The sequence below is a fragment of the Mariprofundus sp. NF genome (genome assembly GCF_013387455.1).
GTDB lineage: Bacteria > Pseudomonadota > Zetaproteobacteria > Mariprofundales > Mariprofundaceae > Mariprofundus.
Genome location: NZ_VWNC01000003.1, coordinates 57,672 through 115,342 on the forward strand (window position 1 = coordinate 57,672; position 57,671 = coordinate 115,342).

A 57,671-nucleotide genomic window follows, 5' to 3' on the forward strand; every position below is an offset into this window, starting at 1 on the left:
CGTATCAACAATATCACCTTCAATAAATCCAGCTGATGCACCTTCGCGCTTGAGAAAGGCGATGCGATCGCCGGCCGGGATAAAGCAGATATCCTGACTCTCATGTTTCTCAGCCGTTGGCAGCTTGTAAAAACGAGCAAGTTTGCGTGTATCATCCTTCTCAAGGCCACCGACAGGAAAGAGGATACGTGATGCCTGCTCACGATTGGTTGTGGCCAGAAAATAACTCTGATCCTTTTTGGCATCATTACCCTTGAGCAGATGAATGCCGGATTCATCATCGCTGCGCTGCACATAGTGACCTGTGGCCACATATTTCGCTTCCAGCTGATCAGCAGCTTTTAAGAGTGCCCCGAACTTCACAAAGCGGTTACAGCGTTCACACGGATTGGGGGTGCGCCCAGTCTCATAATCGGCCACAAACGGATCGATCACATCGCGACGGAACTCTTCGCGCATATCCATCGCATAAAACGGGATACCAACAGAATCAGCTACACGGCGCGCATCATAGGAGTCTTCAAGGGAGCAGCAGGAGCCATGCGCATTCACATCCTCACGCGAGTAGTCCCAGACATTAAGAAATACCCCGATCACATCCAGCTCGGCCTCTTTCAGCAGAGCGGCCATCACGGATGAATCCACACCGCCACTCATCGCAGCGATCACCCGCACCCCTTTCAGATGTTTCAGTCCGCCGACAACTTCAGCGATTATCTCTTCAGCAGTTCGTTCCATGGCCCAAACCTAGCACTCGACCTGGATTTGTCCTGCTGTTGCATTGTGCGGGTTAAGATCGGCCTCTATAAAACCGTGACGCTGCAGGAAATCGATAACCACCAGGTTGCAGTTGGGTTTAAAATCTTCTGTATCGCGCACAATTTCGGCCACCTTTTCAATCGGCATCAACGCAAAGCTTTCGACCTCACCGTCGGTACAGCGCGGGCTAAAGCTTTCGGGTAGAAGCAGGTCGTAACAGAAGATTGTGTCATGCCTTACCCCCTTAGCCACCTCACAGCAGTAGCTGATCTGCCCCACATATTCGGCAGCAGCAGCCAGCTCCGGCGGAATATCCGCCTCCTCCCTGCACTCCTTGGCGAGATTCTCAGCCAGCGAAATAGCATATGGAAGACCGCCAGCAACCAGCTGATCAAGCTTGCCGGGAAAGGCTCTGCGATCCGATGCCCTGCGTGCGATCCACATTGCCAATCCGTCAGAAGTCTGCACATACCCGTTAAGATGCTGACCAAAAGCACGAATGCCGAACTGTGAAACAGAAGCCCGGTCAATCTGCAGCAGCGCCGGTTTGCCAAATGCTTCGAGCACCGGAAACATCTCACCCATCAGATGCGTAACAGCACCGGACTCGGCCAAACTCGAAAGTACCGTGGCAACAGCATCTGATCGCTGTTCAAAACCGGTAAGCTGCGAATGAAGCAGCACCTGCTTATCGTTGACCACAAAACAGTCATGAAACCCGGCAAGCTGATCAGCAAAATCATGGCGAATCCGCCCCACTTCTATGCCATCAACCACAAACGGCAGAAAGTTATCGGGATTCCAGCTGTTCAGAGCTTTAATGTGATCAGCATAAGCCATCAGAGACCCCTGTCGTCCTGAACGATCTCAACCAGAATGCCGCTCGGGTCTTTGATGAAAAAGTATTGGATACCTGTTTTGCCCTCAACAACCTCAACATCATCAGCCAAGCCTAGCTGCCTGAGATGCGTCAGAGCCCCATGGATATCGGTTACCCTGATACCGAAATGTTTGATGCCGATACGCGGCAGATCAGTCGCCAGCTCTTTTGATGATTCCGGTGCCTCTGTTGCATCCTCAAAACAGAACAGCTCCAGTAACACCTCTTCCTGCTTAACAAAAGGGCCGGATTGCCGTTTGGACGACTGCAAGTCTCCCGTAGGGCGATGGGCATGGATGCCCTGAGTCAGATGGACGATTGCAACCTTCTTATCTTCGGCCTGCCAGTCGTAAACCGGCTCAAAACCAAAGGTAGCGTAAAATTCAATTGAGCTTTCCAGATTTTGGACACTTAGAGAGACATGATGAAAACTGAACATGCCAGTATCTTAACAGCCGCAAGCGGTTTGTCCTTCAAGTTTGCGCATTATTCGGGGATGGACTACGCTCAAACAAACACAGTAATCCAATACGAGAGGGAAAATGAACCATTCAAGACCTACCCCCTCGGATGCTTTAAGTGTGGCTGGATTTTAGTAACTGCTCAAACTTTTCAATAGGCACTGGCTTGCTAAACAAATATCCTTGAAAGGCATGGCAGCCGTGACGTGCTAAAAAATCTTTCTGAGCATCGATCTCGACCCCCTCAGCAATGACTCTCAAACTTAAACTGTCCGACAAAGAAATGATGGTTTTTGCAATAGCAGCATCATTTGAGTCGGTAAGAATGTTTCTGACAAAACTTTTATCAATTTTAAATTGGTCTAGCGGCAGCCGTTTCAAGTAAGAGAGCGATGAATAACCTGTTCCAAAATCATCTAATGAAAACCTCACACCATGATCTTTAAGTATGGACATTTTGGTAATAATGTTTTCCACATCAGAAACCAACATGCTCTCGGTTAATTCCAATTTCAGCTTGTACGGATTTGCCCCGGCATTACGAAGTGCTGCTAGCACCTGATCAACAAAGTTTTCTTGATGGAATTGATTTGCACTGACGTTTACCGCGATAGAAAGGTGAGCCATGTCCGGCTTTTCAGCCCACTTCGCTAGTTGCATACAGGCGGTTTCCAATACCCAATGCCCCAGCGGTAATACCAAGCCTGTTTCTTCGCATAGGGGAATGAAATCTAGGGGCGACACCAACCCGCGTTGTGGATGTTGCCACCGCACTAAAGCTTCAGCACCGGTGTAGCGACCATCTCCAACGATTTGAGGCTGGTAGTAAACGACAAACTGTCTCTGCGCTAATGCCTCCCGCAGATCTGTCTCAAGTACGGCTCTCTGGGTCACGATTTCCTGCATCTCTGGATCGAAGAATCGTAGCGTATTGCGTCCATCTTCTTTGGATTGATACATGGCAATATCTGCCTGTTTCAACAATTCTTCTGAAGAGAGAAGTTTGCCGCTAAACATGGTAACGCCAATACTGGGGGTACTGTGATGCTGATGCCCTGCAAGCAGGTAGGATTGATTAAGTGTGGCGAGAATCTTTTCACCAGTAACTTCAGTTTGAGCAACGGCTTCAATTTTATTTGCATTCAAACCTTTGAGCATCACAACAAACTCGTCGCCACCCAGTCGTGCCACGGTATCGCTCTCGCGAATGCAAGAAACAAGGCGTTTTGCAACTTGTTGTAAAAGCATATCCCCAACATCATGACCGCGCGTATCGTTCAATGTTTTGAATTTATCGAGATCTATAAACAGCAATGCGCCATAAGAACCGCTACGTTTGGTAGAAGTTAATGCCTGTCCCACACGTTCTAGAAGCAAGCGGCGATTAGGGAGCCGGGTAAGCGAATCGTAGTAGGCTAGGCGGTGAATCTTGGCTTCTGTTTCCTTGCTCCGGCTAATATCAGAAAAGGTGCCTACATAATTTCTTACCCTTCCATCAGGCGCTACAACAGCAGTAATCGTTAGTAGCTCGACATAGATACTGCCATTCTTGCGTTTATTCCACATTTCCCCCTGCCAGAAGCCCTTCTTTAGCAGGATACTCCACATGCGCTGATAAAACGCTTTGTCCTGTCTTCCTGATTTAAGCATTGCCGGTGTCTGACCCAAAGCATCTTCTGAGCTGTAGCCGGTCAAGCGTGTAAAAGCTTTATTCACACGAACAATAACTCCATCAGAATCTGTTATGAGCATCCCTGCTTCAGAGTCAAAGGCGGTAGCGGCGATGCGAAGCTCCTCTTCCGCCTTTACCTTTGCGGTAAAATCAATCCACATGGTAATGGCTAGGGTTCCTATCTGAAGGCTGTGCACTTCAAGCTTCTTCACTTCGCCATTTTTCGCAACGATGTCTAAAAGCATGGGCTGGATTGGCACACCTGATTTTGCAGATTTCTCCAGCATTGTGCCCCAATCCTTTTGAACCTTTTCACGATACGCGTCATCGGGAAAAAAGACCGGCCAATGAGCTTCAACAGTGGGTATATCTGCTTTCGTATATCCGAAAAGCTTTGTAAACGCACTGTTTAAGTAAACAACTTCTCCAGATGGGTTAAAATGCGCTGCAGGCAATGGCAACTGAGATAAGAAGACCTCTGCTTCATATATATTCATAGTGAAAAGACCTCCACCATCTCAGCTTTTGTTCGCCTAAACATGCGATAACAATGACCTTGACTACTCTGCCATGCTTCAACTGATGACAAAATAGATAAGTTGCAAAGAGGACCCTACGGGGTCAGGTCTACTTTTATACCATCAAGATCGAAACTGAAGACTCTTAATTCTTAATCTGAACATCCATCAAGCCGCGTAGGTTGCCATCCGGCATCGGTTTGAAGCCGCTGATGCGCGGGCCGGAGACGGCAATGACCGGATCATACCAGAGTGGGATATAGACCTTATCCTGCTGCATCTTCTGTTGAATCTTCGCATAGATCAGCTTGCGTTCAGGCTGGCTCTCTCCGGCTGCGGCAGCATCTAGCCAGCTATCCACTTGCGGATTGCTGTAGCGGCCACGGTTGGCACCTTTGGGTGGCCACATCTCAGTGTGCAGAATCCAGCGGTAGATATCGGGATCGGTGATGCCCACCCAGGCGAGAGAGAAGACCTGAAAATCACCGCGTTTGATGCGGGCATAGAAACCGCCCCACTCCAGTGATTCAATCGAAACTTTAATACCAACCTGCTGCCACATCGCGGCAATGGCTGTGGCCAGACGCAGGCGGATCGGATCGGTACTGGTTCTATAGTTGAGCACAAAACGGATGCCATCTTTATCCCTAGGGAAACCGGCCTGATCAAGCAGGGATTCGGCTTCAGTGAGATCAAACGGGGTAACTGGCAGCGGATTGGAGGCCCAGTGGCTGGCTGTAAGTACTGTTTCGGCAAGGACAGGCAGATCAGAGAAGAGTGCGGCTTTGAGCTTGTTGCGATCCAGCGCCAGTGCCAGTGCTTTGCGAACGCGAACATCACCTACCACTCTGTCCTGCATATTCAGGCCGATATAGGAGAAGGTGGTGGATGGTGCGGTTTGAATGTTGAGCTGCTTCTGCTCACGAATATAGGGCAGCAGATGCGGCGGCAGATCATTCTGCACAAAGTCGAGTTCACCACGGGTCAGTTTCAGCACCCTTGTGACCGGATCTTTCACACCGTTAAAGCGGATTTTAGCAACGCTGCCGACGTTTTCCCTGCGCTCAAGGGTGATGCCACTCTCACCCCACTCGGTGAGCTTATAGGGGCCACAACCGATGGTTTTGTGTGCATCATGGGGCGCAGAGGCGATCGATGCAGGGAGAATGCCTAGATTCAGACGGGTCAGCAGTGAGGCGTCGGGTTTGGAGAGGTGAATGGTGATTTGATGTTCACTATCAACTTCAACACGTTCAATAGCAGAAAAACTCGCTTTAAGCGGACTGACAAGTTTGGCATCAATGACCGCATTGAGTGTGGCTGCGACATCGTTTGCTGTCACCGGGCTACCATCACTAAAGGTGATGCCCTGCTTAATTCTGAAATGCCACAGCAGTGGCTCAGGGTGGCTCCAGCGCTCGGCCAGATCAGCTTCGGCATTGAATGATGCATCCAGCCTCAACAGGCCACGATGCAGAAAATCCTGCACACGCACCGATGCAGCATCGGTGGCAAAGCGGGGATCAACCGTGATCGGTAGCTGTGCCAGCCCCACGCGCAGCAGGTCACGATCACTCTCAGCCTGCTGGCAACCGGCCAGAAGCAGCACACAAAGAATCGACCTTAAGAGAAAAATTTTCATCAACAGAACAGAGGATGCTTCAATTTTGATTCATGGCAAGGCGTAAGGCGCGCAAAACCGGAGCGTATTGAAATACGTGACTCAGGCATCCACTGCCTTCGCCCTTCGGGCAATCCTTGATTGTCCAAACGGCTCCTGCCTTTTTGTGAGGATTTGAGCACCGAAGCAACGCAGCTATGGGACAAAAGTGGAGTATTCATTTTTATATCCGAGTCCAGAGACTCATCGCCTCTACATGCCCTGCCCCGGGAAAAAGATCCAGTGCACGCAGCGCTTTGAACTGATATCCATGCTTTTTCAGAATAGCACCATCCCTTGCTCCAGCCGCCACATCACAAGAGATCATAATAATCTTTTCCGGCAGCAGACGTGAAATCTGATCACAGATCCGTTTGGCACCTCGCCTTGGCGGATCAAGCAGCAGCAGATCAGCGCCGATATAGGGCTCGATATCAAAATCCTCAAAGAGATTAGCCTCTGTAAAGCTGGCTTTAACATGCAGCGCTTTGGCATTGGCTGCTGCCGCACGCACACTGGCGGCATTAAGTTCTGCACCGAAGACCTCTGCCCCGCTCGCTGCTGCAAGTGGCAGCGAGAGATTGCCGATACCACAGAAGAGATCGGCAATACGTCTTGGTTTTCCGGCCCAATCCTGAATCTGGGCAATCAACTCACGGTTCCCTTCAACCTGCCCCTGCACAAACCCATCCGGGCCAACCGTAACTGCCACATCCAGGTTTCCTGCAGGCAGCTGGTCATGAAGTGGGATAACAGGCTTCTTCAATGGCCGGGTGATACCCTGAGCATCCCGCCACCACCACTGCAGAACCAGTGCATCAAGTTCATCGGTGGCAATCGACTCAGGCGGATGCTCTGTTTCGATAATGAGATGAATACCATCATTAAGCTGCAATGCCTGCACTGATGCCACACCGTTCAGATGCATATTTTTTTCAATCAGGCGGGCGAGTTGATTAAGCTGAGGTGTGACAACCAGACAATCACGATGGCGCACCGGCTGATGGCTGGCAAAGGCTTTAAAGCCAAGAAACAGCCCCGCCCTGTCACTGCCCACTGACCAGCGGACACGCCTGCGAAAACGATCTTCCTGCCATACAATCGGTAACCACGCCGTATCACTCTTTATGAACGGTGCAAACGCACTTTTCACCCACTCCGATTTCAGTTTGGCCTGATCAGAGCCAGAGATTGATTGTAGCGCACAACCTCCACAAAGAGTTGCAACAGGGCAGGCTGGCGTGATGCGCTGATCAGAGGCTTCAAGCACCTCGACAATCTCGCCACGCCATACGCCACGCCGCTTTCCAGAGATATGTACGGCCAACTCATCACCGGGCACGGCATTGGCAACCAGCACAGTGTCACCATCTGCATGCACCAGCGCCTCACCGCCGGGCAGTATCGGGCCAGCACGCCCCTTCAGGGTTTTACCGATCATCGCTGTAGATGATCCAGATGATCAAACTGACTGAGATAATCAGGGCGTGCGCTCTCAACCCCTTTTGCCTGTCCCAATATCTTAAACACCTCACCCATGCCGTATGGCATCAATACCCGTTTGGCGTGCGCCATCAGATGCATGCTGGCGGCATCATTCTGCATCGCCAGCGACTGCACAAAGGCTTGTACTGATGGTGATTGCGCAAGCCAGCCACCCTGCGACATCCAGAGCAGTGGAGTCAGACCAACGGCTCTGCCAGCCTTTACCAGCGCCGTGAAATCGACATGGGCTGTGATATCGCGACTGCCGGGATCTTCCAACACATCCTCACTGGCGGCCTGACCGATATGAGCCATCAGTGAACCCTCACGCCTGCCCTCGCGGTAGTACTCCTGCTGTGAATAGCCGTAATCATTGGTAAAGATAAAACCGCGCTCAACGATAGCGGCCAACTGCTCTTGCCACTCTTTCAGACCCGGATTCCACTCACTGACATAACCATCCTGCCAACCTGCAATCAGTTCATCTGCAATCTCTGGCCCATCATCAATAATCTTTTCACCATTTTTCCAATCAAAACCTGCCTCAGTGGCGACCACACCACGCTCATAAAAAGCACCACCTGAGTGAGCAAAACAGCGCACCGGAAAGGCATCGGGCAGCTCATTACTGAAAACAATAATATTTTCGCGTGGTTCAACCGCATCAAGTGTGGAGACAACGTCAACGTCAAAACCGGATGCGCCAAACAGTTCGATCTGGCGCTGACGCAACTGCGCACTACGCTCAACCGAGATCACAGCTGTGGGTTGCGTCATATTAAACTGGGCGATCATGCCCAGCGTTGAAGCCAGTAGTTTGCCGGAACCGGAACCCTGCTCCAGTAGTGTCCACTGCGCCGGCTCACCCAGCTCTTTCCATGCCCAGAAGAGCAGATCGGCAAAACCGAGTGATAACCAGGGGCCAAGTTCAGGAGCAGTGACAAAATCCCCTTTTTCACCGAAAACGGTTTTCGATTCGTAATAACCGAGTCCCGGTTCGTAAAGCGCAGCCTGCATAAATCGGTCAAAAGGGAGGAAACCATCACCCTCTTGAATCCGGTTTTGAATCATCTTATATAACTGTTGATGCTCGGACATGGTTGACGCTTTTACCCCCCAGGACTAACTTGTCGTGCAATTCCAATCCAAAGAGGAAATTAAATGTCTTCAGATTTAATCATTCATGTCAGTGACGAAAGTTTTGATGCCGATGTACTAAAAGCAGGCGGCCCTGTCGTCGTTGACTTCTGGGCCCCATGGTGCGGCCCGTGCAAACAGATCGCCCCGATTCTGGACGAAGTTGCAGGCGAGAAGCAAGGTCAGGTAACAATCGCCAAAATCAATATCGATGATAACCCGAACACGCCGGGCAAATATGGCGTTCGTGGCATCCCTACATTGATGCTTTTCCGCGACGGCAACGTTCAGGGCACCAAAGTTGGCGCAGTCAACAAAGCCAAGCTCACCGAGTTCATCGACGAGCATCTGGACTGATTCCAGCGCAATCACATTACAAAGGCAGGGCTAACCCCCTGCCTTTTTTGTTTCCATAAAACTGGGACACATCATCTGAACGCCTGATAACACCCAAAGCAGAGATGGCTATTCTGACGATGGATCAACCATAGGATATGAGACCGAACGATTCCTGCCATTCTGTTTCGCGAGATAAAGGGAATTATCGGCACCCTTCAACAGCTCCTCAGATGATTGTTTCTCTATCTGACTTAACGATTTGATACCGATTGAAATCGTATATTGAATGCTTTGATCATCATACCTCACCACCATGTTTTCCACCTTCTGCCGAAGGCGCTCAGCAAAGACCATGGCATTTTCTGGCGATGTTTGAGGGAGAATAATGACAAACTCTTCGCCGCCGTAGCGGGCGCATGTATCCACACTGCGAACCAGTCCTTTCATGAGAGTGGCTAACTCCACGAGACAGGCATCACCGGCCTGATGACCATAGGTATCATTGATCTGTTTGAAATAATCCAGATCCAGCATCAGCAGAGAGAGCGGTGTCTGGAATCGGATAGCACGCTGCACCTCATCTTCCAGTTTCCGGTTCATGTAGATGCGATTATAAATTTCTGTCAGACCATCGATATTGGCCTGCCTCTGCAGCTTGAACTGAAGCTGTTTGCGTTCGGAGATATCGACATGTGTTCCAATTAAGCGTTTATACCCATTATCTCCCTTTGCAGATACACCTCTGCCGCGAGCCAGAATATCCACCCAATGCCCATCCTTATGCTGCATTCTGAATTCGACCTCATACTTGGATATTTTCCCACTCAGGTAATCATCAATAGCTTGTTTTGCTTTATTGATATCATTCGGGTGAACCAGCCGCTCCCATGTGTCAAAGCTGTTTTCCAACTCATCCTCACTGTATCCCAACATGGATTTCCAGCGTTTGGAAAAGACAACATCGTTGGTTTTAAGGTTCCAGTCCCACAAGCCATCGCTGGATCCCTCCATGGCAAGAGAAAACCTCTCTTCACTATCTGCCAGAGCTTGCTCCGCTATTTTTCGCTTGGTTAAATCATGGATAAATGCAAATCCCCTCAGCGCCCCATCAAATGGGGCCACCGTAGCACTGACCTCCACGCAAACAGTTCTGCCATCTTTGCAGCGGTGTCTGGTTTCAAATCTGGCCCTCCCCTTATCTGCGATATCTTTGATGTGATCAGCTACTTCATCAGCTCTTTCTCTAGCCTCCAGATCGGCAACATTCATACGCATCAGCTCTTCTCTGCTGTAGCCAGTTAATTCACAGTAGGCGTCGTTAACTTCCAGCAGATTGCCGTTTTCATCTGTCATCCAATATCCCTCATTCGCGGTGCGAATAGAGATCCTGTAACGCTTTTCTTGCGCCAGCTTCTCTTCTTCCAACAGCTTTCTCTCTGCTTCCTGTTTATAAAATATAAAGCCTATACCAATAACGAGTGATACTAAGAGGAAAACAACGGCACCTAGAATTAACCCAAGGTTTCTGACCTCCTGAGCGATAGCCTGCCTCAGGGTTTCCTCAACCTCCTGTGCCTGTTCCATTGCCTTATTGTAAGAGGCATCAAAAACCTGATCGATGGCGCTGCCAATGGCACTATCCTTACCTGGCTCTAAGCGTTGATGGGCAATTTCTTTCAGGTCGTGCAATAAAATAAGAACCTGATTAATTTCCTCATGTAAAAGTGGATCATCCAGAGGTATGTATTCCCCTTCATGATTTGTTCCTCCATGCAGCATGGCATTGGCATACCACTCTGCATGATCCAAGTGCATCCACACTTCATTGGCATCGACGCTTGGATCACCCTGCACCAGCTCCTCAAACCAGAGGTGGAACTCTGTTGTATGAGTCATGACCTCCTGAGCAGCATCTGCCAGTGGTACATGGTGGTCTGACATATTTAAGCCGATTCTGAACATCATGAACATGGAGACAGTCATAGCTATCGCGACAGCCACAATCATACTGTAAACCAGCTTCGGATTAATAATGGAGTTATAAAATCTCACTTGATACTGAGCCCTCCAGTGAAGCAACCAATTGTGGCCTGAGGGGTATCAACCCTAGCTCTACAATCAATACCCTTATCGCTAGTTTAGCATAAATCAGACCATTAAATGTGCGCGATCTATGCGAATAACACGGCTTTTAGAGAGCCTGCTAAAAGCTTATTGACTATAAGTTGTCTGGAAGAGGCTCAATTGCATGGAAGGAGTTCAATCCTCCTAATTTATAAATGCAGTGATAGCGCTGGCCAATTCATCTTCACCTTGAGTAATCCAGGAAATAGCCTCGTTCAATTCTGTGAATATTTTTACATCTTTTCTCTGTTCTAAAGAACTAGCTCGATAGCCTTCAGCCATTCCCTGTAATAACGGGGTATCGTTAATGAGTAATGCAAGTAACCACTCAGGTTTATCTCCAATATGATTTGCAACATGCCGGACACCGTGCACAGTTAATTCATCAATATTCGAAATCTCCCTGCAATCAATGAACTCCTTCATGTCAGGAATGCTCTGAGTTTTCTCAGCATGAGAAGTGACAAGATCTAAGAGCGTTTTATCATCAACCACACCAAATAGCTTGATGAGTACAAAACCATGCTCTTCCATGTAATGAGTGCTAAATCCCATAGAGACATTATAACAATTCATAATATCATAGAAAAGTTTTTCCTTTGGCGGGAAAACAGGGTCTGTTTTGAGAGCATGAAATAATAACAGCACCCTTGCGTAGTGAATGATTATTTGTGGCCGAAATTCAAACTATTGCGTTGGAGAGCGTTGAGACTAAGCCTTTAGGCCGATGAAATCTCCGTTACATATCATTTGCCATGTTTGGCCGGATCGCTCGCTTGATCCAGATTAACGGCGTATAGTGGTCGGGAAAGGGTTTACTTATGTCGACATTAATAGCCACACCGGGTTTTGAATCACAGCCACTGCATCTTCAAGGTGCAAAGTCAGTGATTCTGGTTGTTTCATTAATTTCTGCGATATTTGGATGGTTAAATATTAGATTTATTACTGCAAAAAGAGATAACAGATCACCTCATTCGACACCAAATAGCGTCGAAAATCATTCGAACAGTAAGGGAAAACCATGAACTTAAACTTCAACTCAGAGGATGCCAGCCAGGTTGCAATTGGAGCTTTTGCTTTAGCAGTTCCAGTTGCGTTCTCTGAAGAGGCATGGAGGCTGGGCGAGACACTTCCTATAACGAATCTGCTAACACTATTTCTTCTCTCTATGTCGTTCCTAACCTTTTACGCATATCAAAGTGTATTTCAAGGCAAGGTTAAACACAGAATGCCTGCTTTTTTATGGCGTATAGCCATTGCTTATGCGATTACAGCATTGGTGGTTGCGTTAGTACTGTTTTCTTTAAATAAATTCCCGTTACTTACAGATACGGTTGTTGCATTTAAACGCTTAATAGTCATCTCTATGCCTGCTTGTATGGGTGCTATTATTGTGGATAGCTTTGATAAAGAATAAATACTGAAGAGCAACACCCGAAACGGTTCGTCACTATTGCACTGGATGGCATTCTGACTAAGCCTTCTGTCACATGAATACACCTCTACATATCGTCCTCGTTGAGCCTGAGATTGACTCAGGGCATCCAAGCCCTTCGCCCTTCGGGCATGCCTGTGGCACGTCCACAATTGTACAGGATAGTACAATTGCACGCGCAAGCGCCCCACAAGGGTGGCGCACATGATGTGCGCCATGAATTTGGCGATCCTGCCAAATTGTCCCCCTGGAGGCCTCTCATGACGCCTCCACTGCACATCGTGTTAGTGGAGCCTGAGATCCCTCCTAATACCGGCAACATTGCACGGCTGTGTGGCTGCACGGGTTGCACACTGCATCTGGTGCATCCGCTCGGGTTTGATGTCGATGAAAAAGCGGTACGGCGAGCAGGGCTGGATTACTGGCAACATCTGGATATTCATCACCACCAGAGCTGGCAGGAGGCGCGTCAGTTTATCGGGATAGAGCGCAACTGGTACGGACTCAGTTCGAAGGTGAAAACCAGCTTCTGGGATGTGCAGTACAAGCCCGGAGACGTGCTGGTTTTCGGCCCTGAAACCAGAGGTTTAAGTAGCTCCATTTTAGAGGAGATAAATGGCGTAACCATCCCGATGCGGGAGGATGCTCCGGTGCGCTCACTGAATCTCTCCAATGCCTGCTCCATCGCCGTGTTTGAGGCGCTAAGACAGCTTAAACAGTGATATAACAGGAATTATCCACCGCAGACATAGTCCCATTAAGGTTTTTTAAGAATTAGCTCCGCCAGCTCAAAATAGCCTCATAAAGCAATATCTAACATGCTATTAATAAAGGTGTTTTTATATCGCCTAAAATTTAGGCAGTAATCATGCTGTATGAACGAAGGTAAGTTAAACATCAAACGGTGAAGTTTTATCCACCAAGTTATCCACAGCTTCTGTGGATAGCATCGGTAAGCCCTTACTTTTCAACAGTTAGCAGCTTTTCAGGCTGTGAATGAGAAATTATTGAGTCGGTTTAAGGTAATTAACAGAAGTGTTGAATCAGAGCTTTTTATGCTGCAAAACAGGCATCGATGCCCGCACCTGCTCCAGCTTCTGCATAGAGAGTTCAGCACTTATAAACCCCTCCCCTTCAGCAAGCTCTTCCACCACTTCTCCCCAGGGATTAATGATCATACTGTGCCCCCAGGTCTGCCTGCCATCGGGGTGTCTTCCCGACTGGGCAGAGGCCAGCATATAACACTGATTCTCAATCGCCCTTGCTCTGAGCAGAGGCTGCCAGTGAGCACGCCCAGTTATAGCTGTAAATGCAGCCACATTGACCAGCAGCTGACAGCCTGCATCGACATAGCGGCGATAGAGTTCGGGGAAACGCAGATCGTAACAGATGCTCAGACCAACCTTGAAACCTTCTATGCTGACGGTAACAGGTTTCTCCCCCGCCTCAATCAGTGCCGACTCATGGTAGGACTCGCCATTGTATTCCATATCAAAGAGATGAATCTTATCGTAGAGCGCGATGAGATCGCCCTTGGCATCATAAACCGGGCACACATTGCGAATCTTCCCGTCACGACCGCTGAGCAACAGCGTGCCGCCAATAATGGCAATGCCGTGCTGAACAGCCTGCTGTGAAAGAAATTTGAGTATTGATGAGTCAGCCTGATCTTCGACCAGCGCCCGCTTCTCCTCTTCACTACCACCCATAAAAGCGAAGTTCTCAGGCAGCACCACCAGTTTGGCCCCAGCCTCTGCCGCTTTTGCCAGCAGAGAGGTTACTACCGCAAGGTTTCGCTCGATCTCTTTTACGGAGCAGATCTGTATGCAGGCGACCTTCAGTGTCGCATCACCACTCATTCGACTGCAAAGCGGCCAATGGATCTGATGGCACCGATATTGGCCGTTTCACTGATCACCGGCAGCAGCTTGCCGTTACAGGCACTCATCAGGGTCATCATGCCCGGTCCGTGACCGGCCAGTGGCGAATCGGAGTGAATCACAACACCAATCGTAACCGCCCCTTTGCGATAGGTGCGTCCGTAGCGATTGTCGTGATCCAGCACTGCAACAAAATCACCGAAACGAAGTCGCTCCATGCCGTTCTCTTTCACCATATCCTCATCATGACAGAGGATGTCGTAGTCGCCGGTAGCCACTGAGAGCGCACCGATACCCGAACCCATAGCATGGCCGGGCACGATCACATGCACCGGCACCTCGATCTTGCCATCCTCACGCTCAACAAGACCCCAGGCGTCGAGCAGATCCGGATCGAGGTTGTAGATAAACACCTCAGGATGATCGATGAGTTTCAACCCCTGTCCGCACCCTTTAACAAGAAATTTGTCATCACAGGTCAGCTTATCCAGTGTACTATCAGGGAAATCGAGCATCAGGTGCTCAACACCGCCATGGTGACCAAGTACGGTGCCTTTAGCCCCTTTGGCAGCACCGGAAATCACCGTGGCCCGGTTACCACAACAGGCGAGAAACTGGTACCCTGACTCACATTTTCGATTCTTGTGCGTCATGGTCGTGGATACGCCCGGCTCAATATGTTCACCGGCCCAGCCAAAGACCGAATCACCGATTTTCACGTTATAGGTGATGCCACCGGTGGAGGGCCAGGAGAAGACTTCACCGGCAGAACCCACTTCAAACGGTGCCCACTGATGCGCCGGAGCAACAGAGCCCTGCACGGCGGTTTGCACTAACTGATCACGATTACTCTTCAGACTCATATTATTATTCCTTTTTTCACCGCAAATTACGCAAAGGGACGCAAAGTAAAATCAATATTTGTCATAATAACCAATAGGCAACCATCGGCTCCCTGCAATACTGATCACTCCTCTTGCCTACCTTTGCGTCTTTTGCGGTTCAATATCTCATCTTCGATTAGAAACGAAAAGCTACCAGATAATCAATCACTGATCCGGTTGAGAAATTCGCGTCGAGAAATCTCACGCGCACCAAGGCTCTGCAGATGGGCGGTGTGAAACTGGCAATCAATCAGCTTCCAGTTTTCAGACAAGGCCCGCTCACACAGTGCCGCCAGCGCCACTTTAGAGGCATCGATTTCACGACTGAACATCGACTCGGCAAAAAAGACACCGTTGTGCAGTACACCGTACAGCCCGCCGATCAACTTATCCTGCTGCCACACCTCTACCGAGTGGGCATAACCCTCTGTAAACATAGCCTGATAGGCCGTGATCATCTCAGGCAGGATCCAGGTACCACTCTCGCCTTGGCGTGGAATCGCTGCACAGGCATGGATCACCTCAGCAAATGATTCATCAAATGAGATGGAATAGAGATTCTGTCGCATACGTCGGGCCAGACGTCTGGAGCAGTGAAAATCTACAGGAAAGAGCACCATGCGCGGATCCGGCGACCACCAGAGAATCGGCTGCCCCTCTGCATACCAGGGGAAAATACCCCGGCTATATGCCGCCAGCAGCGTTTCCGGCTGCAGATTACCCCCGGCAGCCAGCAGTCCATCATCATCAGCCTGTTCTGGATCAGGAAATTCGATCATAGGACAAATCATATCTCAGCATCTGTTTAATGATACGTTAGCCTGTAAATCCGTTATTTGCAGCCGCCTCTTGATGGATTCAGAACTAAATGCCATAGTTCGTATATTATTTTATTAGATTATTAGAATACGTTTAATATTATAACCTGAAAATGTGCAATCCCCGCACGTGAGAGAGGATATTATGAACGATCAAAGCAAGCTCCCCCCCCTTGAACAATTCAAGCAGGATGATTCAGAAATCCGTAAAAAGATAACTAAAGCCCATCGGCTTCAAACCATCACATGGACAGTAAGTGTACTTCTGGCAGCAATACTCTTGGGGGGGCTGGTTTTCGCCCACTCGCAGCATCTGGATACCCTTACAGAGATGGCGGATGATTTATCACTGATCATGATGACTGTAACGATTCTGGTTACATCCGGATATATTGTCTTTATCTTCTTCTATTTTGGAACTGTACGAAGAATTTACCATGCTCACAGCGTCATCCATCAGCGCCTGAAAGATCAAGTAGATCCTGATGAACACCCCAAATTCTCATGGCACAGCTATTTCAGAAAAGAAGATACTGAACCCCGCAATAGTGGCTTTGGTGTCATCCTTGCCATCACCACGAAGATTATCACCCTTTTTGTGCTCATTCTCATTTCTCAATTCGGCTGGATGCACATGAAAGCCGTCAGTGGTCATGAGCTACAAACAGAACATTATGCCTATCTTGGCCTTATTGATCTGACCCTGTTTTCCAGCCTCGTTCTGTTTATTATTGTACTGGTAGCAGTTCGCATCGGCGTTCTTGGCAAGCAGAAGGATCCACATGGAACAACCGGCAAAGGTAATTACTATGAGCCAGATCAGGATTAATCAGGAAAACCTTGCCCGATTATCCCTGACTTGCTGTAACCGGCCTTAAAGTTAGTCTGCTGCGCCATTGAATAGATGCGCAGATCAGACAACATGGGGTTATAAATGAACGAAGCTTCGATTTCCACAGCACTTGAGCAGTTCCAGAAAGAAGAGAGGCAGGTTCGAGACAAGGTTCTGCGCCTCAAACGTTTAAAAAACATCATCTGGCTTGTAATCGCCCTGCCTACCACTGTTCTGGCCGCATTAATTGCTTACAACCACACCACAATGGAACCTCAGGCACTGGCCGAATTCGCGATTCCCCTACTGAAGTGGGGTTCGCTGGCCTGCACCATCATCTATCTCGCCTATATCGTGATGCATATGCCGCTTGTTCGCGCCATCTATCAGGCCAAAAGTGAAATCTATCCACGCTATAATGCTGCAGCTGCAGATACAGAGCAGAAAACATTTCAGTGGCAATCCTACTTCTCTAAAGATGAGAAGAGCTCTTCAAGCGGTAAAACTGCTGCACTGCTACTGGGAGCCAAAGTATTCAGCCTCTTTATGCTGATTATCTTCTATCAGTTCTCATGGATACATGCGCTGGGTCGCATCGGTGTGGAGCTGAACAATGAGCACTACTCGTTCATGGGATTTATTGATTTCGCACTCTTCTCTTCGCTGGTTCTTTTCGCTGTTGTGCTGATCTTCACCCGCGTCTCCTCACTGGCGAAAAAAACAAGCTGAATCCCTTGCTGCAATGCGGTACAGACGTCAGTCTGCGCCGCCATGTCCTCCCTCAGTTTTGAAATCCTCGCCAAAGATGAAACCGGTTATGCCCGTGCCGGTCGTGTGCAGTTGCCACACGGCAGTGTCGAAACACCTGTTTTCATGCCGGTTGGCACACAGGCGACTGTAAAAAGTCTTACCCCTGCCGACCTCACCGATGATATTGAAGCCTCTATTATTCTCGGTAACACCTATCATCTGATGCTGCGCCCGGGTGCTGATCTGGTGGAGAAGATGGGTGGTTTGCATAAATTCATGGCCTGGGATCGCCCTATCCTGACCGATTCCGGTGGTTTTCAGGTCTGGTCTCTCGGTGAACTGCGCAAGATCGAAGCGCACGGTGTCCGTTTCCGCTCCCATATTGATGGCCGTGAAGTATTCCTCGGCCCCAAAGAGAGCATGGATATCCAGCGTAAACTCGGCAGTGATATTGTCATGGCCTTTGACGAGTGCACCCCCTACCCGGCCACCTATGAAGAGGCCAATGATTCGATGCAACTCTCCATGCGCTGGGCTGCAGAGTGTCGTGAATACCTGCCGGTCAACGAGACACAGGCGCTGTTTGGTATTGTACAGGGTGGCATGTATCCGGAACTGCGTATCGAGAGTCTGCAAGCAATCTCTGAGATCGATTTTGAAGGCATTGCTATTGGTGGCCTCTCGGTCGGTGAACCCAAAGAGGAGATGATGGCGATGATGGATGCGCTGGCTCCGCATCTTCCGCAAGACAAACCGCACTACGTGATGGGCGTGGGCACACCCGATGATCTGATTGAAGGTATTGATCGCGGTATCGACATGTTTGACTGTGTGATGCCCAGCAGAAATGCGCGTAATGGCACCCTTTTCACCGATGATGGCAAGATCAACATCAAAAACCTTAAACATTTCGATGATGCGTCGCCAATCATGGAATCGTGTAACTGCTACACCTGCAAGAACTTTTCCCGCGCTTACCTGCGCCATCTGTATATGGCAAAGGAGATTTTAAGTTCGAGGTTGAATACCTTGCACAATCTTCACTACTATTGCCATCTCATGTCTCGGGCCAGAACCGCACTGATTGAGGGGAATTGGCCCGAATTCCGTGACAAGTTTTTACAACGCTACCGCGGTGAAGCATAATCGCCGTCTATTGATATTCAGGAGTTATAACATCATGAAAACAGTTTTCTCTCTCTCTTTCGCATCTATTGCTGCTGCGATGAGCTTTATTACCCCGGCCTTTGCTGAGGGCGCTGCTGCAGATGGCGGTTTCGCCTCTCTGATTCCACTGCTGCTGATCATGGTGATTTTCTACTTCCTGCTTATCCGTCCACAGCAGAAGAAACTGAAAGAGCATCGCGGCATGGTCGACTCGCTGAGTAAAGGTGACAAGGTAATGACCGGTGGTGGCGTCTACGGCAAAATCACTGCCGTCAACGAAGATACCCTGAAGGTTCAAATTGCTGAGGGTGTAGTGATTAAGGTTAAGCGCGACACCGTGGCCGGCCTTGCTGAAACAGCACCGGCCAAACCGGCTGCCAAACCTGCTGCCAAACCGGCTGCCAAACCTGCTGAAAAAGCAGACGCAAAAGCAGACGCAAAAGACTAACAGTTTTTTTAAACAAGGATTTCATTCATGCATAGCTTTCCACGCTGGAAATACGGGCTCATTCTGACCGTACTTGTGGTCTCCCTGATGGGAGCCCTGCCCAACCTCACCACACCACCATCATGGTGGCCATCTGCTCTGAGTACTCCGATGACCCTCGGCCTTGATCTCAAAGGCGGCATCCATCTGGTACTCGATGTTGATGTGGATAAAGCTGTATCACACAGCGTTACCGGTGATATCGACACAGCCCGTCAGGCGCTGCGTAAAGAGCGCATCCGCTACAGCAAGCTGAGCAGTGACAGCACCAGCATGACCATCGTGATCAAAGAAGCTACCGAGATCGATGCTGCCGCAAAGATTCTGGAAGAGAATTTCAACACCTATGCGATTAGCAATCCGGCTGGCAGCACCTTTGTTCTTAACCTGAAACCTGAAACCGCCAAAGAGCTTAAGAAGTTCGCTGTTGATCAGGCGATTGAGGTGATTCGTAACCGTATTGATGCGCTGGGCACCACTGAACCGACCATCATCAAACAGGGTGAGCGTCGTATTCTGGTACAGATCCCCGGTTTTGAAGACAGCGCCCGTGCTAAAGATATGATCGGCCGCACTGCCCAGCTTGAGTTCAAAATCGTGGATGAGAAGGGTGACCTTGATAAAGCACTTTCAGGCAGCATCCCTGCCGGTGATATCATCATGTATGGCCCCGAGCAGACCCGTAATGGCAAGAGCTACCGTCAGCCCTATCTGCTGAAAAAACGTACTGAACTATCAGGCAATGAAATTGCCGATGCGCGTGTTTCAATTGACTCCCGCTACAATGAGTATGCCGTTACCCTGAAGTTCAACACCAAAGGCGCACGTAAATTTGATAAGCTGACAGCAGCCCATGTCGGTGAGCGTTTTGCCATTATCCTTGAAGGTACCGTCAACTCTGCACCGGTGATTCGTGAACGCATCGCCGGCGGCTCTGCCCAGATTACCGGCAGTTTCTCACCGGAAGAGGCGCATGATCTGGCCATTATCCTGCGTGCCGGTGCCCTGCCCGCTCCGGTTAAAGTGGTCGAAGAGCGCTCCATCGGCCCGAGCCTGGGTCAGGACTCTATTGATCAGGGTATCAACTCCATCCTTATCGGCTCGGTACTCGTACTGATCTTTATGGGCCTCTACTACCGTTTGTTCGGCATGGTCGCCAACGTTGCACTGGTCTTCAATATGCTGCTGATTCTGGCGGCCATGAGCATTATCGGTGGCACCCTGACCCTGCCCGGTATCGCCGGTATCGTACTGACTATCGGCATGGCCGTGGATGCCAATGTGCTGATCTTTGAGCGAATACGTGAAGAGCTAAGGCTAGGCAAAACACCGCTGGCAGCCATTGATGGTGGTTATGATAAAGCACTCTCAACCATCGTTGATGCCAACATCACCACGCTGATCGCCGCTATCGTTCTCTTCCAGTTCGGCTCCGGTCCGGTGAAAGGTTTCGCAGTCACCCTCTCGGTTGGTATTCTGGCATCGATGTTCACTGCTATCACTGTCACGCGCGGCATCATCGCCTTCTCAACCGCCAAACGTAACCGTATCGAAAAACTGAGCATCTGAGGCTACTGATATGCAACTGATCCGTTCTGACATTAACGTCGATTTTATCGGCAAGAGAAAATTCGCCCTGATTGTTTCAGGTATCATGCTGCTGGTTTCGCTCGGCGCACTGGCTGCCAAGGGGTTGAACTTCGGCATCGACTTCACCGGCGGTACGCTGGTTGAAGTTAAATTTGAAACAGCACCTGCAATTACTGATGTTCGTGCCGCCCTCTCTCCCAAAGGTTATGGCAATGCAGTGATTCAGGAGTTTGGTGCTCCTGAAGAGATTCTGATTCGCGTTCAGAACGAAGAGGCTGAAAACTCATCGATCATCAGCACAGCTATTCTTGATGGTCTTGCCGAGAAGTTCGGTGCGGATGCCATTGAGATGCGCAGGGTTGAGTTTGTCGGCCCACAGGTGGGTGAAGAGCTGACCCGTGCAGGTATCATGGCTGTATTGATCGCCATGCTGGCTATTCTGATCTATGTCACTTTCCGTTTTGAGTTCCGCTTTGCACTCGGTGCTGATGCAGCCCTGCTGCACGATATCACCATCGTGCTTGGCCTGTTTGCACTTACCGGCAAAGAGTTCTCACTGCCGGTGATTGCCGCACTGCTGACAGTGATCGGCTACTCGCTGAATGATACCATCGTGGTCTTTGACCGCATCCGTGAAAACTTCGCTGCTAACCGCAAACGCAAGAATCCGCATGATGAGAAACTGGTAGTCAACGACTCGATTAATCAGACGCTGTCGCGTACCGTGATGACCTCCGTTACCACATTGCTGGTGGTGCTTGCCCTCTTCTTCCTCGGCGGTGAAGTGATTCACGATTTTGCCTTTGCACTGATTGCCGGTATTTTTGTCGGTACCTACTCCTCGATCTATGTTGCCAGCCCGGTCATGCTGGCACTTGCAGGACGTTTTAAAGGCAACGAAGAGGAGATCAAGGAGATGGAGGCCAGGCCCTGAGCTCCTCCCTGCCTTCAGGCAAGAAGATTTAAGTGAAAGGTGATATCTCATCTCGACTACCGGGTGGAACACTACTGTTCACCGGTTACGATGATGCTCAGATCAGTATCAACCGCAAAGCCTACCCGAGTGGTCTCTGTATCCATGCTAATGCTATAACAGCCCCCTGGGGGCCTGAGAAGCTTAGTGAGCTGACGACAGAGCAGCTGACCATGCTTATGGAGCCGGCACCTGAAATTCTGATTCTTGGTACAGGCCGTCAGACCGCATTCCCCTCTGCGGAGATTCTGGAGTTTGTCAGCAGCAGAAAGATTGGACTTGAGTGTATGGATAGCCGTTCGGCTGCCCGCACCTACAATATCCTCATTGAAGAGGGGCGGACCGTATCAGCAGCGCTGCTGCTGCCCAGTGCCCGGAGATAAAATGGCAATTTTTGAACTATCCATCCAGACCCACTTCTCGGCTGCCCATAGTCTGCGTGACTATCCCGGTGACTGTGCGCGCCTGCATGGCCACAACTGGCATGTACGGCTCTTCATCGAGTGTGAAGAGCTCGATGAGATCGGCCTGGGCATTGACTACAAAATTATGAAAAACGAGCTCAAAGCGGCTCTGGAGCCATGGGATCACTATAACCTGAATGATGTGGCACCGTTTGATAGCATCAACCCATCCAGTGAAAATGTTGCACGCGAATTGTACAGAGAGATGAGTGCACGCCTTGATGATGATCGTATCCGGGTTTCTCGCGTTGAGATCTCAGAAACCTGCACAGCCAAGGTTACCTACCGCCCATAAATAAAACGTGGGCCACAATGGGCCCACGTTTCTCTGATCTTAGATCAGTTTAGAGTCTAGCTGCTAATCAGGCCTGGCACTCACCACGGTAGAGGCATGGTGTAACAGCGCAGTTAGCGATGCGAGCAAAGCAGTCTGTGTTGCCTTCAGCAATCTGAATGGAATGAATGAGCTCAGCTTTACGAAGCTTTGCGCTCCCTTTCAGACCAAGACCTGATGCCTTCTCAAGTAACTCTTTTTTTGTCACGGTATTCTTTGTAGCCATGTTGGTTTACATCCTATAGTTGAAATTGGCGCGAACCATAGCGGCAGAAACCCTATTAGCAAGAGAAATGCATTGATTTTACTGGCATTTACAAGGAATCCTCAATTTTCATGGGAGTGCATAAAATGATCAGATGTCAAGTTGGCCCACATCTACATGTTGACCCCACAGACGGGAGATCAATTTCTCACTGGGGCTGCCTGTACTCCAGAACTGAACAGCCCCGCACTGGCTCTCCTGACTAAGCCTGCCGCGCAGCATAAGTTGCCGTTTCAACTCACGTGCAATGGCATCACCCGTATCAAGAATGGTAACAGCATCACCTGCAATCTCACCAATCAGAGGTATCACATAGGGGTAGTGGGTACAGCCGAGAACAAGGGTATCCACGCCCTGCTCCAACAGCGGTTTGAGATAAGCTGTTAATATGGCCCGGGTCTCCGCCCCGGTCAGATCACCCGCCTCAATACGCTCTACCAGTCCAGGACAGGGCTGAACAAGCAGCCTGGCATCAGCAGCAAAGCGCGATTTCAAGCTATTGAATCGTTCACTGCTTACCGTACCACTGGTGGCCAGCACGCCAACCACACCGGTTCGACTATGTATCACTGCAGGTTTAAGCGGCGGCTCCATGCCGATAACAGGGATATTATAGCGTTCTCTGAGCAGGTTAATCGCCACGGCAGTTGCCGTATTACAGGCGACCACAATGGCCTGAGCCCCCTTCTCAACGAGAAAGTCGGAGATCTTCAGACAGCGATCAGTCACCTCTGCCGCTGTCTTGCAGCCATATGGCATATAGGCAGTATCAGCAACATAGATCAATGATTCTGCACTTAGATGCTGATGAATGTGCGCTAACACGGAGAGCCCGCCAACACCGGAATCAAATACACCTATAGATTTCTGCATGCCTATATTTCCCATCTCCTCAAATTCATTTCAAGTGCAGAAGCTAACCAAAAATAGAGCCATGCGAAGAGAATAAAATATAACATCATCAACCTGTGATATCTGAAGCAATATGGCTATTGATGAAGGTAACTCTTCTGGTCAGAGTCGAGGCATGCAAACAGAGCCGCACCAATGGATTAACGAACACGGCGATTATCTCTATCGTTATGCGATGTCACGACTCCATAATGAGGAAGTGGCGGCAGATCTGCTGCAGGAGACTCTACTTGCAGCCTGGAAAGGTCATAGCAATTTTGCCGGCCAATCTACCATGCGAACGTGGTTAGTCGGCATCCTCAAACATAAAATTATCGATTACATCCGCAAAGAGATCCGCGACCGCAATCTGAGTGAAAATGTAGGCAACGACCCAACCACGGCTTACTTCAATAACGATGGCAGCTGGAGTGAAGCCCCGCGTGCATGGAACGAAAACCCTGAGTCGCTCTGTCAGAATGAGCAGTTCAGCACTGTACTTGAAACATGTGCAGACAAACTGCCTGAAAAACAGCGGCTGGTTTTCCGGCTGCGTGATATCAGTGGCGATGATACAGAAAGCGTGTGTAAGAGTTGTGATATTACAGCGACCAACCTTCATGTTCTTCTGCATAGGGCGCGCCTGTCACTACGAAAATGTCTTGAGATCCACTGGTTTGGCGTGGGAGAGAAGCAGTGAATCACGCATGTAAACATGTTTCTCGCCTGGCATCCGACAGTATTGAGCGAAAGTTATCCCTGTGGGAGAGGTTCAGGTTCCATCTGCACCTGGCCATGTGCAGGAATTGCAGAAATTTTGACCAGGCCCTTGAGCTGATGCATCAGGCGACCGAACTGATGCGTAAAACGCGCTATGGCAAGATCGAACTCACGGATACACAACGTGACCGGCTTCATAAGGCCATGGATGAGCAAATCTAGGGATGCTCTGACTTTTTCAGAGTATCCCTAGGTCGTTACTGATTAATTGGTATGCTGGAAAACCGGCTACTGCCTGAGCAAACTTGCCACCAGTTATCTGAATGACCTACTCAACTCTGGCCGGAAGTGGAATACTCCAGACATGGAACCCAGAGGTGCCACCCGATGCATGCAGTCCTTTTTTCGTTGCCCTGTCCACCTTACGATCAGAGTGGTAATAGACTCTGCCATTTGATCCGATAGCTGGTGCACCATCGTGGGCAGCATCGAATGTCAGACGGGTCAGATGCTGACCATCACGTCGGATCATCCAGACATCCCAGTTCTCTTTTTTGATTTTGATTCCGGCTTCGCCCCGATTGGATGTGAATGCAATCCACTTTCCATTCGGGCTCCAGGTTGGCTGCACATCGATACTGTTGGAATTGGTCAGCTGAATCAGGTTTGATCCATCCACATCCACCATAAACAGATGCCAGCTATGGCCTGTCTGCATGGAGAACACGATACTCTTGCCATCTGGTGAGAGTGACGGATTCACCCCGGCGGTGAGGCTGCTCTCTTCACCGTTTTTACCAATATACAGCAGACGTGTCTCATTACCGGCAATCTTCCAGTTTTTAAAATCCAGCGTATTGATCTTTTTTTCGTTGCCTGACCTCATCAAACCTGAGGTTGGCAGCAGCCGAACACCAATCAGGCCACCACTCTCCAGCACAATCAACTCAATAAACTCACCAGTCAGACGCGAAAGGCGACGTACAGCCCCTTTGCCATTGGCAGCCATCTGCCATACACCCAGATCACCACCCCGATCAGAGAGGAAGGTGGTGTGTTCAGGGCCCTGCCAGTTCATCGAGTGAAAAGCGCGCTTATCATCAGTCAGCACATTCAGGGGATCACCATTTTCCAGCAGACGACGTGTCACTACGCTTTTATTGCGCTTACCTGAAATCACCAGAAGATGTTTGCCATTGGGTGAAATTCTCGGATACATCTCTGTTTCACCGGACTCCAGCGTCAGCAACGAGGCATTTTCAGATGGAGACAGAGAGGATTCCGTAGCAGGTTTCTTTTCCATCACCTCTTGCTGTAACCAGTCGAGAAGATCATCGCTGTAAGCTGTGGAGGATAGCGCCAGCGTCGCCATAACAGTCAAAGCAAAGCGAATCACGGTGCTACCTCCTGTTGAGATCATTACTTGATATCCAGTTTCCAGATATTCCAGCCGGAGTAGGTATCACCCTGAGGATTGCCTAATACCCGGTTCGAGTGGAATACCACACTGTTGTTATCCAGCCAGGCTGGCCCGCCATCGGTTGCATCCTTGGCATTGGTCAGACGCGTTGCACGAATAGTGGAGACATCCAGCATATAGATTGAAGTGTTACGAACATTTCCAGATGAGTCACGATTTGAGACAAAGGCCAGCTTTTTACCGTCAGGGCTCCAGGCTGGTTCAAAATCACCATATTCAGAGCTGGTCACCTGCATCAGGTTGTCACCATCAATATCCTGCATCCAGATATCGTAGTTACCCTCTGTCTGTCGAACAAAGGCAACCCTTTTACCATCGGGAGAGATAGCTCCATCATAGGCATTGGGAATCATGATCATTTCACTGCTCTGGCGCGAAAAAATATAGAGCACAGGGGCATCCAACTTATTCAGATTACCTGCTCTGGTTCCAGCATAACCCTGTTTGTAACGGAAGTTATCGGAATCATAGGTGCGCCAGTGCTGTCCGACCAGTTCGTGGTGCGGAAATTTGATAAATTCACCAAGCATCTGATTGTAACGTGCCTTCTGGAAGGTGGTATCAAAACACCATACTTTACCGTCACTGGATGCATTGAGATGGAAAGGAGCAATCGTGCCACGGTAGGTTGCCATACCACCGATAGAGACTTGACCATCACCTCTGCCCTGCCACATCCATGCGGAGATCGGACCGACGCGATCACTCACATAACCGATAGAGCCATCATCAACAGCAACGCCATAACGCATGGAGTCATTCAGCGCCAGTTTCTTCATATGATAACGACCTGAGTTTGGCGATGTCTTGGAAACCCGGTACATGGAGAGGTCATCACCCTTACGCTGACCGAAAACCAGAAACTGACCGGCTACAGAGGGGTAGACACTCTCAACGCCGCGATCTGCAACATAGGGTGTAACCGGATAGAGTGGAGGCTGAGGCTTAGTGACCATAGTCTGGCTCATGGCCAATGAGGGTTGAACCAACATAGCTGCAACTGCGATGGCTGACAGCAAGTATCTGATTTTCATGTCGTGATCTCCTGAATACAGTTATTTCTGCTTCGTGAAGAGAACTTCAACTACCAGGCCCCCACCTAAAGCAGGCGAATCATACATTCGCACTTTCCCAAATCTTTGTGACTTTCATCACAGATTAAAACCTTTTAACATATGATTAACCGAATCCGTATCCATTCGGCCTGTTACCTCTGTTTGTAGCTAAATCTTGCCTTCGGACTTCAGGCCGTTGAGCAGATCTTCGTAGTTGATGACCGGCTCATAATCCTGCGCCTCAAAGGCCATCAGATTTTTCTGATCCTCTGCCAGCATGTTACAGACCGCTTCATTGACGATATCCGATATGGAGCGATCTGTTCCTGCAGCCCGCAGTCTCAACGCCTTGTGAATGTTTTCATCAAAATAGATGGTGGCCTGTTTGGCTTTGCTTTTATCCATGATTCACCCCGCAAAATGAGAGGATAATAATATTACATTAAGACGTCAAAGTCGCACTTGCCACCCTACTCTTTCCTGTGCTCTTTATAATAGTTTATCAAGCCATTGGTAGATGAATCGTGGCTGGTTGTATCTTCAAAATCATCCAGTTCAGGAAGAATCTTTCGGGCCAGCTGCTTACCAAGCTCAACACCCCACTGATCATAGGCATTCAGATCCCAGATCACGCTCTGCACAAAGATCTTGTGCTCATACATCGCCAGCAGGCTACCGAGTGCTTTTGGCGTCAGCTTCTGGAACAGAATCGAGTTGGTCGGTTTGTTGCCGGGGAACACCTTATGCGGAAGCAGCGCCTCAAGCGCATCTCCACTCAAACCTTCAGCCTCCAACTCCTTGCGTACCTCATCTTCATTTTTACCCACCATCAACGCTTCAGTCTGGGCAAAAAAGTTGGAGAGCAGCATCGGATGATGACGTCCCACCGGGTTCTTGGTCTCTACCGGCGCAAGAAAGTCACACGGAATCAGTTTGGTACCCTGATGAATCAACTGATAGAAGGCGTGCTGTCCATTGGTGCCGGGCTCACCCCAGATAATAGGGCCGGTCGAGTAATCCACAGCTTTGCCACTGCGCGTTACCCGTTTGCCGTTACTCTCCATGTCACCCTGCTGAAAGTAGGCAGAGAATCGGTGCATATACTGATCATACGGGAGCATGGCATGTGAATCGGCATCAAAGAAGTTGTTATACCAGACACCGAGCATTGCCAGTATGACCGGTACGTTCTCCTCAAACGGTGCCGTTCGGAAATGCTCATCCATCTCATGAGCACCTTCTAAAAGCTCCTCGAAATGGTCCATGCCGAGATAGAGAGCGATGGAGATACCAACTGCACTCCAGAGCGAGTAGCGCCCGCCAACCCAATCCCAGAACTCAAACATGTTGGCTGTATCAATGCCGAATGCGGAGACCGCTTTGGCATTGGTTGAGACAGCTACGAAGTGCTGGGCAACAGCCTTCTTGCTGCCACCACGGGTCAGGAACCAGTCACGCGCTGTACGCGCATTGGTAATGGTCTCCTGCGTGGTAAATGTTTTGGACACGATCACAAATAGCGTGGTTTCGCGGGAGAGGTGCCTGAGCGTCTCAACCATGTGTGTGCCATCCACATTGGATACAAAATGCATATGTATCTTGTCACGGCCATAGGGGGTCAATGCAGCACTCACCATCACCGGCCCCAGATCTGAGCCACCGATGCCTATATTAACCACATCGGTAATGGGTTTGCCGGTACTGCCCAACCACTCACCGGAGCGTACCGATTCGGTAAAGTTGCGCATCTGCGCCAGCACCCGGTTCACATCGGGCATCACATCATGACCATCAACCATTACCGGGCGATTGGAGCGATTGCGCAGAGCGGTATGCAGCACAGCCCTCTCCTCAGTATTGTTAATCTTTTCGCCCGAGAACATGCGATCTGTCCAACCCTGCACATCTCGTTCACGCGCCAGTTCAAGTAGCAGAGACTGGGTCTCTTCAGTGAGAATGTTTTTGGAGTAGTCGACAAGCGTATCACCAAAATGAAGGGAGAACTTATCAAAGCGTTGCGGATCATCGGCAAAGAGGTCGCGCATATGCACCTTTTTCATCTCTTCGGCGTGTGCCGCCAGTTTTTTCCATGCTGCTGTTTGCGTCAGTTCAGACACGTATCCCCCCTTACCGCTGATTAACGGATGACCAGAAGTGTATGGCTCAGCTTCTGCACAGGCTAAACCTTGTCTACTCAGGATTCAAACCATCAAATAGAGCGCAACAGTTTATGACAGGCAACAGCCATGCTAGGATGTCGTTCTCAGGGGAGAGGACAAATGGCTAAGCTGAATATTGTATTTATCGCATCGGAAGCGTCACCACTTGCCAAAACGGGAGGGTTAGCTGATGTGGCAGGTTCACTGCCGCATGCACTGCAGCACATCGGCCACAAGGTTACGGTGATTCTGCCCTTCTATCGCAGAGAGCTCGAAAAAAACGGTATCTCTACGAAACCGATGCACACCTCCATCGAGATGTGGGCTGATGGCGTGCAGCGGCAGTGTCCCCTACATCAGGCCGAGATCAATGGCCTGCATTATATTCTCATCGAACAGGATGATCTCTATGATCGCGAAGGCATCTATGGCCCTGCCGGCGGCGCTTATGAAGATAACCTGCTGCGCTTCTTGCTGTTTGATCGCGTAGCTCTGGAAGCGGCAGCTCAGTTGGGCAAGAAGGTTGATATTATTCACTGCCACGACTGGCAGACCGGCATGATTCCGGTGCTGCTGAAGACGCAGTATCAGCACCACCCTGCCATCGCCAATGCCAAGACCGTCTATACCATTCATAACCTCGCCTATCAGGGCAACTTCCCGCCTGAATGGATTCACCGCCTTGGCATTCCAAGCCACCACTTCCATCCGGGTGATTTCGAATTCCATAATCAGATCAACTGCATGAAGGCTGGCATCGCCTCAGCCGATGCAATCACTACGGTCAGCCCCTCCTATGCTGAAGAGATACTCACCCCTGAATATGGCTGTGAACTGGAAGGTTTCCTGCAACTGCATACCGGCAAACTATCAGGCATCGTCAATGGACTGGATATCGCAGATTGGGATCCATCCAACGACAAATCGCTTGTCAGCAACTACGGAGCAGGCAACACAGCTGGCAAAAAACGCTGCAAAGCGGCACTTCAGAAGGAGTTCGGGCTCAACGTTTCAGCTGACACCCCTCTGATGGTTATTATCTCACGTCTGGCGGATCAGAAAGGCATTGATCTGCTACTTGCCAATGCTCAGCGCTGGATTGATCGCGGCTATCAGATCGGTGTCCTCGGTTCCGGTGACCCCCACAGTGAAGAGGCTCTGCACAGGATCGCAGATGCCAACCCTACGCAGATGTTCTTCTATCGCGGCTTCAATGAATCACTGGCCCGTCATATCTATGCCGGAGGTGATATCTTCCTGATGCCTTCGCGTTTTGAACCATGCGGATTGGGGCAACTGATGGCCATGCGTTATGGCACGGTGCCGGTTGTTCGTGCAACCGGAGGCCTGAGGGATACGGTAACCGACCATAAACAGAGCCGGGGTGCAGCAACCGGCATCCACTTCACCGATGCCACGCCAGAAGCCTTTGATGAGGCGGTAGAGTATGCAATCTCACTGTATGGCAATAAAACCATCTGGGCACGCATTCGTAGCAATGCTCTGAAACGCGACTCCTCATGGGAAGCCTCGGCAAGTGATTACGCCGATCTTTACGGGCACCTGCTAAGTTGATGGATCGGGTCTTAGCCGCTGATATCGGCGGTACAAATCTTCGCCTGGCCCTGATCGATGAAAATGGAAACTTTATCGATGAGTCGCGGGTTGAGGCCAGACTCAGTCGCCACGATCAACAGACACGCGAAGCTGCAGAGAACTATGTGCTCGACACCCTCTCAGAAGCCATCACCCCCTTTCTTGATCAACATCCTGTTAGCGATATCGGCATCGGTTTCCCCGGCTTCTTCCGTGGTACAACAGGCATTCTGGCTGGCTCCCCCAATCTACCACTACTGGAAGATTTTGAGCTGGGCAAACGACTATCAGAACGGCTGAAAATTCGTGTCGCCGTACAGAATGATGCCCTATGCGCGGCCATCGGTGAGCAGCGGTTCGGTGCTGGAAGAGGCCATGAGAACTTACTGCACATCACCCTTGGCACAGGCGTTGGTGGCGGTCTTATTCTGAACAATGTGTCCTACACCGGAGAGCGCGGCATGGCCATGGAGTTCGGTCATCTGCGGGTGGTACATAAACAGACACACCGGTGCGGATGCGGCAATTACGGCTGCCTTGAAGCTTATGCCTCCGCCACCGCTGTAGCACGCCGATTTGCCGAGCGCAGTGGTATCGATACCGATGCCCGACAGGTTTATGAGTATGCCTGCGATGGCAACAAAGATGCTGCCCTGATCCTCAAGGAGACCGGCATATACCTTGGACTGGCGATTGCTGAAGCGGTCAAGCTGCTTGATATTGAGACCATCACCATCAGTGGCGGCTTAAGCCATGCCTGGCATCTGATTCATCCACCCCTGATGGCCGAGCTCAATGACAATCTTATTCCACCTCTGCGCGGTAAGATCAACGTCATCCACTCCACGCTGGATGACAAAGCCGGGCTACTGGGAGCGGCACACATCGCCTCCCGCCGCTGAGATCATCTTGCAAACCAGCTACAATATCCCTGCCGCACCGATCTGCGTAGAGCAGGAGATCAAACGCAGCCGTTTCATTGCTGATATCGCCCATGCTGAAGCCAAAGCAGATGCTCTGGCCTTTATTGAACTGATCAAACAACGGGAACCTGAAGCACGTCACCACTGCTGGGCCTATATTGCAGGTCACCCTGTTCAATCGATTAACCGGGCCTGCTCTGATGATGGCGAACCGCAGGGCACGGCAGGAAAACCGATGTTGAATGTACTGCAACATAAAAACATCGGTGAGATCGTGGTGGTGGTCAGTCGTTATTTCGGTGGCATTAAACTCGGTGCTGGCGGACTGGTGCGTGCCTATTCAAGTGCGGTGCAACAGGCTGTTGAAGCGCTACCACTCAAACTGCATACCACCACGCTACCTGCGATCATCCACCTCCCCTTTGCGCTGGAGAGTCAGATTCGCCATCTACTTGATGGCCTGCAGATCGATATTATGCAGACCCTTTATCAGAACAGTGTTGAAATGCATGTCGAGGTAGAGCTTGGTAGAGAGCTTGAGTTTGAAGAGGCCGTGATCAATGCCAGCAGTGGCAGTGCCAGCGTCACATTCCCCCGAATCCAGACATAAAAAAAGACGCGGAGCCAGGGCCCCGCGTCTTTTAATTTTCAGATAAAGCGCCGAATCAGCGAAGTATGGCTTCCGGTTTAACCGGATCCAGATGCCAGATGTCGCGGTTATAATCCTGCATGGTGCGATCAGTTGAAAATTTACCACTGTATGCCGTATTCAGAACACTCATCTTCTGCCAGCGATCCTGATCCTGGAATGCAAGCGAAGCCTGCTGCTGTGCATCGATATAGGAACGGAAGTCGGCAGCCACCAACCATGGATCATTCGGAGAACGGATAGCACCAATCACCGACTGGAACAGCCCCTGCTCAAACTGACTGAAGTGGCCACACTCCAGAAGTTCCATCACACGGCGGAAATCTTCATCCTCTGCAATGATCGCATCAGGGTTATATTTGCCACGAATAGCTTCTACTTCCGCTGCATCAAGACCGAAAAGGAAGAAGTTCTCATCGCCCACCTCTTCACGGATCTCGATATTAGCGCCATCGAGTGTGCCGATGGTCATCGCACCATTCATCATGAATTTCATATTGCCGGTGCCTGAAGCCTCTTTACCGGCGGTAGAAATCTGCTCAGAGAGATCCGCAGCAGGTGCAATCACCTCCATGGCGGATACACGGTAGTTCGGGAAGAAGACCACTTTCAGCTTATCGCCCACTTCAGGATCGTTATTCACCACCTCAGCCACATTGTTGATCAGTTTGATGATCTGTTTGGCCATGTAGTAACCCGGTGCCGCTTTACCACCAATCAGAACACAACGGTTCGTCCAGTTCTCGGCATCACCACGTTTGATACGATCATAGAGGTGAATCACATGCAGCAGGTTCAATAGCTGACGCTTGTACTCATGGATACGTTTCACCTGAATATCAAACATCGCATCCGGGCTGAATGTAACACCGCAATCCTTCTCAACCACGGCTGCCAGACGCTCTTTGTTCTCACGTTTGCAGGCCACCCATTTGGTGCGAAAAGCAGCATCATCAGCATAAGGCGCCAGATTGCGCAACTCATTAAGTTCAGTCACCCAACCTTCACCAATGGTGTCAGTGATCAGCTTGGACATCGGCTTATTACACCATGCCATCCAGCGACGCTGTGTTACACCGTTGGTTTTATTGTTGAACTTCTCTGGCCAGAGGGCGTAGAAATCGGCAAACAGCCCCTCAACCAGAAGGTCGGAGTGCAGCTGAGCTACACCATTCACCGAGTAGCAGCCAACCAGTGCGAGGTAGGCCATGCGTACCTGCTGCACATCACCCTCTTCAATGATCGACATGCGACGCTGGCGCTCAATATCACCCGGCCAGTGCTTGGCAATCTCGGAGAGGAAACGTGCGTTGATCTCATAAATAATATCGAGAACACGCGGCAGCAAGCGACCGAACAGGTAGACAGGCCAACGTTCCAGTGCTTCAGGAAGCAGTGTATGGTTGGTGTATGCCATCGTTTTAGAGGTGATCGACCACGCCTCATCCCAATCCAGTCGATACTCATCAATCAGAATTCGCATCAACTCTGCAACCGAAACGGTCGGGTGCGTATCATTGAGCTGGAAGCAGTTCTTCTCGGCGAACTTACTGAAATCTTCGCCGTTGGCTTTCACCCACTGGCGAATCACATCCTTGATGCTGGCTGAGGCGAGGAAATACTGCTGCCTTAAGCGCAGCTCCTTACCATTTTCGCTGGAATCATTGGGGTAGAGTACCATCGAGATATGTTCAGCTTCGTTCTTCTGAGCCACAGACTCAGGGTAACTACCGGCATTAAACTCACCCAGATCAAACTCATCAGTCGCCGCAGATTTCCACAAGCGCAGGGTATTCACTGTGCCATTTTTATAACCCGGAACCGGGGTATCATAAGGAATTGCGACTACATCGTGTGAACCAACCCAGCGGCAGCGCTGTACACCGGCATCATCATGATAACACTCGGTGTGACCACCGAAATGGATACGCTGAGCATATTCAGGGCGCTCTATCTCCCACACATTGCCATTGATCAGCCAATGATCCGGCTCTTCAACCTGATGACCATTAACGATCTTCTGGCGGAACATGCCATACTCATAACGGATACCATAACCGGTAACAGGCAGCTGCAGCGTGGCGCAGCTATCAACAAAACAGGCCGCCAGTCGGCCCAGACCACCATTACCAAGGCCTGCGTCATTCTCCTGCTCGATCTTCTCTTCCAGATTCAGGCCCAGCGCATGCATCGCCTCTTCAACCTGTGGTTCAAGATCGAGATTCAACATGGCATTGCCAAGTGCACGCCCCATCAGAAACTCAAGCGACAGGTAGTAGGCGCGTTTGCCCTCTGTCGTCTCATAGGCGTCCTTGGTGTTCTTCCAGTTCTCCATCAGATGATCACGCACAGTATGTGCAATTGCACGATAGCGATAATGAAAATCGGTACTGCTGGAGTGCTGGCCGAGTGTGCGCAGAAAGTGGCGCTGGACACCATTCACGATGCCATCAGCTGTTTTATCCAGCGGAGGCACATCGGTAATACGGCGTTGTGGTTTAACGGTTTCAGTCATAATTCTAACCTTGCAAAAAATTGGTGGCGCACCCTACATTTATTGCCGGGCTATTTCACGGAGATAAAAAAAGGGCTACTTAAAGTAGCCCCTGATAAGAATTGTTCAGTAACAGATCACTATTCGCGAAGCAGACGGAAACCTACATATGGCAGACGATAACGCGGATGGAACACCCTACGGTCACCTGAACGCATATCCTTAGGGAAGCGGTACCATGCACCACCGCGAACAGAGCGGTCTTTGTTGGATTTTGTCTCACTGTACTTCAACTCGGAACCATCCCACTCCTGTTTGTAGTAAGAGCCGGTCCACTCCCAGACATTGCCGTGCATGTCGTAGAGCCCCCATGGGTTGGGTTTCTTCTGACCAACGGGATGCGTCTTCTTGTCTGCATTACTGCTGTTCCAGGCGTAATCGGAAAAAGCGGTGCGATCTTCACCCCATGAAAAAGCGGTTGTTGTACCTGCGCGAGCGGCATACTCCCACTCAGCTTCTGTAGGCAGACGATATTTGTAACCGTTTTTGCGGCTCTTTTTGGTTAGCCAGTCAGCGTACATCTGAGCATCCTGCCACTTCACATGGATAGCAGGTTGCTTACCCCGACCCCATGTCTCATCGCGGGCCATGGCGTTACCTGTCTTTTTACAGAAGTGATCGTACTGTTCGAAGGTCACTTCATACTTACCCAGCCAGAAACCCTTCTTGATCTCAACTTCGTGCTGCACTTCATCGGGATAACGGCCAAATTCACCTTCAGGCGTGCCCATCATGAACTTGCCAGGTGCAATGTAGACGAACTCAATACCGAACTCATCGGTCATGATGTCGCCAGCTTTCGGCTCATCTGCCAGGGACTTCACTGGTGCTGCCAGCAGGGTTATGGTGAATATCAAGCCAATAAAACCACTCTTATGAAAATTCATATCGCTCTCCCTACTTCCATCTAATATTGAGACGCTCGAAGATATCGAGAACCCTCTTATGGCCGAGCAGCAGGTGGTAAAGCACCATGGATACGTGGCAGACAATGAAAACATAGATCACAATGCCGAAGAACTCGTGCAGACTGAACATAAACAGCATATCCATAGTCATGCTACCGTCAGAACGCACACCGTTCATCACATAGGCACCGGTCGTGCCCAGTGCGATCAGCGTCAGGAATCCGAGACCATGCATGGCGCCAGCCAGTGCGGTACGATTTTCCGGTGGAGCAAGATTACCAGTGAAAATACCCGGAAGCTCCTCTCTGGCCGATTTGTAAAAGGCTGCGCGGTGTGTTTTCGAGAACCATGGCACCAGACGGCCCCATGCCTCCTTATCGGCAAAACGGGTCATGGCATAGATAAAACTGAGCAGGTAAGCAGTCCAGCCGATAAACATGATATGCCATGAGAACAGAACATTCGCCCAGATCACCATCTTGCCCGGCTCAGGAACGCGCATCACCAGCGCACTACCAAGCTGAAACACCACGGTCACAATAAATAGAAAATGAAGAACGCGCGTTGCCGTATTAATTCTGTCCATGTAATCCTCCATACCAACAATTGGCAGCGAACAATAGAATGATTTCATTATATTATCAACCTCTAATATAATGCGGGTTTTTGAGTTGAAATCTCACCCCTCCCAGGGCGGCCCGCAAGCTGCGCTTTTTCTATCTGAATTCAAGTGACAGGCCCCTCTTCTGCTTACCTCTGAAGAAGAGGTAAATGATCAGAATCAGAATGACTGCAAAGAAACACCAGACTGAGAACAATGCAACCGTGTAGAACATTTAAGTGGACGCCAGAGCAATAATTTATAAAACAGGATTCAACTACTAATCCCACTTCGATTTGCTTCATTGAAATTTGTGGTCTACTTTAGATTTAAAGGGAAAGGAGAAGGAGAAGGGTCATGAATAAATCAACTGGAAGGCTGTTTGCCTGGGCAAACCCAGTCACCAGACTTAATCTTGTCGATCATACTTGGGTGACTGACTATGACGTTCCGCCCATCCATAAGAGCCCTCCCCCTCCCCCTGACTCGAATCTTTATTGGTGGTGCTGGGGCAAATATCACCCGGATGGAACTGGCGGCATCGGCCATCCACAACATGGGGCTATCGGAAATGCATCAGTCGATCTGAGCACCGCATCCAACATAGTCGAACCCAACATCAGCCCCAAATCGCCTGTAAAACCCAACAAAGGCCTGGGAACCATTGCCTATTACGGCATTGATGGCGTCTGTCATCAGGTCGCCAATCAGACTTTGTATGCAACTGGTTCAAAAACAGCTTAACCGCTTCGCGTTCATGGTGCACGCGGCTACTCGCTTAGCACCTTCTTTTTCCATAACTACGGCCTGCAAACTGAGGCATGGGCTGAGGTGGTTGCCACATACGCTCCAGAGATCAAGGTTCCCGATGATGATTTCATGGCAATCATGGAAAAAGTCATTCAGATACCAGAAAAGAGTGTCTTTGAACTTCTGTCTGTCCGCACTGCCGCTCAGCAATCTTTGCAGGAGCTGCGCAAAGATGCTGCCAGCAAGTCACATATTGAACTGCGCATTGAAATCATTGAGGTTCTCGGTAAAGCACTCGAAAAGCTGCATAAGACTCTGGGTAAAACCGACTTTGAAAAACTGTTCCCGCCATTTGAGAAGATTATTGATGGTGAGTGGATTGATGCCTCCATGGTAGAGCAGAGCGTTCAGAACCTTCAGGGGTAACTTTACGCAGCTGCAGCCCCGAATGATCAACTAAAGTAGCGAAAGCTTTGTTTATGCCTGAATTTGTTCGGGAGGTGAAAGGCCCAGCAGCAGAGCCAGATTGGAGAGCCCCTCCTGTACGCGACTATAGGTGGTGTCGACGGTATCCTTCACACCACCATTGAGCGCCTGCAGCCCTTCAAGAATATCACGCGCCTGCTCAAAACCGCGTTCGATACCAACCTGTACGTTATTAAATAGCTGCTCTCTGGAGCGCTGTTCATCGGCTGGCAGATCAATCTGTGCGTTTTCAGCCCTGCCGATCAACTGGGTCGCGAAACTGATAATACGTTCAGCTGTAGCTTCAGGACTCATATCCACTCCTGAATCAACGGCGCGCTGTACCGCCCCATCACCAAGATAGGGTTTAAACATCTCATTAATCTTTTCCTGTGCCGCCTGCAGAATCAACTCGGTAGGATTGTTGGCCGCATTCAGACTCATACGACTATCAAGTTTGGCCTGAACAGATTCAGGAAGCGCTGCAGCTCTGCCCTGAGGGGCAGCCTTCTGCGGCAGAAGAATCGCATTGGCAGAATTATAACCGGGAATTGTAATCGCCATCACAGCCTCCTGAGATTGCGCTGATTAAAGTGCAGCCGCAATCTCATTATATATTATCGCATAAATTCGAATGAACTAAAGCGGAGAGGGGAAAAGCGAAATTGCATGGTGTGGAGTAATGCTACAGTTTTAAGCAGAAAAAGCTTAAGCTCAGGGTTATTTCACCGATAAACGTATAAGTTTGCCCTATCGAGGAGACAGGACGATTCCAGATTCACATTTAAGCACCGGTATGTACACCATTCCCGCAGGCCTGTCGCATGACCAGGACCTGGTTCAGCGTATTGAGAAACTCAATGCCATCGGTATTGCGCTCTCAGCCGAGAGTGATATGCCACGGCTTATGGAGATGATTCTCGTGGGTGCCAAAGTGATCACCCGCGCAGACGGTGGCACGCTGTATACGGTTGCAGATGATAAAAGCCTGCATTTTGAAATTGTGCGCACCAGCTCACTCGGCATCAACATGGGCGGCACCACGAAACGGGCGGTACAGTTTAAAGCTATCGCCCTCTACCACCGCGATGGCCGCCCCAACAATGAGCGCGTGGTTGCCTACTCGGCCCTGAACAATGAAACAGTTAATCTGGCCGATGTTTATGAAGACAACGGTGCTGGCTTCGACTTCACCGGACCACGTATGTTTGATGAGCGCATGAACTACCGTACCCGCTCCATGCTCTCCGTCCCCATGGTTAATCATGAAGGCAAAACCGTCGGTGTCATTCAGTTGATCAATAAACAGGGCGGCCAAAATGGTGATGTCATCGCCTTTGAGGATGACGATATCCATCTGGTGAAATCACTGGCCTCACAGGGCGCTGTGGCGCTAACCAACAAACGGTTGATTGATGATCTGAAAGCGCTGTTTGACTCCTTTGTGAAAACCATCGCAACCGGCATCGATGAAAAGTCACCGTATACCGGCGGCCACTGTAAACGTGTTCCAGTGCTGACGCTGGCTCTGGCAGATGCCGCCAGCCAGGCAGATGGGGCACTGGAAAGCTTCACCCTGACTGAGAAGGAACGCTACAGCCTTGAAGTGGCCTCATGGCTGCACGATTGCGGCAAACTCGTCACACCTGTGCATGTGGTTGATAAAGCGACCAAGCTTGAGACGATCTATGATCGCATCACCCTGATCGATACCCGCTTTGAGTTACTCAAACGCGATGCCGAAATCGTCATGTTAAAGCAGTTGCTTGAGACAGGGTTAGAGGGAGCTGATGCTGAGGGCGCTGTACGAAACTATCACCGCGAGCTTGAAGATCTTAATGCCGAACGCGATTTCATTCGCCACTGCAACAAAGGTGTTGAGTCGATGGCCCCTGAGCTCAAAGAGCGGGTAAAAGCCATCGCCAAGCGCACCTGGTGCAATAGTGATGGCGAAACTGTGCCATTCTTCTCTGAAGATGAACTGAATAATCTACTGATTCAATACGGCACACTTAACGCCGATGAGCGGCAGATCATTAACGACCATATTGTCATTACCAACAAAATGCTCAAATCGATGAAGTTCCCGCGTGATATGGAGAACGTGCCTGAATATGCAGGAAGCCATCATGAGCGCATGGATGGCAAGGGTTACCCGCTGGGCCTGACCCGCGAAGAGATGAGCATACCTGCCAGAGTGATGGCCATTGCCGATGTGTTTGAAGCACTGACCGCCAGAGATCGCCCCTATAAAGATGCCAAAAAACTCTCTGAATCGCTATCAATCCTCGGCAAGATGAAACAGCAAAACCACATCGATCCCGACCTCTTCGATCTCTTTATTGAGGAGAAGGTCTACCTCCCCTACGCCCGGGAGTTCATGGACCCTGAGCTCATCGATATCGATGAGCCCTTCGAAATCCCCGGTTACCCGTTCGACATGGAATAAAAAAAAGGACTGCCAATTGGCAGCCCTTTTTAATTTGAAACCTGAAAATTAAATCAGTAAAGCTTACCCATCTTCGGCATTTCACCAACCAGCGGGCTGATATAATCAATCCAGGCTTGGGTTACATCGTTACCGGCCTCGTTGATATACTCACCTTTCAGCTCAGTTGCTTCACGCGCCACAGTAGAGAGCGGCGTGATAAAACACTCACTGCTATAAGGTACACTGGAGAGCCTGCGAATTGCTACAGAACCCGGTTCAGCAGTTGCTACGGCGTGATTAACACCGAAATCACCTACCATGCGCGCTTCACGAGCATCGACTTCAGAGACAATCGTCGGAAAACTGCGCTGCAGGTAACCAAAGGTATCAGCACGCACACGTACCGTTTCTCCTGCATAGGCCTCTTTCACCTTGCCTGAAAGAAAATCACCCAATGCACCGGTACCAGAGAGCTGCAGATTACCATGAGAGTCACGTTCACCTGAGGTCATCACAGGTTCACCGGCAGCGTTGGTAATACCTTCTGAGACAGCCACCACACAGCGACCATACTTGGCCATCGCCGCTTTTACATCAGCCTGGAACTGAGTCACATCAAAGGTACGCTCAGGCACATAGATCAGATGCGGGCCATCACCCTCATCCTGACGTGCCATTGCCGATGCAGCAGTCAGGAAACCGGCATCACGGCCCATTACCACGTTGATTTTGACACCGGCAAGGGCTGCGTTATCACGATCATCACCCATGAATGCCAGTGCTACAAATTTCGCAGCTGAGGCAAAACCCGGGCAGTGATCGGTAACACGCAGATCGTTATCAATCGTTTTAGGGATATGGATGGTGCAGAAATCGTAGTTCGCCTCTTTGGCCATCTCGGCGATAATATGGGCGGTTTCAGCAGAGTCGTTGCCACCTATATAGAAGAAGTAACGTACATCATGCTTTTTAAACACTTCAAAAACGCGCTCGCATTCTGCTCTGCCGGGTTTCAGGCGTACCGAACCCAGACCAGCAGCAGGTGTGGCCGCAACAATCTCAAGCTCTTCATCACTCTGCGTGGTCAGGTCGATGAAATCCTCTTTCATAATACCCGCGATACCGTGGTGTGCACCGAGAATGCCTGTAATGTCGGACTGCTTCCTGGCGGCCAGCACAGCGCCCACCAGCGACTGATTAATAACTGCCGTCGGACCTCCGGATTGTCCGATCACCATCTTACCTTTCAAAGCCATGATTAGCCCTCCTATGATTGGCACGGCATAATAGCGACTTATGGGTCGTATGACACCCCTCTTTTTTGTAAAACTAAAGATCAATCCAAGGAATGATATAGATGACCTTTGAACAGCAACTGGAACAGCTATCCGCAATCCTGATCAGAGCTGGCCGGGAGATTATCATGCCCGCTTATGCCCTCGCTGTGCAGACAACACGCAAAGCCGACGGTTCGGTGGTGACAGAGACAGATTTGGCCTGTCAGCACTTTATCGAGCAGGAGCTGCTCAAAATCGACCCGAAGATCGGCTTTCTCGGTGAAGAGATGAGCCAAGCCCAGCAGTTAAACTGTCTACAGCAGAGAGGCGGCACATTCTGGTGCCTTGACCCACTCGATGGCACCACCAACTTTGCAACCTCCTTTCCCGGTTTCTCCATCTCTCTGGCTCTGATCAGAAATGGCAGCGTTGAACTTGCCTGCATTCATGACCCGGTCCGCTCAGAAACATTCTCTGCATTTCTCGGTGGTGGTGCTTTTCTTAATGGCCAGAGCATCCACTGCTCAGAAGAGGTTGAACTGAGCAACAGTGTTGGTTTTATCGACTTTAAACGCCTGCAGAAAGAGACCGCCAGCCGCTTTGCCACTGAGAAGATCTATCGCAGCCAGCGTAATGTCGGCAGCTGCGCACTGGAGTGGGCATGGCTGGCAGCCGGACGTGGCCAGTTTATTATCCATGGTGGTGAAAAACTTTGGGATTTTGCAGCCGGTAGCCTGCTGGCCTCTGAGGCGGGGTGCTATGTGGGTGATTTTTTCGCAACAGAACTGTTTCCGACCTCCTCCCTCTCATCCCCCATTCTGGCCACCTGCAGCCGCTCCCTTCAGGCAGAGCTGAAACAGCAACTGAGATGTGAACCTCCTATATAAATAAAGTACTTTTTTACCTACGCCATTCGGGGTCGCATTTTACAGATAAAACAGCTAGGATGCGGTTGCTAAAAATTTAGCGTCTTTGTATTTTATGAGGGGGAAACATGGGAAGCGTTTGCGATCTTAAGATTGATCTGGTGGAAGTGTGTGAGGCAGCAGCCCGCGCTTGTGCCCCGTTTGTAGGTTCCGGCCAGAAGGATGAGGGCGATGGCCTGGCAGTTGATGCCATGCGCGAGCGCATCAATCAGGTGAAGATGAAAGGTGTGGTTGTCATTGGCGAAGGTGCCAAGGATGAGGCCCCTGCCCTGTATGACGACGAACCAGTCGGAACAGGTGAAGGTGTTGGCGTTGATATCGCCGTTGACCCGATTGAGGGCACAAACCTGTTCGCCAAGGATATGCCCGGCTCTATCGTAACGCTGGCAGCAGCTCCTGCAGGTTCGATGTATCGCCCGGGTGCATGCTTCTATATGGACAAGCAGGTTTATCCAAAAGCAGCACGTGGCAAAATTGATCCGGAAGCACCGGTAGCAGATCGTCTGCATGCGCTTGCCAAGGCACTGGGTAAAGACATCAGAGAGATTCGCGTATTCATCCTCGATAAACCTCGTCACCAAGAGATGATTCAGGAAGTTTATGCTTGTGGCGCCAAGGTTCGTCTGGCGACTGATGGTGATGTAAATGGTGCGATTCAGGCTGTATTGAACATGGGTTCTGATGCGCTGTTCGGCATTGGCGGCACACCTGAAGGTATCGTGACTGCCTGTGCGGCCCGTGCAATGGGCGCAGAGATGTTCGGTCGCATGGCTCCTCAGAAAGATTTTGAGATCAAGCTGTGTGAAGAAGAAGGCATCGACACCAAGCGTATCATCACCCGTGATGAACTCGTGACCTCTGACGACTGCATGTTTGTTGCAACTGGCCTGACCAGTGGCGCATACTGTCACCACGTTAAGGTTGGCAGTGATGCTGATGGCCGCTATATGACCACAGACACCGTTGTACTCTCCGGTTCTGTTGGCAATATCAGGCGCGTTCAGACCACACTGCACGTTTAATCACTAAAAATATTTTAGCAATTAAACAACCATCATAAGTTAATCTTATGGAAAAAATAATAACTACTGATTTGGCACGAATAGTTGCATCTGCAACTATTCGCCAGCACAACTCTAAACATATATAAGGGGAACATAGCATATGAGTAATAGCAGCCGTAGACACCTGGCCAATGCCGTTCGCGCTCTTGCGATGGATAGCGTTCAGAAAGCAAACTCGGGACATCCGGGTGCACCAATGGGCATGGCGGATATCGCCGAAGTCCTTTGGAATGATTACATGAAGCACAACCCGACCAACCCGAAATGGGCTGATCGCGACCGCTTCATCCTCTCTAATGGTCATGGCTCTATGCTGATCTACTCTCTGCTGCACCTGACCGGTTACGATCTGGGCATGGAAGATCTTAAGCAGTTCCGTCAGCTGCACTCTCGCACACCAGGTCACCCGGAGTACGGTTACGCACCAGGCGTTGAGACCACAACCGGCCCTCTGGGTCAGGGTATCACCAACGGTGTTGGTATGGCACTGGCAGAGAAGACTCTGGCTGCACAGTTCAATAAGCCAGGTCACGAAATTGTTGATCACAACACCTACGTATTCCTCGGCGATGGCTGCCTGATGGAAGGTATCTCTCATGAAGCTTGTTCTCTGGCCGGCACACTGGGTCTGGGCAAACTGATCGCGTTCTGGGATGACAACGGCATCTCAATTGATGGTGAAGTTGAAGGCTGGTTCACTGATGATACACCGGGCCGCTTTGAAGCATACGGTTGGCAGGTTATTCGCGGTGTTGATGGCCATGATGCTGAAGAGATCAAACAGGCAATCGAAACTGCTAAAGCAGAAACCGGCAAACCAACGATGGTCTGCTGCAAAACTGTGATCGGTTTCGGCTCTCCAAACATGGCTGGCACACATGACTGTCATGGCGCAGCTCTGGGTGATGAAGAGATCGCACTGGTTCGTAAAGAGCTGGGTTGGGATCACGCACCATTTGAAATCCCTGCAGATGTATATGCTGGCTGGGACAATAAAGAAGCTGGCGCTGCCGCTGAATCTGACTGGGATGCTCGTTTCGCTGCATATGCGGCTGAGTTCCCTGCAGAAGCTGCAGAGTACACACGTCGTATTAACAACGAGCTGTCTGCTGACTGGGACGCTGGCGCTGATGCATTCATCGCTGAAGTTGCTGCCAAGGGTGAAACCATCGCATCACGTAAAGCTTCACAGAATGCCATTGAAGGCCTGGCTAAGATCACCCCTGAATTCCTGGGTGGCTCAGCTGACCTTGCCGGTTCAAACCTGACACTTTGGTCTGGCGCAAAACCAGTCATCAACGATCCTGCCGGCAACTATGTAAACTACGGTGTACGTGAGTTCGGCATGGCTGCCATGATTAATGGCATCTCCCTGCATGGCGGCTTTGTACCTTACGGTGCAACCTTCCTGATGTTCTCAGAGTATGCACGTAACGCACTGCGTATGGCTGCACTGATGAAAGTAGGCCATATCGAAGTATTTACTCATGACTCGATTGGTCTGGGCGAAGATGGCCCTACCCATCAGCCTGTTGAGCAGACTGCAACACTGCGCATGATTCCAAACATGGATGTATGGCGCCCTTGTGATGCTGTTGAATCTTCAGTGGCCTGGAAAGTTGCAATCAAGAATCAGACTGGCCCTACTTCACTGATCTTCTCACGTCAGAACCTTCCACATCAGGATCGTTCAGCTGACCAGATCGCACTGATCGAGCGCGGTGGTTATATCCTCAAAGATTCAAACGGCACACCTGATGTAATCATCATCGCAACCGGTTCTGAAGTATCTCTGGCTATGGAAGCAGCAGCTGCATCAGATAAGAACGTCCGTGTTGTATCTATGCCATCCACCAACGTTTTTGATAATCAGGATGCAGCCTACAAAGAGTCTGTACTGCCAGCATCTGTGGCTGCACGTGTTGCAGTTGAAGCAGGTGTTACCGGTTTCTGGGCGAAGTATGTTGGTCTCAACGGTAAAGTGATCGGTATCGATACCTTTGGTGAGTCAGCTCCAGCTGGTGAACTGTACAAACTGTTTGGCATTACCACTGAGGCAGTAGTCGCAGCGGTTAACGAAGTAGCATAAATCAACGTTTATTGGACTTTTTCTGCCTTTCGACTATATATCACGGTTGAAGGGCAGAAAAATCCACAACGTGTTTCATATTAGATTAACAATCATTACGGAGAGGAGAGGAAAACAATATGACAATTAAAATTGGTATTAATGGTTTCGGCCGCATTGGCCGTATGGTGTTCCGCGCAATTGCAAAGGACTTCAAAGATATGGAAGTTGTAGGTATCAACGATCTTCTGGACGTGGATTACCTCGAATACATGCTTAAATATGACTCAGTACATGGCCGCTTTGACGGTGATGTATCTATCGATGGCAACAATCTGGTTGTAGATGGCAAAACTATCCGCCTGACTGCAGAGCGTAACCCTGCTGACCTGAAATGGGACGAAGTTGGCGCAGACATCGTAGTTGACTGTACCGGTTTCTTCCTGACCACAGAGAGCTGCCAGGCTCACATCGACGCTGGTGCCAAGAAGGTTGTTCAGTCTGCTCCTGCTAAAGATAGCGAGACCCCAATGTTCGTATATGGTGTTAACCATGACGAGTATGCTGGTCAGGCCATCGTTTCTGCTGCTTCATGCACCACCAACTGCTTGGCTCCAATGGCTAAGGTTATCAACGACAACTTCGGTATCAAACGTGGCCTGATGACTACTGTTCATGCTGCAACTGCTACCCAGAAGACTGTTGATGGTCCTTCCAACAAAGATTGGCGCGGTGGTCGCGGCATTCTGGAAAACATCATTCCGTCATCTACCGGTGCTGCTAAAGCGGTAGGCGTGGTTCTTCCAGAGCTCAACGGCAAACTGACTGGTATGGCATTCCGCGTACCTACTTCCGACGTTTCTGTTGTTGATCTGACTTGTGAGCTTGAGAAAGCTGCAACTTATGAAGAGATCTGTGCTGCCATGAAGGCTGCTTCTGAAGGTCCAATGAGCGCTACTCTCGGTTACACCGACGAGAAGGTTGTTTCCACTGACTTCCGTGGTTGCATGAACTCATCGATCTTTGATGCAGGCGCTGGTATCGCTCTTGACGGCACATTCGTCAAACTCGTTGCCTGGTATGACAACGAGTATGGTTATACCTGCAACATGATGAACCTGGTTCGTCACGTAGCATAAAGTAACAGAACGTGGGGGCTTCGGTCCCCACGTTTGTCATTGCCTGTTTGCAAATTTAAGGGGAAAGCAAGCTGGCAGCGACAAACGTTCATACGTTGTTGTACAATCCCAAGTCATCACCTTGTTATCTTTTTTGACAACGGTGTGATCTATTTATCTTAAAGGAGTAGAGAATGTCTGTAATTAAAATGACCGACCTTGACCTTGCTGGTAAGCGCGTATTGATCCGCGAAGACCTCAATGTGCCGATTAAAGATGGTAAAGTAACATCTGATGCCCGTATTCGTGCATCGATGCCAACTATCACCCACGCGGCCAATGCTGGTGGCAAGGTTATGCTGATGTCTCATGTTGGACGCCCTACCGAAGGCGAGTTCAGCGAAGAGAACTCTCTACAGCCTGTAGCTGATCATATCGCAGGCCTACTGGGTAAACCTGTACGCCTGATCCGCGACTACCTTGATGGTGGCTTCGATGTTGCTGACGGTGAAGTCGTACTGCTTGAAAACGTGCGTTTCAACGCAGGCGAAGGTAAGAACAATGAAGAGCTCTCCAGGAAATATGCAGCCCTGTGTGACATCTATGTGATGGATGCATTCGGTACTGCCCATCGTGCCCAGGCATCTACCCACGGCGCTGGTGTTTACGCACCTGTTGCATGTGCAGGTCCGCTGCTGGCTGGTGAGCTGGAAGCGCTTGGTAAAGCACTGGATAATCCTGCACGCCCGATGGTTGCCATCGTAGGCGGCTCCAAGGTCTCTACCAAATTGACCGTGCTTGAATCACTGGCCACAAAAGTGGATCAGCTGGTTGTTGGCGGTGGTATCGCTAACACCTTTATCGCTGCTGCAGGTTACCCTGTAGGTAAATCCCTCTATGAAGCGGATCTGATTGATACCTGCAAACGTCTGACTGCTGATGCAATCGCCAACGGCGGCAGCATTCCTGTACCAACTGATATCGTTTGTGCCAAAGAGTTCTCCCCTACCGCTGCTGCAACACTGAAAGCTGCTGATGAGTGCCTTGATGATGACATGATCTTTGATATCGGCCCTGATTCTGCTGCTGCACTGGCTGAGATTATCATGAATGCCGGTACCATCGTATGGAACGGCCCTGTAGGCGTATTTGAATTCGATCAGTTCGGCGAAGGCACCAAAGCGATCTCACTTGCCATTGCTGAGTCTTCAGCATTCTCTATCGCAGGTGGCGGTGACACACTGGCTGCAGTAGACAAATACGGCATCGCAGACAAAGTTTCCTATATCTCCACCGGTGGTGGTGCATTCCTTGAGTTCCTGGAAGGCAAAGCACTGCCAGCAGTTACTATGCTAGAGGAGAGAGCAGCCTAAGTGACTGAATTTCGTAGAACTAAAATTGTAGCAACACTCGGTCCAGCCTCTGAATCTCCAGAGGTTTTGGACCAGCTTATCAAGGCCGGTGTGAACGTTGTTCGCCTGAACTTCTCACACGGTTCAGCTGAAGATCACAGAAATCGTGCTGAAAGTGTCCGCACTGCGGCCAAGAATAACGGCGTTTGCGTTGGTATCCTAGCTGATATGCAGGGTCCTAAGATCCGCATCGGCAAGTATAAAAACGGCAAGACGTTCCTGACTCAGGGCCAGAAGTACATTATTGATGGTGCTTTGGGTCTGGATGACGGTGATGATGAACGTGTAGGTCTGACCTATAAGGAACTGGTTGGTGATGTTGTCCCCGGTGCCCGCCTACTGCTCAATGATGGCCTGATTGCCATGGATGTAGATGATATTATCGGTCAGGAAATTCACTGTACCGTTATCGTTGGTGGCGTTCTATCCAACAATAAAGGCATCAATCGTGCCGGTGGTGGTCTCTCTGCTGCCGCCCTTACCGACAAGGACAAGGAAGATATCAAAGTAGCCTGTGCCATTGGCGTAGACTACATTGCCATCTCCTTCCCTCGTGATGGTGCTGACATGGAGTATGCCCGTTCACTGGTACGCGCAGAGGGCAGCAATGCCGGTCTGGTTGCCAAAGTTGAGCGTGCAGAAGCGGTAGAGAATCTGGATAGTATTCTTGAAGCTTCTGATGTGGTGATGGTTGCCCGTGGTGATTTGGGTGTTGAGATCGGCGATGCAGCTGTACCGCCGGTACAGAAACGTATTCTGCGCGAAGCACCCAAGCACAATACGCCGGTGATTGTTGCAACTCAGATGATGGAATCGATGTGTGAAAACCCGATCCCGACACGAGCAGAGGTCAACGATGTAGCCAATGCCGTACTGGATGGCACCGATGCAATTATGCTCTCCGGAGAGACTGCTGCTGGTAAATATCCGGTTTTGGCTGTGCAGGCGATGCATCGCACCTGTATTGAGACAGAGAAGCAGAAGGTTCTGCCCTCCTCCTCAACACGTGATCCTCGCTTCCCGCCACACTCGATCGATGAGTGTATGGCCCGTCAGGCCATGGAAGCATCACATATGATGCCGATTTCGGCGATTGCCTCATTCACACAGAGTGGCAACACCGTACTGTATATGTCCCGTCATCTGACCAAGTGCCCGATCTACGCACTGACTCCGTTGGGAGAAACTGCAGGCCGGGTAACATTGTTCAGAAACGTCATCCCGAAACCGGTTAGTCTTGATTACGGTGAAAAGGATGCACCACAGGCAACCCGCGACATCGTATCGATGATGCTCTACGACGAACTGGTTGAAAATGACGATCTGGTCATATTCACGCTTGGTACACCAATGGGCAAAGCTGGTGGAACAAACACAATGAAGATTATCCGTGTTGGAGAAGTCTTCAACGACTGAAATCGATTGATTTCAGGACTCGTCAGGGTCAAAGTATAGGGTAAGTATTTTTTTGGGGTTAAGACCCGCTTAAAACATAAGGAGGAAGAAATGGCACTCATTTCATTGCGACAACTACTGGATCATGCGGCTGAAAACAGCTACGGCATGCCGGCATTTAATGTAAACAACATGGAGCAGGTTCATGCAATCATGCAGGCTGCTGATGAAACCGATTCTCCGGTTATCATGCAGGGTTCTGCCGGTGCACGCGGTTACGCTGGCGAAGCATTCCTGCGTCACCTGATTGCTGCTGCAATTGAGCAGTACCCGCACATCCCTGTTGTTATGCATCAGGATCACGGCTCTGAGCCTGCAGTATGTCTGCGCTCTATTCAGTCCGGCTTCTCATCAGTGATGATGGACGGCTCTCTGATGGCTGATGCCAAGACTCCTTCTACTTACGAGTACAACGTTGAAACAACCCGTAAGGTTGTTGAGATGGCTCACGCCGGTGGCGTATCTGTTGAAGGCGAGCTCGGCTGCCTGGGTTCTCTGGAAACCGGCATGATGGGCGAGGAAGACGGCCACGGCGCAGAAGGCAAGCTTGATCTTGAGCAGCTGCTGACCGGTGTTGATGAAGCTGCTGACTTCGTAGAACAGACTGGCTGTGATGCACTTGCTATCGCAATCGGTACTTCTCACGGCGCTTACAAGTTCACCAAGCCACCTACAGGCGCGGTTCTGCGTATCGACCGTATCCAGGAGATCCACGCCAAACTGCCTAACACGCATCTGGTCATGCACGGTTCTTCTTCAGTGCCTCAGGACTGGCTGGCTACCATCAATCAGTACGGTGGCGACATGGGCGAGACTTATGGCGTTCCTGTTGAAGAGATCATTGAAGGCATCAAGTCCGGCGTTCGTAAAGTGAACATCGATACTGACCTTCGTATGGCTTCTACCGGTGCTGTTCGTAAGTTCCTGGTTGAAAACCCAGCAAACTTCGACCCACGCAAGTTCCTGAAGGCTTCTACAGCTGCAATGCAGGGTATCTGTAAAGAACGTTTCGAGCAGTTCGGTTCTGCTGGTAACGCGTCCAAGATCAAAGCACGCTCTCTTGAGAGCATGATCGGCTACTACAGCTAATCAAAAGAAGTTTAACTTCGCAAAAAGGCGGGCCTTTAAGGTCCGCCTTTTTTTATGCAGTGTTCAGGCTTCTGGTTATTGGCCGTTAATTTGCTTAACAACTTGAAAGAGTGGTCTGCATCCTGAAAGCTGCCATGTAACAGCTAACGCTTCATTGGGGGGGTTGATAATGCCTAATCGGACAACCAACTATTTCGCAATTGTCCTTCTGCTGGTTGGCCTACTGGCTGCTGCAGTCATTGGTGAGAAGATATTACTTGAGAAATTTGTTTCAGAGACCCGGTCCGATACGCAAAACCAACTGCGCTTCTATCACGTCCAGCTGGAAGCCAACCTTCAAAGCGACACTCAGCTTGTTAAAGGGCTGGTTGCGGTGATCGCTTCAAACCCTGACATTACTCAGGATGAATTTTCAACTGCAGCAAAACCACTTTTTGAGATGGGATCTAGCCTTAGAAACATTGCTGTAGCACCGGATATGGTTGTGCGATATGTCTATCCAATCATCGGCAATGAAGGGGTCATAGGACTGGATTACACGAAAAAAGAAGACCAGTTCGACATGGTGGAGCTTGCACGAACATCGGGGAAAATAGCTCTGGCCGGGCCTGTTGAACTGGTGCAGGGCGGTAGCGGTTTCATCAGCCGGATACCGGTAGTTACAGGAACTAAAGATGGGAACAGTAGATTCTGGGGCATGATCTCCGCAGTTATTGATGTCGAAAAACTTTATAAAAAAAGTGGTTTGATGGACGCTGAGATTCCACTTGAGATTGCGATTCGTGGTAAAGATGGGGCTGGAGCAAAAGGCGCAGTTTTCTTTGGTCGGGCTGATCTGTTTGATGCCAACCCTGTCGCGGCGAACATCCCGATCCCCAACGGTTCATGGCAAATGGCTGCCATCCCTAAAGGTGGCTGGCCTGTTGAACCAAATAACTTATGGATCATAAGAGCAGCCTTTGCCTCTATAGCCATGCTGATTATTTTTCCTTTTTTTGCCTTAGCACGCGCTACAGGCAGGTTATCAGAAAATGAACTGAAACTGCGAGGCCTCTATGAACTATCACCACTGGGGATCGCCTTAACCGATATGCGTGGGCGCTATCTTGAATTTAACGATGCATTTCAGAACATCTGCGGCTATCAAAAAGATGAGTTAAACAGCCTGGACTACTGGGCTCTTACGCCAGAAAAATATACTGAAGATGAGGCCCGTCAGTTAGAGTCACTTGAAAAAACAGGCCAGTATGGCCCTTATGAAAAAGAGTATCGCCGTAAGGATGGCTCTTTAATCCCCATCAGACTCAATGGCTTGCTGATCAAGGATAGTAAAGGGAAGGACTGTATCTGGTCTATTGTTGAGGATATCAGTGAGCGCAAAGCTTCTGAAGCCACCTTGCGCAAGCTATCTCAGGCGATCGAGCAGGCTGGTGAATCGGTGATCATCACCAGCAGGCAGGGAATCATCGAATACGTCAACGCCGCTTTCACCACAATCACAGGTTATCTGCCTGAAGATGTTCTGGGTAAAAACCCAAGAGTGCTAAAAAGTGGCAATCAAAGTGAAGAGTTTTACGAAAGACTCTGGCGAACCATCTCAAGTGGGAATATCTGGCATAGCTCCGTCATTGACAGGAAAAAAGATGGAAGTGAGTACCCGGCCATTATGAGCATCTCTCCTATTTTCGATGAGAGTGGAGAAATCACCCACTACGTTGGCATTCAACAGGATATGACGGCACATCAAACGCTTGAGGATAAATTCCGTCAGGCCCAAAAGATGGAGGCACTTGGTACGCTGGTTGGTGGCATTGCCCATGACTTTAACAACATGCTGGCCGGCATCACTGGCAACCTCTATCTGGCAAAAAGAAAAGTTGAAGGATTACCCGATGCTCAGGAGAAACTGGATAATATATCTAAACTCAGCTTCCGTGCAGCAGAGATGATCCAGCAACTGCTGGTGTTTGCCAGAAAAGGTACCATTGAGATGAAACTGTTTGGATTAACCTCATTTATGAAAGAGGCATTCAAATTAAGTGCTACCACTATTCCTGAAAACATCGTACTGAACACCGAACTCTGCCGGGAAGAGCTGATTATCAAGGGTGATGCCACGCAGATTCAACAGGTACTGATGAATCTGCTGAACAATGCGCGTGATGCACTGGCTAATACGCCATCCCCTGAAATTCACGTCAAGCTGGAGAGCTTCAGAGCCGACAAACATTTCACATCTTCCCACCCTGAAATTCATAGTGCTCAATTTGCTCACCTGAAGGTGAGTGATAACGGCTGTGGAATCAGTGAGCATGACCAGGAGCACATTTTTGAACCATTTTTTACAAGCAAAGAGGTTGGTGAGGGTTCCGGCCTTGGACTTCCGATGGCCTATGGCGCGGTACAGAGTCACGGAGGGCACCTTGAAATAGAGAGTCGCGTCGGCATTGGTACATCTGTACACATTTACCTGCCTCTGATCAAAGAGTCCATACATACAGTCACCGCTGAAGGGGAGGCTGTATCAGTTCAAGGCAGTGGTGAACTGATCCTCATCGTGGATGATAACACTGAGATTTTACATACCAACAAAGAGGTTTTAGAGAGCCTCGGATATCAGGTGTTAATCGCTTCTGATGGCCTTGAAGCTGTAGAACGATTTGCTGCAAATAAGGAGACTGTTCAACTGATAATTATGGATATTGTCATGCCTAAGATGGGTGGCGTTATGGCCTTTGAACGTATTAAAGAGATGAGCCCTGATGCAAAGGTGATCTTTGCAACTGGCTATGACATGGATGAAACACTCGAGAGCGAAATGCCTTCTGTTGAATATGAGGTGCTTTCCAAGCCGTATGACATCATACAACTTAGCAAACTGGTTCGAACGAAGTTGGATTTGCAGTAGAAATCACTTCTTATGCTTAACTTAATAGCGAAGTGTGGAGCGGTGAGACACTTTTCTGCTGTTTGCTATCACAGCAAAGGTGCCGGGAATGGCTCTGCAGTTGTTGTGCTGATATTTCTCGGCGATTGATTTCACCAGTTCAAAGGCTTCTCTGTGTTGCTGGATTTTGCTCGCTGATGCTCTGGCGTAAAAGGTAAAAGAGGCTTCAAGGTCGGCATCAGCGGCATGAAAGCTATTCTGCCAGGCGGTGCGAAACGAGGTACAGCTATCCCAGTTGGCCTGCTCATTCATCTGCTCTGTTACCTCAGCCTCAAAAAGCTGAGATACCACTCTCACCTGTGATTGGCTTTGAATCACCTCAGATGCATGCGCAGGATGATGGGCAACAAAGACGAATAGTGCGGCAAATGAGAATAACAGAATCTTTTTCATACAGGGCTCCCTCAGCTTTTTTCAATGGCTGAAAGTGTATGAAACAGGGAGAATCCTTCTGTATATCAGGTCACAATTTTATCTGTTTAAAGCGTCAGGATGAAGAGAGGCTAATCTGTGGCATCGGGGCACCGAGTGCATCACAGACTGCGCGCAGAAGTTCAAATTCATTCACCCGCACCTGACCATCAGCCAGTACAACCGTGACACACGCCTTCACCAGACGCCGTTTAATCTCCGGTGAGGCCTTTTCTGCCTTGCTTAGAGCCCGATCCATAGCCGAGAGGTCACAAGCCGTCTCAGAGGGCTTCAGGTCGAGCTGCCAGGCAAAGATCTCGGAGATGGCACTGCTGAACAGAGCACCCGGATCCTGATGAGTCCCCTGCCCGATCAATGTCGAGATGATGCAGGCGATCTCCTGATCAATTTCAGCGGCCACATCGAAATGGGTTGTCACCTGTTTCACGTTGGCAAAACTCGGATGCAGATGACGCACCAGCATGCGATGCAACATATATTCAAAGATACTTAACTCACTATCGGCTTTAATCAGCGCAGCGGTGCAGGCGCGGAAGGTTTTGTACTGGGGTTTTGATAACGATTTGAGGGCTGGCATAAGTATCTCCAGCAGCGGGATACGCAGTGCGGCATCCAGATTCAACAGCTCGGCCTGAATATCCAGCAGCTCACGCAGCACATTGGCATCGGCCATCTTCTCCAGCGCTTTTAGCTGCAGGCCGCGTACAGCTTTATCCGGATCAAGTAGCAGGCCGTAAACAATAGCGCGGGCAGTGAATGGATCGTGGGCAAACTGGTGCAGTCGATCCGGCATCCGTTCCAGCAGCAGGCCACTCTGTTGCAGTGCAGTTGCATCAGGCTGACCAATGGAGTCCATCACCTGTGCAGCATTCATCTTTTGAACCAGTGGCATGGTTTCGCCAGCCAGTGAACTGATAGCCTCATCCATAACCATTGAACTTCGGGATGCAGAATCCACCTTCGCAAAGGAGCCTGCAAAGGAGGGATCGAGCCGGCGGATGCGTTCAGCCAGTGGCGGATGCGTGGCCCACCAATCCTTGTTCTCCCACGATTTTACTGCATTGCCGAAAAAGAAGTGGCTGGTCTGCTGGGTGGCAGCGTGATTAATACGCGAGCCACCTTTGTAACCCCCAATCACCTTCAGGGCTCCGGCAATGCCCTCCGGGTTACGTGTGAACTGTACTGCTGCTGCATCAGCGAGAAACTCACGCTGGCGGGATACCGCACGTTTAATCATATCGGCAAAAACAGCACCGATGGTACCGACAACAAAGATCAGCAGGCCGACCACAAGAATGGCGGGATGGCTGCCACGCTCACGAGAGCTGTAGTGAGCTGAATGCCTTGCTGTCATAAGAAGAATACCGGCATCGGAGATCAGAGTGATACCGAACAACAACCCCATCAGACGCATTTTCAGGCCTGTATCACCATTAAGGATATGGCTGAATTCATGGGCGATGACCCCCTGCAACTCATCTCGGCTAAGCAGCTCAATGGCACCATTGGTAACAGCAATAACAGCATCGGAACGGCCAAAACCTGCAGCAAAAGCATTAATGCCGGGCTGAGGCAGAAGATAGACCGGAGGCACAGGAAGGCCTGCTGCAATGGCCATCTCCTCCACCACATTGGATAGGCGCCTGAGCAGAGGATCATCTGTTGCAGTGGCGACACGTTGCGCACCAAGCATCTCGGCGACGGCTGCACCGCCCCCCTGCTTCAATTGCCGGGTACGGTAGAGACTGCCAGAAGCCACAACCACTACGGTTGCACCGACCACCCAGAGAAAACGCTCTGCATCCCAGAGAGTACGGATGAACAGCTCACCTTCAGTGACAAACATCTGGCTTACATACAATCCCACCGTAACAGCCAGGTAGACCGCCAGCACAATTAGAACTACAGCGCAGCAAAACAGCACCACCAGAAGCGTAGTGTTACGTTTGGCTAACTCTTGCTGTCCAAAAAAATCATTCATGCGATTGCACTCACCACGATAACCATCTGCTGTATGGCGTTTGAGAAAGAGTATATCTCCCGGAGAAAGAAGGATACGGGGAGAGGCGTGTCAACGCTGCTACTCTCATATTCGAAACACCCGCTCGGTCATACATATTGTTTCCCTTCGTGGTCTTCGTGCTATCTGTGGTGAATTACTGGAAACTGACCTTCGGAGCCTGCTTCTCCTCTACCGCTTCGATACGCCAGAGTGTTGCCTCAGCAAAACCGAACATCGGCGCCAGCATCACATCGGGGAAAGTCTCGCGCTGGGTATTATAAACCATCACCTCATCGTTAAAGGCCTGACGGGCAAAAGAGACTTTGTTTTCGGTTGTGGTCAACTCTTCGGAGAGCTGCATCATGGTCTGGTCGGCTTTCAGATCAGGGTATGCCTCCATCACCGCATTAAGACTAAGCAGTGCGCCACCGAGTGCCGCCTCTGCTCCCATCAGTGATTTCATCGCCGAAGCATCACCGGGATTGCTCGCAGCAGCTTTTGTTGCTGCCAGCGCCTGATTACGCGCTTCAGTCACCTTGGTCAGCGTTTCATTCTCATGTTTGAGATAGGCTTTGGCTGTCTCAACCAGGTTGGGAATCAGATCGTAACGGCGTTTGAGCTGCACATCGATCTGTGAAAATGCATTTTTGAAGCGGTTCTTAAACTTCACCAGACGGTTGTAGATCATCACAATATAGAAGGCCAGAAATAGGATGAAACCCAGAACTACCAGTACCGATGTTGCCATAATTAAACCTCCTGCATCTCTGATTTTTCATCTACATAGTAAAGTACGATAGCACCGGCAGCGAACAGAGCAACAATCACCAGAATGGAGAAACGGGCACTGCCGGTGAGATAGCTGGCCAAACCCATCAACAGTGGCCCGAACACTGCCGCAAATTTACCCAGCATATTAAAGAAACCGAAGAACTCAGCCGCCTGCTGCTTGGGAATCATACGAGCATACATCGAACGGCTTAACGCCTGAATACCACCCATCACCAGTCCTATGGCTGCCGCCAGCCAGTAGAAGTCATTGGCATTCTGCATCGTTGAGCTCCAGATACAGGCCACTGCATAGACTGCGATGCTGGCAATAATCACCCGCTTGGCGCCAAACCGTGCTCCCAGCCAACCAGCTGCAAGCGCGGCAGGAAAAGCGATAAACTGGGTCATCAGCAGCGCAGAGATCAACACGCTGGAATCAAAACCGAGCGACAGTCCATAATCGACAGCCATATGTGCCACCGTATTCACCCCGTCGATATAGAGGAAGTAGGCGATCAGAAAGAGCCACACCTGTTTAAGTGAACGCAGATGATGAATTGTTCCACTGAGTTGATGAAAACCGGCTCTGGCCGATGCTACCCAGCCCAATCGCCCCTCCTGCCCCGTCTCATGCACATAGAGTGCAATGGGAATCGTAAATAGTGCCCACCAGACAGCCACAGAGAGGAATGACCAGCGTACCGCCTCCGCTTTATCGGCAAGAAAAAACCATTCGGGATGCAGCGTCATCAGCACATTAACTGCAAAGAGGATACCGCCACCGATATATCCGAGCGCATAACCAAGGGCGGACACCCGATCCAGCTGTTTATGCTCGGCCACATCAACAATCAAGGCGTCGTAAAAGACATTGGCACCGGAAAATGCGATGGCACCAAAAAGATAGACCAGTACCGCCATCTGCCACATCCCTTCACTGACCAGAAACAGTGCGGCAGTCATCACAATGGCAAGCGAGGTAAAGGAGAGCATCAACTGCTTCTTCAATCC

General features: G+C 50.0%; 54 protein-coding genes (2 of these 54 cut by a window edge). 27 read left to right on the top strand and 27 right to left on the bottom strand.

Going from position 1 to position 57,671, the window contains the following annotated elements:
* The 7 genes from mnmA to F3F96_RS05560 form a co-directional block, all read right to left on the bottom strand.
* On the bottom strand, positions 1 to 738 hold the 5' portion of the coding sequence (mnmA, locus tag F3F96_RS05530; RefSeq protein WP_176962259.1) for a tRNA 2-thiouridine(34) synthase MnmA. It extends 387 nt beyond the left edge of the window; only the first 738 of its 1,125 coding nucleotides appear in the window; its start codon is at positions 736 to 738; the stop codon falls past the left edge of the window.
* Positions 739 to 747: 9 nt separating this feature from the next.
* Positions 748 to 1,599: a DUF4743 domain-containing protein gene (locus tag F3F96_RS05535; protein ID WP_176962260.1), complete on the bottom strand. Its 852-nt coding sequence runs from the start codon at positions 1,597 to 1,599 to the stop codon at positions 748 to 750.
* Positions 1,599 to 2,078, bottom strand: a complete 480-nt coding sequence (locus tag F3F96_RS05540) for a VOC family protein (RefSeq protein ID WP_176962261.1) — start codon at positions 2,076 to 2,078, stop codon at positions 1,599 to 1,601. Before F3F96_RS05540 ends, F3F96_RS05535 begins: the two co-directional genes overlap by 1 nt.
* A 136-nt stretch (positions 2,079 to 2,214) precedes the next feature.
* The gene (locus tag F3F96_RS05545; RefSeq protein WP_176962262.1) at positions 2,215 to 4,269 is read right to left on the bottom strand and encodes a bifunctional diguanylate cyclase/phosphodiesterase; all 2,055 of its coding nucleotides are present in this window, start codon (positions 4,267 to 4,269) and stop codon (positions 2,215 to 2,217) included.
* Positions 4,270 to 4,435: 166 nt separating this feature from the next.
* Positions 4,436 to 5,932 carry an ABC transporter substrate-binding protein gene (locus tag F3F96_RS05550; protein ID WP_176962263.1) on the bottom strand — a complete coding sequence of 499 codons (1,497 nt, stop codon included), beginning with the start codon at positions 5,930 to 5,932 and terminating at the stop codon, positions 4,436 to 4,438.
* Positions 5,933 to 6,134: 202 nt separating this feature from the next.
* The gene (locus F3F96_RS05555; RefSeq protein ID WP_176962264.1) at positions 6,135 to 7,391 is read right to left on the bottom strand and encodes a class I SAM-dependent RNA methyltransferase; all 1,257 of its coding nucleotides are present in this window, start codon (positions 7,389 to 7,391) and stop codon (positions 6,135 to 6,137) included.
* Complete coding sequence (locus F3F96_RS05560; RefSeq protein ID WP_176962265.1) at positions 7,388 to 8,533, bottom strand: class I SAM-dependent methyltransferase; 1,146 nt, start codon at positions 8,531 to 8,533, stop codon at positions 7,388 to 7,390. The genes F3F96_RS05555 and F3F96_RS05560 overlap by 4 nt, the downstream gene beginning before the upstream one ends.
* Before the next feature lie 63 nt (positions 8,534 to 8,596).
* On the opposite strand from F3F96_RS05560, the gene trxA reads away from it, so the two are divergent.
* Entirely contained in the window at positions 8,597 to 8,929 is a 333-nt protein-coding gene (gene trxA / locus F3F96_RS05565) for a thioredoxin TrxA (protein WP_176962266.1), read from the top strand.
* Positions 8,930 to 9,037: 108 nt separating this feature from the next.
* On the opposite strand, the gene F3F96_RS05570 is transcribed toward trxA, so the two are convergent.
* Together F3F96_RS05570 and F3F96_RS05575 are read right to left on the bottom strand one after the other, a co-directional pair.
* On the bottom strand, positions 9,038 to 10,882 hold the full coding sequence (locus tag F3F96_RS05570) for a sensor domain-containing diguanylate cyclase (RefSeq protein WP_176962267.1): 1,845 nt from the start codon (positions 10,880 to 10,882) through the stop codon (positions 9,038 to 9,040).
* Between the two features lie 297 nt (positions 10,883 to 11,179).
* Positions 11,180 to 11,590, bottom strand: a complete 411-nt coding sequence (locus F3F96_RS05575; protein ID WP_176962268.1) for a hypothetical protein — start codon at positions 11,588 to 11,590, stop codon at positions 11,180 to 11,182.
* 469 nt (positions 11,591 to 12,059) lie between these two features.
* Between F3F96_RS05575 and F3F96_RS05580 the strand changes: the two genes are divergently transcribed.
* Complete coding sequence (locus tag F3F96_RS05580; RefSeq protein WP_176962269.1) at positions 12,060 to 12,455, top strand: DUF2391 family protein; 396 nt, start codon at positions 12,060 to 12,062, stop codon at positions 12,453 to 12,455.
* Between the two features lie 278 nt (positions 12,456 to 12,733).
* A complete protein-coding gene (locus tag F3F96_RS05585; RefSeq protein WP_176962270.1) occupies positions 12,734 to 13,195 on the top strand; it encodes a tRNA (cytidine(34)-2'-O)-methyltransferase in 462 nt (153 codons plus the stop codon).
* Positions 13,196 to 13,516: 321 nt separating this feature from the next.
* On the opposite strand, the gene F3F96_RS05590 is transcribed toward F3F96_RS05585, so the two are convergent.
* From F3F96_RS05590 to aat, 3 genes are all read right to left on the bottom strand, one after another.
* Positions 13,517 to 14,332: a carbon-nitrogen hydrolase family protein gene (locus F3F96_RS05590; protein WP_176962271.1), complete on the bottom strand. Its 816-nt coding sequence runs from the start codon at positions 14,330 to 14,332 to the stop codon at positions 13,517 to 13,519.
* A complete protein-coding gene (locus tag F3F96_RS05595; protein ID WP_176962272.1) occupies positions 14,329 to 15,216 on the bottom strand; it encodes a DUF4438 domain-containing protein in 888 nt (295 codons plus the stop codon). Before F3F96_RS05595 ends, F3F96_RS05590 begins: the two co-directional genes overlap by 4 nt.
* 182 nt (positions 15,217 to 15,398) lie before the next feature.
* Entirely contained in the window at positions 15,399 to 16,016 is a 618-nt protein-coding gene (aat, locus tag F3F96_RS05600; protein ID WP_176962273.1) for a leucyl/phenylalanyl-tRNA--protein transferase, read from the bottom strand.
* A gap of 184 nt (positions 16,017 to 16,200) precedes the next feature.
* Between aat and F3F96_RS05605 the strand changes: the two genes are divergently transcribed.
* The 8 genes from F3F96_RS05605 (at position 16,201) to F3F96_RS05640 (ending at position 22,613) form a co-directional block, all read left to right on the top strand.
* Complete coding sequence (locus F3F96_RS05605; RefSeq protein WP_176962274.1) at positions 16,201 to 16,884, top strand: DUF4153 domain-containing protein; 684 nt, start codon at positions 16,201 to 16,203, stop codon at positions 16,882 to 16,884.
* A gap of 105 nt (positions 16,885 to 16,989) precedes the next feature.
* Entirely contained in the window at positions 16,990 to 17,616 is a 627-nt protein-coding gene (locus F3F96_RS05610) for a hypothetical protein (RefSeq protein WP_176962275.1), read from the top strand.
* Between the two features lie 42 nt (positions 17,617 to 17,658).
* On the top strand, positions 17,659 to 18,783 hold the full coding sequence (gene tgt / locus F3F96_RS05615) for a tRNA guanosine(34) transglycosylase Tgt (protein ID WP_176962276.1): 1,125 nt from the start codon (positions 17,659 to 17,661) through the stop codon (positions 18,781 to 18,783).
* Between the two features lie 34 nt (positions 18,784 to 18,817).
* Positions 18,818 to 19,252 (top strand): preprotein translocase subunit YajC, encoded by a 435-nt coding sequence (gene yajC, locus F3F96_RS05620; protein ID WP_176962277.1) that lies wholly within the window; start codon positions 18,818 to 18,820, stop codon positions 19,250 to 19,252.
* 27 nt (positions 19,253 to 19,279) lie between these two features.
* A complete protein-coding gene (secD, locus tag F3F96_RS05625) occupies positions 19,280 to 20,860 on the top strand; it encodes a protein translocase subunit SecD (RefSeq protein ID WP_176962278.1) in 1,581 nt (526 codons plus the stop codon).
* 10 nt (positions 20,861 to 20,870) lie between these two features.
* Entirely contained in the window at positions 20,871 to 21,815 is a 945-nt protein-coding gene (gene secF, locus F3F96_RS05630; protein ID WP_176962279.1) for a protein translocase subunit SecF, read from the top strand.
* Positions 21,816 to 21,847: 32 nt separating this feature from the next.
* Positions 21,848 to 22,237, top strand: coding sequence for an Mth938-like domain-containing protein (locus F3F96_RS05635; RefSeq protein ID WP_370465508.1), 390 nt, complete (start codon positions 21,848 to 21,850; stop codon positions 22,235 to 22,237).
* A gap of 1 nt (position 22,238) precedes the next feature.
* Positions 22,239 to 22,613 (top strand): 6-carboxytetrahydropterin synthase, encoded by a 375-nt coding sequence (locus F3F96_RS05640; RefSeq protein ID WP_176962280.1) that lies wholly within the window; start codon positions 22,239 to 22,241, stop codon positions 22,611 to 22,613.
* Between the two features lie 67 nt (positions 22,614 to 22,680).
* Here F3F96_RS05640 and F3F96_RS05645 read toward each other — a convergent pair whose 3' ends face one another.
* Entirely contained in the window at positions 22,681 to 22,878 is a 198-nt protein-coding gene (locus F3F96_RS05645) for a hypothetical protein (protein ID WP_176962281.1), read from the bottom strand.
* Between the two features lie 129 nt (positions 22,879 to 23,007).
* Complete coding sequence (gene murI / locus F3F96_RS05650; protein WP_206675279.1) at positions 23,008 to 23,790, bottom strand: glutamate racemase; 783 nt, start codon at positions 23,788 to 23,790, stop codon at positions 23,008 to 23,010.
* Positions 23,791 to 23,944: 154 nt separating this feature from the next.
* Here murI and F3F96_RS05655 point away from each other — a divergent pair, with 154 nt between their 5' ends.
* Positions 23,945 to 24,508 carry a sigma-70 family RNA polymerase sigma factor gene (locus F3F96_RS05655; RefSeq protein WP_176962283.1) on the top strand — a complete coding sequence of 188 codons (564 nt, stop codon included), beginning with the start codon at positions 23,945 to 23,947 and terminating at the stop codon, positions 24,506 to 24,508.
* The gene (locus F3F96_RS05660) at positions 24,505 to 24,750 is read left to right on the top strand and encodes a zf-HC2 domain-containing protein (protein WP_176962284.1); all 246 of its coding nucleotides are present in this window, start codon (positions 24,505 to 24,507) and stop codon (positions 24,748 to 24,750) included. Before F3F96_RS05655 ends, F3F96_RS05660 begins: the two co-directional genes overlap by 4 nt.
* A 106-nt stretch (positions 24,751 to 24,856) precedes the next feature.
* On the opposite strand, the gene F3F96_RS05665 is transcribed toward F3F96_RS05660, so the two are convergent.
* The 4 genes from F3F96_RS05665 to pgi form a co-directional block, all read right to left on the bottom strand.
* The gene (locus F3F96_RS05665; protein ID WP_241697679.1) at positions 24,857 to 25,948 is read right to left on the bottom strand and encodes a hypothetical protein; all 1,092 of its coding nucleotides are present in this window, start codon (positions 25,946 to 25,948) and stop codon (positions 24,857 to 24,859) included.
* A complete protein-coding gene (locus tag F3F96_RS05670) occupies positions 25,948 to 27,042 on the bottom strand; it encodes a PD40 domain-containing protein (protein ID WP_176962285.1) in 1,095 nt (364 codons plus the stop codon). Before F3F96_RS05670 ends, F3F96_RS05665 begins: the two co-directional genes overlap by 1 nt.
* Before the next feature lie 189 nt (positions 27,043 to 27,231).
* Positions 27,232 to 27,468 carry a plasmid partition protein ParG gene (locus F3F96_RS05675; protein ID WP_176962286.1) on the bottom strand — a complete coding sequence of 79 codons (237 nt, stop codon included), beginning with the start codon at positions 27,466 to 27,468 and terminating at the stop codon, positions 27,232 to 27,234.
* A gap of 65 nt (positions 27,469 to 27,533) precedes the next feature.
* Positions 27,534 to 29,180 (bottom strand): glucose-6-phosphate isomerase, encoded by a 1,647-nt coding sequence (gene pgi, locus F3F96_RS05680; protein ID WP_176962287.1) that lies wholly within the window; start codon positions 29,178 to 29,180, stop codon positions 27,534 to 27,536.
* Between the two features lie 162 nt (positions 29,181 to 29,342).
* Between pgi and glgA the strand changes: the two genes are divergently transcribed.
* From glgA to F3F96_RS05695, 3 genes are read left to right on the top strand one after another with little or no spacing between them, the layout of a single operon-like run.
* A complete protein-coding gene (glgA, locus tag F3F96_RS05685; protein ID WP_176962288.1) occupies positions 29,343 to 30,797 on the top strand; it encodes a glycogen synthase GlgA in 1,455 nt (484 codons plus the stop codon).
* Entirely contained in the window at positions 30,797 to 31,720 is a 924-nt protein-coding gene (locus F3F96_RS05690; protein WP_176962289.1) for an ROK family protein, read from the top strand. Before glgA ends, F3F96_RS05690 begins: the two co-directional genes overlap by 1 nt.
* A 7-nt stretch (positions 31,721 to 31,727) precedes the next feature.
* Entirely contained in the window at positions 31,728 to 32,351 is a 624-nt protein-coding gene (locus F3F96_RS05695; RefSeq protein ID WP_206675280.1) for a YigZ family protein, read from the top strand.
* A gap of 55 nt (positions 32,352 to 32,406) precedes the next feature.
* On the opposite strand, the gene F3F96_RS05700 is transcribed toward F3F96_RS05695, so the two are convergent.
* The 3 genes from F3F96_RS05700 to F3F96_RS05710 form a co-directional block, all read right to left on the bottom strand.
* Positions 32,407 to 34,905 (bottom strand): glycogen/starch/alpha-glucan phosphorylase, encoded by a 2,499-nt coding sequence (locus F3F96_RS05700; RefSeq protein WP_176962291.1) that lies wholly within the window; start codon positions 34,903 to 34,905, stop codon positions 32,407 to 32,409.
* A 119-nt stretch (positions 34,906 to 35,024) separates the two neighbouring features.
* On the bottom strand, positions 35,025 to 35,831 hold the full coding sequence (locus F3F96_RS05705; protein ID WP_176962292.1) for a formylglycine-generating enzyme family protein: 807 nt from the start codon (positions 35,829 to 35,831) through the stop codon (positions 35,025 to 35,027).
* A gap of 10 nt (positions 35,832 to 35,841) precedes the next feature.
* Positions 35,842 to 36,438 carry a cytochrome b/b6 domain-containing protein gene (locus F3F96_RS05710; protein WP_176962293.1) on the bottom strand — a complete coding sequence of 199 codons (597 nt, stop codon included), beginning with the start codon at positions 36,436 to 36,438 and terminating at the stop codon, positions 35,842 to 35,844.
* Between the two features lie 372 nt (positions 36,439 to 36,810).
* On the opposite strand from F3F96_RS05710, the gene F3F96_RS05715 reads away from it, so the two are divergent.
* Positions 36,811 to 37,197: a hypothetical protein gene (locus F3F96_RS05715; protein WP_176962294.1), complete on the top strand. Its 387-nt coding sequence runs from the start codon at positions 36,811 to 36,813 to the stop codon at positions 37,195 to 37,197.
* A gap of 87 nt (positions 37,198 to 37,284) precedes the next feature.
* Positions 37,285 to 37,629: a hypothetical protein gene (locus F3F96_RS05720; protein ID WP_176962295.1), complete on the top strand. Its 345-nt coding sequence runs from the start codon at positions 37,285 to 37,287 to the stop codon at positions 37,627 to 37,629.
* A 51-nt stretch (positions 37,630 to 37,680) separates the two neighbouring features.
* Here the strand turns inward: F3F96_RS05720 and F3F96_RS05725 are convergent, their stop codons facing one another.
* Positions 37,681 to 38,232 (bottom strand): DUF5610 domain-containing protein, encoded by a 552-nt coding sequence (locus F3F96_RS05725; protein ID WP_176962296.1) that lies wholly within the window; start codon positions 38,230 to 38,232, stop codon positions 37,681 to 37,683.
* 232 nt (positions 38,233 to 38,464) lie between these two features.
* Here F3F96_RS05725 and F3F96_RS05730 point away from each other — a divergent pair, with 232 nt between their 5' ends.
* Positions 38,465 to 40,117 (top strand): HD family phosphohydrolase, encoded by a 1,653-nt coding sequence (locus F3F96_RS05730; protein WP_176962297.1) that lies wholly within the window; start codon positions 38,465 to 38,467, stop codon positions 40,115 to 40,117.
* A 53-nt stretch (positions 40,118 to 40,170) separates the two neighbouring features.
* On the opposite strand, the gene F3F96_RS05735 is transcribed toward F3F96_RS05730, so the two are convergent.
* Entirely contained in the window at positions 40,171 to 41,355 is a 1,185-nt protein-coding gene (locus F3F96_RS05735) for a 6-phosphofructokinase (RefSeq protein ID WP_176962298.1), read from the bottom strand.
* A 101-nt stretch (positions 41,356 to 41,456) separates the two neighbouring features.
* Here F3F96_RS05735 and F3F96_RS05740 point away from each other — a divergent pair, with 101 nt between their 5' ends.
* The 8 genes from F3F96_RS05740 to F3F96_RS05775 all read left to right on the top strand — a co-directional run bounded on the left by F3F96_RS05740 (position 41,457) and on the right by F3F96_RS05775 (position 53,416).
* Complete coding sequence (locus F3F96_RS05740; protein ID WP_176962299.1) at positions 41,457 to 42,263, top strand: inositol monophosphatase family protein; 807 nt, start codon at positions 41,457 to 41,459, stop codon at positions 42,261 to 42,263.
* Positions 42,264 to 42,370: 107 nt separating this feature from the next.
* Entirely contained in the window at positions 42,371 to 43,324 is a 954-nt protein-coding gene (glpX, locus tag F3F96_RS05745; RefSeq protein ID WP_176962300.1) for a class II fructose-bisphosphatase, read from the top strand.
* A gap of 142 nt (positions 43,325 to 43,466) precedes the next feature.
* Complete coding sequence (gene tkt, locus F3F96_RS05750) at positions 43,467 to 45,455, top strand: transketolase (RefSeq protein ID WP_176962301.1); 1,989 nt, start codon at positions 43,467 to 43,469, stop codon at positions 45,453 to 45,455.
* A 119-nt stretch (positions 45,456 to 45,574) separates the two neighbouring features.
* A complete protein-coding gene (gene gap / locus F3F96_RS05755; protein ID WP_176962302.1) occupies positions 45,575 to 46,573 on the top strand; it encodes a type I glyceraldehyde-3-phosphate dehydrogenase in 999 nt (332 codons plus the stop codon).
* Between the two features lie 173 nt (positions 46,574 to 46,746).
* Positions 46,747 to 47,925 (top strand): phosphoglycerate kinase, encoded by a 1,179-nt coding sequence (locus tag F3F96_RS05760; protein WP_176962303.1) that lies wholly within the window; start codon positions 46,747 to 46,749, stop codon positions 47,923 to 47,925.
* Complete coding sequence (gene pyk / locus F3F96_RS05765; RefSeq protein ID WP_176962304.1) at positions 47,926 to 49,380, top strand: pyruvate kinase; 1,455 nt, start codon at positions 47,926 to 47,928, stop codon at positions 49,378 to 49,380.
* 90 nt (positions 49,381 to 49,470) lie between these two features.
* Positions 49,471 to 50,508 carry a class II fructose-bisphosphate aldolase gene (fba, locus tag F3F96_RS05770; RefSeq protein WP_176962305.1) on the top strand — a complete coding sequence of 346 codons (1,038 nt, stop codon included), beginning with the start codon at positions 49,471 to 49,473 and terminating at the stop codon, positions 50,506 to 50,508.
* Positions 50,509 to 50,677: 169 nt separating this feature from the next.
* Positions 50,678 to 53,416 carry a PAS domain S-box protein gene (locus tag F3F96_RS05775; protein WP_176962306.1) on the top strand — a complete coding sequence of 913 codons (2,739 nt, stop codon included), beginning with the start codon at positions 50,678 to 50,680 and terminating at the stop codon, positions 53,414 to 53,416.
* A gap of 21 nt (positions 53,417 to 53,437) precedes the next feature.
* On the opposite strand, the gene F3F96_RS05780 is transcribed toward F3F96_RS05775, so the two are convergent.
* From F3F96_RS05780 to F3F96_RS05795, 4 genes are all read right to left on the bottom strand, one after another.
* Positions 53,438 to 53,848 (bottom strand): hypothetical protein, encoded by a 411-nt coding sequence (locus F3F96_RS05780; RefSeq protein WP_176962307.1) that lies wholly within the window; start codon positions 53,846 to 53,848, stop codon positions 53,438 to 53,440.
* Between the two features lie 94 nt (positions 53,849 to 53,942).
* Positions 53,943 to 55,868, bottom strand: coding sequence for a M48 family metallopeptidase (locus tag F3F96_RS05785; RefSeq protein WP_176962308.1), 1,926 nt, complete (start codon positions 55,866 to 55,868; stop codon positions 53,943 to 53,945).
* Between the two features lie 175 nt (positions 55,869 to 56,043).
* Positions 56,044 to 56,637, bottom strand: coding sequence for a LemA family protein (locus F3F96_RS05790; protein WP_176962309.1), 594 nt, complete (start codon positions 56,635 to 56,637; stop codon positions 56,044 to 56,046).
* A gap of 2 nt (positions 56,638 to 56,639) precedes the next feature.
* On the bottom strand, positions 56,640 to 57,671 hold the 3' portion of the coding sequence (locus tag F3F96_RS05795; protein ID WP_176962310.1) for an MFS transporter. It continues 231 nt past the right edge of the window; the window shows 1,032 of its 1,263 coding nt (coding positions 232–1,263); its start codon lies off the right edge, out of view; its stop codon occupies positions 56,640 to 56,642.

Excerpts from the sequence above, each read along its gene's own strand:
- F3F96_RS05535 (WP_176962260.1), bottom strand. The coding sequence starts at position 1,599 with ATGGCTTATGCTGATCACATTAAAGCTCTGAACAGCTGGAATCCCGAT.
- F3F96_RS05540 (WP_176962261.1), bottom strand. The coding sequence starts at position 2,078 with ATGTTCAGTTTTCATCATGTCTCTCTAAGTGTCCAAAATCTGGAAAGC.
- F3F96_RS05545 (WP_176962262.1), bottom strand. The coding sequence starts at position 4,269 with ATGAATATATATGAAGCAGAGGTCTTCTTATCTCAGTTGCCATTGCCT.
- F3F96_RS05550 (WP_176962263.1), bottom strand. The coding sequence starts at position 5,932 with ATGAAAATTTTTCTCTTAAGGTCGATTCTTTGTGTGCTGCTTCTGGCC.
- F3F96_RS05555 (WP_176962264.1), bottom strand. The coding sequence starts at position 7,391 with ATGATCGGTAAAACCCTGAAGGGGCGTGCTGGCCCGATACTGCCCGGC.
- F3F96_RS05560 (WP_176962265.1), bottom strand. The coding sequence starts at position 8,533 with ATGTCCGAGCATCAACAGTTATATAAGATGATTCAAAACCGGATTCAA.
- trxA (WP_176962266.1), top strand. The coding sequence starts at position 8,597 with ATGTCTTCAGATTTAATCATTCATGTCAGTGACGAAAGTTTTGATGCC.
- F3F96_RS05570 (WP_176962267.1), bottom strand. The coding sequence starts at position 10,882 with ATGTTCATGATGTTCAGAATCGGCTTAAATATGTCAGACCACCATGTA.
- F3F96_RS05575 (WP_176962268.1), bottom strand. The coding sequence starts at position 11,590 with ATGGGATTTAGCACTCATTACATGGAAGAGCATGGTTTTGTACTCATC.
- F3F96_RS05580 (WP_176962269.1), top strand. The coding sequence starts at position 12,060 with ATGAACTTAAACTTCAACTCAGAGGATGCCAGCCAGGTTGCAATTGGA.
- F3F96_RS05585 (WP_176962270.1), top strand. The coding sequence starts at position 12,734 with ATGACGCCTCCACTGCACATCGTGTTAGTGGAGCCTGAGATCCCTCCT.
- F3F96_RS05590 (WP_176962271.1), bottom strand. The coding sequence starts at position 14,332 with ATGAGTGGTGATGCGACACTGAAGGTCGCCTGCATACAGATCTGCTCC.
- F3F96_RS05595 (WP_176962272.1), bottom strand. The coding sequence starts at position 15,216 with ATGAGTCTGAAGAGTAATCGTGATCAGTTAGTGCAAACCGCCGTGCAG.
- aat (WP_176962273.1), bottom strand. The coding sequence starts at position 16,016 with ATGATCGAATTTCCTGATCCAGAACAGGCTGATGATGATGGACTGCTG.
- F3F96_RS05605 (WP_176962274.1), top strand. The coding sequence starts at position 16,201 with ATGAACGATCAAAGCAAGCTCCCCCCCCTTGAACAATTCAAGCAGGAT.
- F3F96_RS05610 (WP_176962275.1), top strand. The coding sequence starts at position 16,990 with ATGAACGAAGCTTCGATTTCCACAGCACTTGAGCAGTTCCAGAAAGAA.
- tgt (WP_176962276.1), top strand. The coding sequence starts at position 17,659 with ATGTCCTCCCTCAGTTTTGAAATCCTCGCCAAAGATGAAACCGGTTAT.
- yajC (WP_176962277.1), top strand. The coding sequence starts at position 18,818 with ATGAAAACAGTTTTCTCTCTCTCTTTCGCATCTATTGCTGCTGCGATG.
- secD (WP_176962278.1), top strand. The coding sequence starts at position 19,280 with ATGCATAGCTTTCCACGCTGGAAATACGGGCTCATTCTGACCGTACTT.
- secF (WP_176962279.1), top strand. The coding sequence starts at position 20,871 with ATGCAACTGATCCGTTCTGACATTAACGTCGATTTTATCGGCAAGAGA.
- F3F96_RS05640 (WP_176962280.1), top strand. The coding sequence starts at position 22,239 with ATGGCAATTTTTGAACTATCCATCCAGACCCACTTCTCGGCTGCCCAT.
- F3F96_RS05645 (WP_176962281.1), bottom strand. The coding sequence starts at position 22,878 with ATGGCTACAAAGAATACCGTGACAAAAAAAGAGTTACTTGAGAAGGCA.
- murI (WP_206675279.1), bottom strand. The coding sequence starts at position 23,790 with ATGCAGAAATCTATAGGTGTATTTGATTCCGGTGTTGGCGGGCTCTCC.
- F3F96_RS05655 (WP_176962283.1), top strand. The coding sequence starts at position 23,945 with ATGCAAACAGAGCCGCACCAATGGATTAACGAACACGGCGATTATCTC.
- F3F96_RS05665 (WP_241697679.1), bottom strand. The coding sequence starts at position 25,948 with ATGATCTCAACAGGAGGTAGCACCGTGATTCGCTTTGCTTTGACTGTT.
- F3F96_RS05670 (WP_176962285.1), bottom strand. The coding sequence starts at position 27,042 with ATGAAAATCAGATACTTGCTGTCAGCCATCGCAGTTGCAGCTATGTTG.
- F3F96_RS05675 (WP_176962286.1), bottom strand. The coding sequence starts at position 27,468 with ATGGATAAAAGCAAAGCCAAACAGGCCACCATCTATTTTGATGAAAAC.
- glgA (WP_176962288.1), top strand. The coding sequence starts at position 29,343 with ATGGCTAAGCTGAATATTGTATTTATCGCATCGGAAGCGTCACCACTT.
- F3F96_RS05690 (WP_176962289.1), top strand. The coding sequence starts at position 30,797 with ATGGATCGGGTCTTAGCCGCTGATATCGGCGGTACAAATCTTCGCCTG.
- F3F96_RS05700 (WP_176962291.1), bottom strand. The coding sequence starts at position 34,905 with ATGACTGAAACCGTTAAACCACAACGCCGTATTACCGATGTGCCTCCG.
- F3F96_RS05705 (WP_176962292.1), bottom strand. The coding sequence starts at position 35,831 with ATGAATTTTCATAAGAGTGGTTTTATTGGCTTGATATTCACCATAACC.
- F3F96_RS05710 (WP_176962293.1), bottom strand. The coding sequence starts at position 36,438 with ATGGACAGAATTAATACGGCAACGCGCGTTCTTCATTTTCTATTTATT.
- F3F96_RS05715 (WP_176962294.1), top strand. The coding sequence starts at position 36,811 with ATGAATAAATCAACTGGAAGGCTGTTTGCCTGGGCAAACCCAGTCACC.
- F3F96_RS05725 (WP_176962296.1), bottom strand. The coding sequence starts at position 38,232 with ATGGCGATTACAATTCCCGGTTATAATTCTGCCAATGCGATTCTTCTG.
- F3F96_RS05730 (WP_176962297.1), top strand. The coding sequence starts at position 38,465 with ATGTACACCATTCCCGCAGGCCTGTCGCATGACCAGGACCTGGTTCAG.
- F3F96_RS05735 (WP_176962298.1), bottom strand. The coding sequence starts at position 41,355 with ATGGCTTTGAAAGGTAAGATGGTGATCGGACAATCCGGAGGTCCGACG.
- F3F96_RS05740 (WP_176962299.1), top strand. The coding sequence starts at position 41,457 with ATGACCTTTGAACAGCAACTGGAACAGCTATCCGCAATCCTGATCAGA.
- glpX (WP_176962300.1), top strand. The coding sequence starts at position 42,371 with ATGGGAAGCGTTTGCGATCTTAAGATTGATCTGGTGGAAGTGTGTGAG.
- tkt (WP_176962301.1), top strand. The coding sequence starts at position 43,467 with ATGAGTAATAGCAGCCGTAGACACCTGGCCAATGCCGTTCGCGCTCTT.
- gap (WP_176962302.1), top strand. The coding sequence starts at position 45,575 with ATGACAATTAAAATTGGTATTAATGGTTTCGGCCGCATTGGCCGTATG.
- F3F96_RS05760 (WP_176962303.1), top strand. The coding sequence starts at position 46,747 with ATGTCTGTAATTAAAATGACCGACCTTGACCTTGCTGGTAAGCGCGTA.
- fba (WP_176962305.1), top strand. The coding sequence starts at position 49,471 with ATGGCACTCATTTCATTGCGACAACTACTGGATCATGCGGCTGAAAAC.
- F3F96_RS05775 (WP_176962306.1), top strand. The coding sequence starts at position 50,678 with ATGCCTAATCGGACAACCAACTATTTCGCAATTGTCCTTCTGCTGGTT.
- F3F96_RS05780 (WP_176962307.1), bottom strand. The coding sequence starts at position 53,848 with ATGAAAAAGATTCTGTTATTCTCATTTGCCGCACTATTCGTCTTTGTT.
- F3F96_RS05785 (WP_176962308.1), bottom strand. The coding sequence starts at position 55,868 with ATGAATGATTTTTTTGGACAGCAAGAGTTAGCCAAACGTAACACTACG.
- F3F96_RS05790 (WP_176962309.1), bottom strand. The coding sequence starts at position 56,637 with ATGGCAACATCGGTACTGGTAGTTCTGGGTTTCATCCTATTTCTGGCC.